Below are 57,671 nucleotides of genomic sequence, written 5' to 3'. Positions count from 1 at the left end.
AAGCCCAAAAGAAAAACATTTTGGAACATCATCTAAAAGCGAAAATCGACAGTTCTCTGTACGAAGAGCTTCTTGAGCTTGTTGAGAAGGAGTCGAAATAAGTGTCTGATTGGAAATCATTTTTAGGACTAGCAAACCGCGCTCGAAAAATTATTTCGGGTGAAGAACTCGTTTTAAAAGAAGTACGAAGTGGCAAAGCAAAGCTAGTATTGCTTTCTGAAGATGCGTCAGCGAACACTACAAAACGTATCATTGATAAAACCACGTACTACAACATACCAATGAGAAAAGTCGAAAATCGACAACAATTAGGGCATGCGATTGGGAGAGACGAGCGAGTCGTTGTAGCTGTTTTAGATGAAGGCTTTGCGAAAAAGCTACGTAGCATGCTCGATACAAATTACCGGGGGTGAAGGTATGAGTAAAATTCGAGTACATGAATATGCAAAAAAAAATAATATCTCAAGTAAAGATCTTATGACAAAACTAAAAGAGATGAATATCGAGGTTTCGAATCATATGACAATGTTAGAAGATGAAGTAGTAAACAAATTAGATAATCAATATAGCGCTGGAGCGGAAAAACCTTCTGTTGCAGATGAGTTTGAAGTAGAAGAGAAAGTTGTTCGCAGTAAAAAGAACAGCAATAAGAATAAGAAAAAAGGCAAAGCAAATGAAGATAAACGTCAAGATAACTTTGCTGGAAGACAACAAACACCAATAGTAGAAACACCAGATAAAATCACTTTCTCTGGAAGCCTTACAGTAGGTGACCTTGCTAAAAAGTTAAGCAAAGAGCCATCTGAAATTATTAAAAAGCTCTTCATGCTAGGAATTATGGCGACAATTAACCAAGACTTAGATAAAGATACAATTGAGTTAATTGCTACTGATTACGGTATTGAAGTAGAAGAAGAAGTAGTTGTAAGTGAAACTGAATTTGAAACATTCATCGATGAGCAAGATGATGAAGAAAACTTAAAAGAACGTCCAGCTGTTGTTACAATTATGGGACACGTTGACCATGGTAAAACAACATTGCTTGACTCTATCCGTAATTCAAAAGTAACTGCTGGCGAAGCTGGTGGAATTACTCAGCATATCGGTGCATACCAAGTTGATGTAAATGATAAGAAAATTACGTTCTTAGATACACCAGGTCACGCGGCATTTACAACAATGCGTGCTCGTGGTGCACAAGTAACAGATATTACAATTCTTGTTGTTGCAGCTGATGACGGTGTTATGCCACAAACAGTTGAAGCGATTAGCCATGCGAAAGCAGCTGGAGTACCAATTATTGTTGCTGTGAATAAAATGGATAAACCAGCGGCAAATCCTGATCGTGTAATGCAAGAATTAACAGAATATGAATTAGTTCCAGAAGCTTGGGGCGGAGACACGATTTTCGTACCAATTTCTGCGATTCAAGGCGAGGGAATTGACAACTTACTAGAAATGATCCTTCTTGTGAGTGAAGTAGAAGAATATAAAGCAAATCCAAATCGCTATGCAGCTGGTACTGTAATTGAAGCACAGCTTGATAAAGGTAAAGGAACTATCGCGACATTACTTGTTCAAAACGGTACACTTCGAGTTGGAGATCCAATTGTTGTTGGAACATCATTCGGTCGTGTTCGTGCAATGGTAAGTGATATTGGTCGTCGTGTAAAAGTTGCTGGTCCGTCAACTCCTGTTGAAATTACAGGTTTAAATGAAGTGCCACAAGCGGGAGATCGTTTCATGGCATTCGCTGATGAGAAGAAAGCTCGTCAGATCGGTGAATCACGTGCACAAGAAGCGCTAGTTGCACAACGTGGTGAGAAATCTAAATTCAGCCTGGAAGATTTATTCCAACAAATCCAAGAGGGCGATGTAAAAGAAATTAACTTAATTGTGAAAGCAGACGTACAAGGTTCTGTAGAAGCAATGGCAGCATCACTTCGTAAAATTGATGTTGAAGGCGTAAAAGTGAAAATTATCCATACAGGCGTAGGTGCGATTACAGAATCTGATATTATTTTAGCTTCTGCATCTAATGCAATTGTAATTGGATTTAACGTACGCCCCGATGTGAATGCGAAGCGTACAGCTGAATTAGAGAAAGTTGATGTTCGTTTACACCGTATTATCTATAAAGTAATCGAAGAAATTGAATCAGCAATGCAAGGTATGCTGGATCCAGAATTCGAAGAAAAAGTAATCGGTCAAGCGGAAGTTCGTCAAACATTCAAAGTAACAAAAGTTGGAACAATCGCAGGTTGTTACGTAATAGACGGTAAAATTACACGTGATAGTGGCGTTCGTATTATCCGTGATGGCGTAGTAGTCTTCGAAGGAAAACTTGATACGTTAAAACGTTTCAAAGACGACGTAAAAGAAGTTGCACAAAACTATGAGTGTGGTATTACAATTGAGAGATATAATGATCTTAAAGAAGGGGACATCATTGAAGCATACGTTATGGAAGAAGTGAAGCGATGATTATCGCTTCACTCTCATTCGAGTGTATGATTTACGATGTGCATTCTTTAAAAGAGAAACGAGCAATTTTGCAACGTGTGTTAACTCGTGTGAAACAGCGCTATAATGTAGCTGTTTCTGAAGTTGGGCATCAAGATGTATGGCAACGTACAGAAATTGCAATTGTTTCCGTATCCTCAAATCGTGTTGTCTGTGAAAAAGAAATGAATCGTGTACTTGAGTATATCGATTCATTTCCTGAAATTGAACGTACGATAACACATTTGGAATGGTATTGAATGAGGTGAAGAGTTATGAAATTACGTGCGAACCGTGTGGGCGAGCAAATGAAAAAAGAATTAGGCGACATTATCAGTCGTAAAATTAAAGACCCACGTATTGGATTTGTTACAGTAACAGATGTACAGGTAAGTGGAGATTTACAAATTGCTAAAGTATATATTTCTGTTTTAGGTGACGAAGAACAGAAAGAAAATACATTAAAAGGTTTAGCGAAGGCAAAAGGCTTTATTCGTTCAGAAATTGGCCAACGTATTCGTCTTCGTAAAACACCGGAAATTTCCTTCGAGTTTGATGAGTCTATTGGATATGGTCATCGAATTGATACACTTTTACATCAAATTAATAAAGACGGTAAACGTGAAGAATAATGGATAGACATTTGTCTATCCATTTTTTCAATGTAAAATAAGTTTTGCATAATTGCAATTACTATAAAAGAATAACGATGAGGTGAGTATATGGAAGGTGTAGTATTATTACATAAGCCAAAGGGAATGACATCACATGATTGTGTGTTCAAATTAAGAAAGATATTGCGTGAGAAACGAATTGGTCATACAGGGACACTGGATCCAGATGTAACAGGAGTATTACCTATTTGCGTTGGGCGTGCAACAAAAATTGCGCAATTTTTAACAAGTGAAACAAAAACATACGAAGGTGAAGTGACATTAGGATTTTCAACAACAACAGAAGATGCTTCGGGTGAAGTTGTGGAGAAACAAGATGTAGATCGTGTCATTACACGTAAAGAAGTAGAAGAGGTACTAGCGGAATTAACAGGGACAATTGAACAAATGCCGCCGATGTTCTCAGCTGTAAAAGTTAACGGGAAAAAACTATACGAATATGCAAGAGCAGGACAAGAAGTTGAACGTCCAGTTCGTACAATTACAATTCATGAATTTGTATTACTTGATGAACGTGAAGTTTTTGAAGGGGAAAATATTTCATTTCGTTTCCGTGTAACGTGTAGTAAAGGAACATATGTAAGAACACTAGCAGTAATGATAGGTGAAAAACTTGGATTTCCATCACATATGTCTCATCTTGTAAGAACAGCATCTGGTGAATTTTTACTAGAAGATTGCATATCATTTGAAGAAATTGAAGAAAACGTGCAAAATGGAACAGTAGAGTCTATTTTCATCTCAATTGATGAGGCGCTAAGTAAGTTTCCAAAAATGGTTGTAGATGAAAAGCAAGCTGAAAAAATAAAGAACGGTATGTTCTTAAAGAATGAATTAGAAACAACAGCGCCATTTATTACAGTATTTGATAAAAATGATCGTTGCTTAGCAATTTATGAGCATCACCCAAAACACCCTGGAATGCTAAAGCCAATGAAAGTACTTGTGAATAATCAAGAACTAAAGCTATAATGAATTATTGGAAGGATTATTACAGAAAAAGGTGAATTCAAGCGTGAAACTTATTCATTTAACTCATCCACATGAACAAAATAAAATAGAATTACCACCTACTGTAATGGCATTAGGATATTTTGATGGCATTCATTTAGGACATCAACGTGTGATTCGAACAGCGAAAAAAATAGCGGATGAAAGAGGATGTAAAAGTGCTGTCATGACATTCCATCCACACCCATCTGTTGTATTAGGAAAAAAAGAAGCGCATGTGGAGTATATTACACCGATGCGCTTTAAAGAAGAAATCATCGCAAGTTTAGGAATTGATATCTTATATGTGGTGAAATTCGATGAGCCATTTGCTGGATTATTACCACAGCAGTTTGTCGATGAGTATATTATTGGTTTAAATGTAAAGCATGTAGTAGCAGGCTTTGATTATTCATATGGACGTTTAGGAAAAGGGAAGATGGAGACTTTACCATTTCATGCAAGAGGGGAGTTTACACAGACCGTGATCGAAAAAGTTGAATATCAAGAAGAAAAAGTAAGTTCTACTTCATTACGAAAGTTAATTCGAAACGGTGAAATGGAACAAATTCCATCTATTTTAGGGAGAGCTTACACGGTAGAAGGAACAGTTGTACACGGTGATAAGCGTGGACGTCAAATTGGTTTTCCAACTGCAAATGTAGGTTTAAGTGATAAATATTTGTTGCCACCTGTAGGTGTATATGCGGTAAGGTTGAAGGTTCATGATGAATGGTATGATGGTGTGTGTAATATCGGATATAAACCAACTTTCAAAGAGAATGAGCGTCAATTATCTATTGAAGTGCATCTATTTGAATTTAATAAAGACATATACGATCAAAGTGTTACAGTGGAATGGCACATGCGTATAAGAGAAGAAAAAAAGTTTAATGGAATTGATGAGTTAGTTGCGCAAATCGCTCAAGATAAAAAGGTTGCCGAAGAATATTTTGCGAGCGTAAAGAATATACTTGCTTTTTCAAATGAAAAGTAGTATTCTATGTTATGTACTTTATGACAACCATTACTTGGCATTGCGACTCACCGATGCTTGCTAGGTAACTGGGGGTTTAATTATTAGGAGGTGAAATAGGATGGCTTTAACACAAGAGCGTAAAAACGAAATCATTGCACAATTTAGAACTCATGAGACTGATACTGGTTCTCCAGAGGTTCAAATTGCTGTCCTAACGGAGCAAATTAACACTCTAAACGAGCACTTACGTACTCACAAGAAGGATCATCATTCACGTCGTGGTCTATTAAAGATGGTTGGTAAACGTCGTAACTTACTTACTTACCTTCGTAATAGCGATATCACACGTTACCGTGAATTAATCACAAAGCTTGGCTTACGTCGATAGTCAAAGAAGCGGGAATATTCCCGCTTTTTTGTTAGGTAAAAATATATCTTCTACTCTTTATAGCTTACTTAATTTTCGGCAATACTAGAGGAAAGAATATTGTGATATACTACCCATTTACATAGAAGAATTGAATATTTTAAATTGAGAGGGGTACTTAAATGAGTCAGGAAAAGCAAGTCTTCTCGATAGATTTAGCTGGTCGTCAGCTAACAATTGAAACAAGTCAGCTTGCAAAACAAGCAAACGGAGCAGTATTAGTAAGATATGGCGACACAGCAGTTCTATCTACAGCAACTGCATCAAAAGAGCCAAAAAATGTAGATTTCTTCCCGCTTACAGTAAACTATGAAGAGCGTTTATATGCAGTTGGAAAAATCCCAGGCGGTTTTATTAAGCGCGAAGGCCGTCCAAGTGAAAAAGCAATTTTAGCAAGTCGTTTAATTGACCGTCCAATCCGTCCACTTTTCGCAGATGGTTTCCGTAATGAAGTACAAGTTGTCAGCATCGTAATGAGTGTTGATCAAGACTGTTCTTCTGAGATGGCAGCTATGCTTGGTTCTTCATTAGCATTATCTATTTCAGATATTCCATTTGAAGGTCCAATCGCAGGTGCGACAGTTGGTCGTATTAATGGCGAGTTCGTTATTAATCCAACAGTAGAACAGCAAGAACAAAGTGATATGCACCTTGTTGTAGCTGGTACGAAAGATGCAATTAACATGGTTGAAGCAGGAGCGGATCAAGTACCTGAAGAAACAATGTTAGAAGCAATTATGTTTGGACACGATGAAATTAAACGTCTAATTGCATTCCAAGAAGAGATTGTACAAGCTGTCGGTAAAGAGAAAACAGCAGTGAAACTTTATGAAGTGGATGCTGATTTGAATCAAGCTGTACGTGAAATGGCTGAGACAGATATGCATTCTGCAATTCAAGTGCACGAAAAACATGCACGTGAAGATGCAATTAGCGTAGTGAAAAAGCGTGTAATTGAGCATTACGAAGCTCAGGAAGCTGATGCTGATACATTAGGACAAGTAAGTGAGATTTTATATAAAATTGTAAAAGAAGAAGTACGTCGTCTTATTACAGTTGAAAAAATCCGCCCAGATGGTCGTAAAGGTGACGAAATTCGTCCTTTAGCATCAGAGGTTGGCATTTTATCTCGTACACATGGTTCTGGTCTATTCACACGTGGACAAACGCAAGCATTAAGTATTTGTACATTAGGTGCATTAGGCGATGTGCAAATTTTAGATGGTCTAGGTGTAGAAGAGTCAAAACGCTTTATGCACCATTATAATTTCCCTTCATTTAGTGTTGGTGAAACAAGACCAATGCGTGGACCAGGTCGTCGTGAAATTGGTCACGGTGCACTAGGAGAACGTGCTCTTGAACCTGTACTTCCATCTGAAAAGGATTTCCCATATACAGTTCGTCTTGTATCTGAAGTATTAGAATCAAATGGTTCAACTTCACAAGCGAGTATTTGCGGTAGTACATTAGCGATGATGGATGCGGGTGTACCACTTAAAGCACCAGTTGCTGGTATTGCAATGGGTCTAGTGAAATCTGGTGAGCATTACACAATTTTAACAGATATTCAAGGAATGGAAGACCATTTAGGTGATATGGACTTTAAAGTAGCAGGTACTGCAAAAGGTGTAACTGCACTACAAATGGACATTAAAATCGATGGTTTATCTCGTGAGATTTTAGAAGAAGCATTACAACAAGCGAAAGTTGGTCGTATGCACATTTTAAATCACATGTTATCTGTTATCGCGGAACCTCGCATTGAGTTATCTGCGTATGCTCCGAAGATTATTACAATGGCAATTAACCCAGATAAAATTCGTGATGTTATTGGACCAAGTGGTAAACAGATCAATAAAATCATTGAAGAAACTGGCGTTAAAATTGACATCGAGCAAGATGGCACAGTATTCATTTCATCAATTAATCAAGAGATGAATGAAAAAGCGAAGAAAATTATCGAAGATATCGTTCGCGAAGTACAAGTAGGCGAAATCTACTTAGGAAAAGTTAAACGCGTTGAAAAATTCGGTGCGTTCGTTGAATTATTTAGCGGTAAAGATGGACTTGTTCACATTTCTGAACTTGCACTTGAGCGTGTAGGTAAGGTAGAAGACGTTGTGAAAATCGGTGATGAGATTTCAGTTAAAGTTATCGAGATTGACAAACAAGGTCGTGTAAACTTATCTAGAAAAGTATTGCTAAAAGAAGAGCAAGAAAAAGAAGCAGCTAAAGAAGAAGCAGCTAAAGAAGAAAACGCACAAGAGCAACAATAAGTGAAAGCCAGTTTAGCTGGCTTTTTTTGTTATGTAAAAAATGTGATTCATTTAGATTTTTATGTGAGTATAGGTATAGTTTTCATCATAACGCTCAAATTAACAAAGATAAGAAGAAAATGGTTTCTTTTTTATAGTTAATGGGAGGGTTTATATGAAAGCTCGTATATTAGCGTACATATTTATATTTTCTTTATATATGGGTTGTGGCTCTTATTCCGTTTTTGCGCAGGATAACTTGCATGAAGAGATTCAAAAGCATGTAAAACAGTATGAGATTATGCCGCAAAATGCGATGATTGATAAGATTTGGAAGGCGACGCCTGGGTATAATGGAAAACAAGTGGATATAGAAGCGTCCTATAATAATATGAAGAAAATCAAGAAGTTTGATCAAAAACAACTTGAATTTAAGGAAGTATCACCGAGTGTTCACTTAGAAGATTTACCACCGGCTCCCATTTATCGAGGACATCCACATAAAAAGATGGTGGGATTAACAATTAATGTGGCCTGGGGTAATGAGTATTTGCCACGTATATTAGAGATATTGAAAAAACATGATGTGAAGGCGACTTTCTTTTTAGAAGGACGCTGGGTGAAAGAAAACTTACGATTTGCCAAAATGATTGTCGATGCAAATCAAGAAGTAGGAAATCATTCTTACACACACCCTAATATGAAAACGCTGTCTACAGATGAAATACGAGATCAATTACAAAAAACGAATCGAATGATAGAAGCAGCTACAAATCAGAAAGTGAGATGGTTTGCTCCGCCAAGTGGAAGCTTTCGGGATGAGGTAGTAAAAATAGCGGATGATTTCCAAATGGGGACGATTATGTGGACTGTAGATACAATTGATTGGAAGCGGCCAGAACCGGGTGTGCTATTGCAGAGAGTAATGCGAAAAATACATCCAGGTGCTATTGTGCTAATGCATCCTACTTCATCTACAACAGAAGCGCTAGATACTATGATTAAAAATTTGAAGGAACAAGGATATAAAGTGGGGAATATTACAGAATTACTAGATGAAAAACGTGTGGATTAAATACATTTGCATGACATTCATCTCTAAACTTGTTATCATTAAATAATAGCAATTATTTAGAGAAACTGGCATTAGGAGGAAAGTTTTTGATTAAAAAATATACGTGTAAAAATGGTGTAAGAATTGTTATGGAGAATATACCAACTGTACGCTCGGTTGCGATTGGTATATGGATCCACGCAGGTTCAAGAAATGAAAATGAAAAAAATAATGGGGTTTCGCACTTTTTGGAACATATGTTCTTTAAAGGGACAGAAACGCGAAGTGCAAGAGAGATTGCAGAATCATTTGATAGCATTGGTGGACAAGTAAATGCTTTTACTTCAAAAGAATATACATGTTACTATGCGAAAGTGCTAGATGAGCATGCTAAATATGCATTAGATGTTTTAGCAGATATGTTCTTTAATTCAACATTTGATGAGGAAGAACTGAAAAAAGAGAAGAATGTTGTATTTGAAGAAATAAAAATGTACGAAGATGCGCCAGATGATATTGTGCATGATATGTTAACGAAAGCGACATATGAAACGCATCCGCTTGGATATCCTATTTTAGGAACAGAAGAAACGCTTGAAACATTTACAGGTGATACGTTACGTCAATATATGAAAGATCATTACACACCTGAAAATGTTGTTGTATCAATTGCAGGGAATATTGATGAAGCATTTTTACAAACTGTAGAGCAATATTTCGGTAGTTACGAAGGGACAACAAATCGTGAACAAGTACATAGCCCAATTTTCCATTTCAATAAAGTAGCACGTAAGAAGGAAACAGAACAAGCTCATTTATGTTTAGGATATAAAGGCTTGCAAATGGGACACGAAGATATTTATAACTTAATTGTATTAAATAATGTTTTAGGCGGTAGTATGAGTAGCCGTTTATTCCAAGAAGTACGTGAGCAACGTGGGTTAGCGTACTCAGTATTTTCTTACCATTCTTCTTATGAAGATACAGGTATGTTAACACTTTACGGTGGAACAGGTAGTAAACAATTAGATACACTGTATGAAACAATGCAAGAAACGTTAAATACGTTGAAAAATACAGGTATTACAGAAAAAGAGCTTGTTAACAGTAAAGAACAATTAAAAGGAAACTTAATGTTAAGTTTAGAAAGTACGAATAGTCGTATGAGCCGTAATGGTAAAAACGAATTGCTTCTTCGTAAACATCGTTCTCTTGATGAGATTATTGAAAGTGTAAACACTGTAACAAAGCAAAATGTAGACGAGTTAATTCGCAATATGTTTACCGATGAATTCTCTGCGGCACTTATTAGTCCGGATGGAAAACTGCCAAAAGGAATGAAACTTTAATCGATCTTGTAATTCATTCGCTTTCGGAAATAACCGTATCTCTTTTATATGAGATACGGTTATTTTTTTTATATATGCAGAATAGGTACTTATTATAGGATAACCTTCATAAAAAGTAGGATAGGGGGAGATTTAATGCGTTTAAGTGAATTAAGTGGCAAAGAGATTGTGGATTTAGAAAGAGCAGAAAAAATGGGAGTTTTAGGTCATGCAGATTTAGAAATTGATGAGAGAGATGGAAAAATACAAGCGCTTATTATACCTGCTGGGAAATGGGGAGGTTTTAAAAGAGAACAGCAAGAAGTGAGAGTAGAATGGAGCAAAATAAAGAAGGTTGGAAATGATATGATACTTTGCGATCTTACGAACCATTCAAGATCATAGTGAAAGATGACCATTTTGGTTGTCTTTTTTTTATCTTTATATAAAGAAAATAAATCACGTGTGCTTTTTGTTTTTCAATCACCTCAAACGCGTACATTACATATGATGTGGAGGAAAAAGAAAAAGTAGGCATTTTTCTTATAAATGAAAGAAAAAGAAGGTGAATTAGGGAATGTTGACTGAGATGCATATTGCTGTCATAGGAGGAGATGCACGGCAGCTAGAAGTAATTCGCAAGCTAGTCGAACTGGACGCGAAACTTTCATTAATAGGGTTTGAACAGTTAGATCATGGCTTCACAGGGGCAGCAAAGGAAAGTATACAAGATTTAAATTTCACTTCTTTAGATGCGATTATTTTGCCGGTTGCAGGGACGAATGCCAGAGGAGAAGTAGATACTATTTTTTCAAATGAAAAAGTTTCCATAACGAAAGAACAAATTGAAAAGACGCCAGAAAACTTCACTATATATTCAGGTATTGGTACACCTTACTTGGAAAATCTCGTAGCTACTACAAATCGCAAACTTGTAAAATTATTTGATCGTGATGATGTTGCAATCTATAACTCTATTCCGACCGTAGAAGGTACACTAATGATGGTTATTCAACATACTGATTACACAATTCATGGATCGAATGTAATGGTTTTAGGATTTGGTAGAACTGGTATGAGTGTTGCAAGAGCCTTTCAATCATTAGGAGCACATGTCAAAGTTGGAGCGAGACGTTCGGAACATATTGCTCGTATTACAGAAATGATGTTTTCTCCTTTTCATATGCAAGACATAGAGAAAGAAGTAGGTAATATCGATATTGTTATTAATACAATTCCACATCTCGTTGTGACAGCGAATGTTATTTCAAAAATGCCAGCTCATACGCTAGTTATTGATTTAGCTTCTAAGCCAGGTGGCACGGACTTTCGCTATGCGGAGAAGCGTGGAGTGAAGGCACTATTAGCACCTGGTCTTCCTGGGATTGTTGCACCGAAAACAGCAGGACAAATATTAGCGAATGTTCTTTCTCAGTTATTAATAGCAGATGCAATCGCAAAGGAGGATGATGAGAAATGAGTTTGAAGGGAAAACGAATTGGTTTCGGATTTACAGGCTCACATTGTACGTATGAAGAAGTTATGCCACATTTAGAGAAGTTAATTGCAGAAGGTGCAGAAGTACGTCCCGTTGTTTCTTATACTGTCCAATCAACAAATACTAGATTTGGCGAAGGGGAAGAATGGATTAAAAAGATCGAAGAAATAACCGGTTTTAAGGCAATTAATTCAATTGTTGGCGCAGAGCCACTAGGACCGAAAATTCCACTAGATTGCATGGTGATTGCACCACTAACAGGGAATTCGATGAGTAAATTTGCAAATGCAATGACAGACTCTCCAGTATTAATGGCAGCAAAAGCGACGCTTAGAAATGGGAAGCCTGTCGTGTTAGCTGTTTCGACGAATGATGCTTTAGGGCTTAATGGAGTAAATCTAATGCGCCTAATGGCTACAAAAGACATCTACTTTGTACCATTTGGCCAAGATGCACCAGAGAAAAAACCGAACTCAATGGTAGCTCGTATGGAGTTACTTGAAGATACAGTATTGGAAGCGCTACAAGGAAAACAATTACAACCTGTTGTTGTAGAAAAATTCAGATATATGAATTAAAAAACGAAAAAAACGTACAATTTTTGTTGAAACCATCATTCTTACTGTAGAATATGATAAAATTAACGTTATTAAGATTAGAGGGGGCATTGTAAGCTCCTTCTAATTCTAAGTTATAGAAGGATTGGTATCTAGAAAGGGGCATAGTGATGGAAAAGCAAAAAACTTTTCATGTCGCTGTAGTTGGAGCAACCGGCGCAGTTGGTGAACAAATGTTAAATACTTTAGAGAAACGAGAATTTCCAATTGGGAAGTTAACGTTACTTTCATCTAAACGATCTGCAGGTAAGAAACTTGTATTTAAAGGCGAAGAATTTACAGTTCAAGAGGCAACTCCTGAAAGTTTTGAAGGAGTAGATATTGCACTATTTAGTGCAGGTGGATCTGTATCGAAACAATTAGCGCCAGAAGCAGCAAAGCGCGGTGCAATTGTTGTTGATAATACAAGTGCATTCCGTATGACAGAAAACGTGCCACTTGTTGTACCTGAAGTAAATGAAAATGATTTAAAAGAACATAATGGTATTATTGCAAATCCAAACTGTTCTACAATTCAAATGGTAGTAGCTCTTGAACCAGTTCGCCAGCAATATGGTTTAAAACGAGTAATCGTTTCCACATATCAAGCTGTATCAGGTGCTGGTGCGGCAGCTATTGAAGAACTTCATGAACAATCACAAGCAATCTTAAATGGCGAAGAAGTAAAGGCGAATGTTTTACCTGTATCAGGTGACGAAAAGCATTTCCAAATCGCTTTTAATGCTATTCCACAGATTGATAAATTCCAAGATAATGGATTTACATTCGAAGAAATGAAAATGATTAATGAAACGAAAAAAATTATGCATATGCCTGAATTAGAAGTAGCTGCGACATGTGTACGTTTACCAGTTGTATCGGGTCATTCCGAGTCTGTGTACATTGAAGTAGATAAAGAAGGCGTAACAGTAGAAGAAATGAAAAACTTACTTGCAAATGCAGAAGGTATTGTACTGCAAGATAATCCAGCAGAGCAGTTATATCCAATGCCAGCTACTGCAGTAGGTAAAAATGAAGTATTCGTTGGAAGAATCCGTAAAGATTTAAATAATGATAAAGGATTCCACCTTTGGGTCGTATCTGATAACTTATTAAAAGGCGCTGCATGGAATTCTGTTCAAATTGCAGAGCGCTTAGTAAAATTACAATTAGTGTAAACGGCTAAGAGAAGGTGCAAAATATGAAAATTATTGTTCAAAAATTTGGTGGTACATCAGTACGTGATGACAATGGGCGCAAGCATGCGCTTCACCATATAAAAAAATCGTTAGCTGCTGGTTATAAAGTAGTTACTGTCGTATCAGCAATGGGCCGTAAAGGTGAACCGTATGCAACTGATACGTTATTAAGTCTTGTAAATCAAGAGGAATCTAATATTTCTAAACGTGAGCAAGATTTATTATTATCATGCGGAGAATTAATCTCAGCAATTGTTTTCTCTAACATGTTGAATGAGAATGGTATAAAAGCAGCAGCATTAAATGGTGCGCAAGCTGGTTTTGTAACGAATAATGACTTTACGAATGCTAAGATTATTGAAATGAATTGCGATCGTATACATGAAGAGTTACAAAATGTAGATGTTATCGTCGTGACTGGATTCCAAGGTCAAACGAAAAATGGAGATACGACAACACTTGGACGCGGAGGTAGTGATACCTCAGCTTCAGCATTAGGTGTTGCGCTTCATGCTGAATATATCGATATCTTCACAGATGTTGAAGGTGTTATGACTGCGGATCCTCGTATCGTAAAAGATGCACGTCATCTTCAAACTGTAACATATAATGAGATTTGTAACATGGCTTATCAGGGTGCGAAGGTTGTTCATCCGCGTGCGGTTGAAATTGCGATGCATGCAAAAGTACCACTTCGTGTACGTTCTACGTATTCGGATAGTGAAGGTACGCTTATTGCGGCATATGATGGTGCTACAAAAGGGCAGGATGTAGAAGAACGTCCTGTTACAGGGATTGCCCATGTGTCAAACGTAACGCAAATTAAAGTGCTTGCAAAAGAAACTGCATATGATTTACAACAACACGTGTTTAAAGAAATGGCTAATGAAGGAATTAGTGTGGACTTAATTAACATTTCTCCTACCGGTGTAGCTTACACAGTAAAGGATAGTGTATCAGCGCGTGCAGTTGAGGTTTTAAAGCAACTTGGATATGATCCAGTTGTGACAGAGCATTGTGCGAAGGTTTCTATCGTTGGTGCTGGAATGGCAGGTATTCCAGGGGTTACAGCGAAAATTGTCACAGCTTTAGCGGAAAAAGGTATTCAAATTCTGCAATCAGCAGATAGTCATACGACAATTTGGGTTCTTGTAAAAGAAGCCGATTTAGTGGAGGCTGTGAATGCATTACATAGTGCATTTGAGCTTTCAAAAGAAAAGCAACTGGAACAATAAGGAGTGAGATCATGATAGATTTTGGGACAATTGCAACCGCGATGGTAACACCGTTTGATAAAAATGGTAATATCGATTTTGCAAAGACAACGAAATTGGTAAATTATTTAATTGATAACGGTACAACAGCAATCGTGGTAGGAGGGACGACTGGAGAATCTCCTACATTAACATCAGAAGAAAAAGTAGCGTTATATCGCCATGTCGTATCTGTTGTCGATAAAAGGGTGCCCGTCATCGCTGGAACAGGTAGCAATAATACGCATGCTTCTGTTGATTTAACAAAAAAGGCAACTGAAGTTGGTGTTGATGCAGTTATGCTAGTGGCACCGTATTATAATAAACCGAGTCAAGAAGGGATGTACCAGCACTTTAAAACAATCGCTGAAAGCACTCCGCTTCCGGTAATGCTATATAATGTTCCAGGACGATCTATTGTACAAATCTCCGTTGATACAGTTGTTCGTTTATCAGAAATCGAAAACATTGTTGCGATTAAAGATGCAGGCGGCGATGTATTAACAATGACAGAAATCATTGAAAAAACAGCGGACGACTTTGCAGTATACAGCGGTGATGATGGTTTAACATTACCAGCTATGGCAATTGGAGCAAAAGGTATTGTTTCTGTAGCATCTCATGTTATCGGGAATGAAATGCAAGAAATGATTGCTGCATTCCAAGCTGGAGAGTTCAAAAAAGCGCAGAAATTACATCAATTACTAGTAAAAGTAACGGATGCACTATTTATGGCGCCGAGCCCAACACCAGTAAAAACAGCATTACAAATGGTGGGATTAGATGTAGGTTCTGTACGTTTGCCACTTCTTCCATTAACGGAAGAAGAAAGAATAACGTTACAATCCGTAATGCAATCTATTCCTCGTTAATAAAAATGACCTAGTGTGAAACTAGGTCATTTTTATTTTGACTAACTATATGTAAGTGATGAAAATTAGCTATAGTTAATAGGCTGTAATAAGAAGGGGATGGCAGGGGGGAGAATTAGTAAGAAACTGATTACAGAGATAAGGTTTTTTTAGTGAATATCGTTTCATGTTTATGTAAAGAATTTACATGAATATTTTTCCATCAAACTCTTATTACGTAGGGAAAATAGTAAAACCGATATGAATTTTGCCCTCTTAAATTATAATCTCATTTTAGTGTCTTCTCTTGTCTTTCGCATAATTTAACTTGTGTTCTATTTCTTGTATCAGTTATAATATGGCTAAGTAGCTTAGTACGGGTATGCTTAGCAAAATTGGTAAAAATTACGATTTAATGAAATTTTCATATCATATCGAATAAGATATTTGATTTATATAATGAAAGAGAGGTGAAACCTGGTTTAAAAAATTAACAAGGACATGATATCGCATAACGGTAAGGACATTCGTCTTGGACGGTGAATATATGGTGGTTGTAGAGTTTCCCCTGGTGTCTCTGCAATTTTAGTGAAATCAGTGTTTGCAAGATTTTTAAACCAGGCAACAACATGAAGAGAAAAGAGAATGAGTCTGTTAAAGTATTTGCTCTTGGCGGAGTAGGTGAAATCGGTAAAAACATGTACTGTGTTGAAATTGATTCTGAAATCTTTATTGTAGATGCAGGATTGATGTTCCCGGGAGATGAAATGTTTGGGATTGATATTGTTATTCCTGACATTACATATTTAGTAGAAAATCAAGAGCGAGTAAAAGGACTATTTATTACCCATGGTCATGAAGATCATATTGGTGGAATTGTTTATGTGCTTCGTAAATTATCTATTCCAGTATATGCGACGAAATTAACGGTAGGACTTATACAAGAAAAGCTTGGCGAAGCAGGAATGTTAGGCCGTGTAGACTTAAAAACAATTGACTCGAATTCAACAGTAGAGTTTAATTCAACAAATGTGTCATTCTTCGGAACGACACATAGTATTCCGGATTCTGTGGGTGTTTGTTTCCATACATCAAAAGGTGCTGTAGTATATACAGGAGACTTTAAATTTGATCAAACTCCAATCGGAAATAGTGGAGCAGATCTTGGGAAAATGGCGCAAATTGGAAATGAAGGCGTACTTTGCTTGTTATCTGATAGTACAAACGCTGAACGTCCTGGTTATACAGGTTCGGAAAAAGAAGTTGGTATAGAGATTTCTAAAGTATTCTATAGTTCAGAAGGGCGTATTATTGTTGCTTCATTTGCCTCCAATGTACATCGTATTCAACAAGTGTTTGATGCAGCTGCTGAAACTGGAAGGAAAGTAGCGGTAGTAGGACGTAGCATGGTGAAAGTGGTAGATATTGCAAGACGTCTTGGTTATTTAGATGTTCCAGAAGGTATGGTTATTTCATTACAAGAAATAGACAATTTCCCGGAAAAAAAGGTAGCTATCTTAACGACTGGTAGTCAAGGGGAACCGATGGCAGCCCTTTCTAGAATGGCGAAGCAAGCTCATAAACAAATTTCAATTCGTAAAGGTGATACTGTTATTATTGCAGCTTCTCCAATTCCAGGGAATGAAGTATCTGTATCAAAAATTATTGACTTGTTATTTAGATCTGGTGCTGAGGTTATTTATTACGGCGAAAGAAAAGTTCACGTTTCAGGTCATGGTAGCCAAGAAGAATTAAAGCTGATGATAAATTTAATGAAGCCGAAGTATTTTGTACCCGTACATGGTGAGTTCCGTATGCAAAAAGCACATGCGTATTTAGCGGAAGATGTAGGTATTGCGAGAGAGAATATCTTTATCGTAGAAAAAGGCGATGTAATTGCTTTTGGTGACGATGAAGCAAAATTAGCTGGTAAAGTGCAAGCTGGTAATGTTTTAATTGATGGATTAGGTGTAGGTGACGTCGGTAACATCGTTCTTCGAGATAGAAAGATGTTATCTCAAGATGGAATTTTAGTTGTTGTTGTAACACTAGGTAAGGATGAAAAGAAAATAATCTCTGGTCCAGAAATTATTTCACGCGGCTTTGTATATGTTCGTGAATCAGAAGCATTAATCGAACGATCCACAGATATTGTACGTATGATTGTTGAACAATCAATTAAAGAATATACAATTGAATGGTCTATGTTGAAACAAAATATTCGTGAATTATTAGGGCAGTTCTTGTACGAAGAAACGAAGAGAAAGCCAATGATTTTACCGATTATTATGGAAGTATAAAGAAGGTCACCTTTACAGGTGATCTTTTTCTTTTTTAACCCTATCGAATGAAATTCATAACTTAAGAAATAATAGTTATATACGAGTGAAAGGGGATGCGATATGACAGAACGTGATCGTTATACAAATGAAGAAAAAGAAGCTGAGCCGAAAGAAGTTCCAAAAGAGGCTTCTATAGTGGAGAAAATTCAGCAACTTGGACAGACAAATGTACCACAAATGAATGAATCGCGTATTCATTGCTTAACAATTGTTGGGCAGGTGGAAGGTCATATTCAGTTGCCACCACAAAATAAAACAACAAAATATGAACACATCATTCCGCAAATTGTCGCGATTGAACAAAATCCAAAAATTGAAGGCTTACTGTTAATATTAAATACAGTTGGGGGTGACGTTGAAGCTGGATTAGCGATTTCTGAAATGGTGGCTTCGCTTTCAAAGCCAACTGTATCTCTTGTTTTAGGAGGAGGGCATTCAATCGGTGTACCGATTGCGGTCTCAACTGATTATTCATTTATTGCCGAAACAGCGACGATGACAATTCATCCGATTCGTTTAACAGGTCTTGTTATAGGTGTGCCACAAACATTTGAGTATTTGGATAAAATGCAAGAAAGAGTCATTCGATTTGTGACAAAGCATTCGAAAGTAACGGAAGATCGTTTTAAAGAGCTTATGTTTGCAAAAGGGAATTTGACGCGAGATATTGGGACGAATGTAATAGGTGGAGATGCAGTGAAGTATGGTCTTATAGATGGTGTCGGTGGTATTGGTAGCGCACTTCGAAAATTAAACGAATTAATTGATGAACGCAAGGATAATAGTACAGAAGGGACAATGCTACAATGATTTTATATACAATTATGCCAGAGCAACTTGTGTATCCGGCCGATTATTCACAATGCGAAAGCCAAAAAGTTGTGAATATAAATGGCGTGGAATTAGTGGTTTCTGAGGAGGATAATCAATGTTACTCTATTGTACGTGTATTAAGTACGAATCCGTCTCACTACCTAGAGTTTGAGCCTGGACAGAAAATTACCTTTTAGCAAAAAGAAGGATTTTGTTTAGGAGCTATGGTATAATATAAAAAACAAGACGGTTGAGCAGCCATGAGTAGGCTGCTTTCTTCTGTTTATTTAACATTTTACAAGAAGTGTAAAAATAGAAGATATAAAGACCTGAAAAATAGAGAGAAAGACATGTAAGTAGAGCTTTTTTATAAGAAAGTTGTACTTAATTTTTAGAACACGAGGTGAAGAAATGGCAAAACAAAAGCAAAGAGGGACGAAGGCTAAGGCAAGACGTACGATAAAGCCAACTTTGTATTATGAAATCGTCGGGTTGACTCTTTTTGCACTTTCGATTATTACGATTTTACAGCTAGGTGTTGTAGGGAAATCGTTTGTGTTATTTTTTCGCTTCTTCTTTGGTGAGTGGTACATAATTGGTGTGTTAGGTGTAATAGCTTTATCTGTTGCGTTTGTAATAAAGCGGGGATGGCCCAACCTTTTAAATAAACGGCTAATAGGTGTTTATTTAATTGTACTAGCAATATTAATGTTTAGTCATATTACATTATTTAACCTGCTTACGAAAGATGGAGCTGTACAAAATACTTCTGTAATTGTTAGTACAAAAGATTACTTCTTCCTTGAAATGAAAAAGGGCCCGGATAGTGTTCATTTAGGTGGTGGTATGTTCGGTGCATTGATGTTCGCAACGTGCTACTTCTTATTTGACGAAGTAGGGGCATATATCATTGGAATTATTTTAGTTATTCTTGGAATACTTTGTATAACAAATAAACATATTGGAGAAGTACTTGCTCCGGTAGGGAGAATTCTTAGAAGTCAGTTTCAAGTAATGCAAGGGGATTATAAAGATTGGAAATCTCAAAGGGTCGCCGAGCAAACTGAAAAGAAAAAAACAACAAGAAGCAAGAGGCGTGAACGTGTTGCTGAACAAGAAGAAGCTATTGAGCCAGTAGAAGAAATAGAAATTGGTCCACCAATTATTTCGAATTTTACTGAGAATTATCCAGTACGTGAAGAGACGGAAAAGCAGATAGAAGAAAATGATTTAATCACTCCTCCGTTTATTGAAGAGGCAGTTCCGCCTGCGCCAGAAGAACAACCTCACAAGAAACGAGGAGAAAAAATCGTTGAATCGCTAGAAGGTGAAACGAAAGCACCTCCTATGCAATTTTCTAATGTGGAAAATAAAGATTATAAGCTTCCTTCGCTTGATATATTAAAGTTTCCCCAAAATAAGCAAGTTACAAATGAAAATGCGGAAATTTATGAAAATGCTCGTAAATTGGAACGTACATTCCAAAGTTTTGGTGTGAAAGCGAAAGTAACAAAAGTACATAGAGGTCCTGCAGTTACGAAATATGAAGTGTATCCTGATATGGGAGTAAAGGTAAGTAAAATTGTTAGTTTAAGTGATGATTTAGCGCTTGCTTTAGCAGCGAAAGACATTCGTATTGAAGCACCTATTCCCGGGAAATCAGCTGTAGGGATTGAGGTTCCGAATTCAGAAGTTTCTATGGTAACGCTGAGAGAAGTTCTTGATTCAAAGGCGAATAACCACCCAGAAGAGAAGTTATTAATCGGTCTTGGACGTGATGTTACAGGAGAGGCTGTATTGGCACGTTTAAATAAAATGCCCCATTTATTAGTAGCTGGTGCGACTGGTAGTGGAAAGAGTGTATGTATTAATGGAATTATTGTAAGTATTTTAATGCGTGCAAAACCGCATGAAGTAAAATTAATGATGATTGATCCGAAAATGGTAGAGTTAAATGTATATAACGGTGTTCCGCACTTATTAACACCAGTCGTAACTGATCCGAAAAAAGCATCACAGGCTTTGAAGAAAGTTGTGAGTGAAATGGAGCGTCGTTATGAATTATTCGCGCATAGCGGTACGCGTAACATTGAAGGATATAATGATTATATTAAAGAACATAATAGCCAATCGGAAGCGAAACAACCTGAATTACCATATATTGTAGTAATTGTGGACGAGTTAGCTGATTTAATGATGGTTGCTTCTTCGGATGTAGAAGATGCGATTATGCGTTTAGCACAAATGGCACGTGCTGCTGGTATTCATTTAATTATTGCGACTCAGCGCCCGTCAGTTGATGTTATCACAGGTGTTATTAAAGCGAATATTCCATCGCGTATTGCATTTGCTGTATCTTCCCAAATAGATTCTCGAACGATTCTTGACGGTGGTGGTGCAGAAAAGTTGCTAGGTCGTGGAGATATGTTATTCATACCAATTGGTGCATCGAAACCTGTTCGTGTACAAGGGGCGTTTTTATCAGATGATGAAGTTGAGAGAGTCGTAGAATCTGTTATTGCGCAGCAAAAAGCGCAATATCAAGAGGATATGATTCCACAAGATGTTCCTGAAACAAAGCAGGAAGTAGAAGATGAATTATATGATGAAGCGGTTCAGCTTGTAGTAGAAATGCAAACAGCATCTGTTTCTATGTTACAACGTAGATTTAGAGTAGGATATACGCGAGCAGCTCGTCTAATTGATGCCATGGAAATGAATGGTGTAGTAGGTCCTTATGAAGGTAGTAAACCAAGGGGAGTACTCATTAAAGATGTACAAGAAAAAAGTTCTTAAAAAAAGCCTAATTGTTTTACAATTAGGCTTTTTTATATGCTGTTTTTGTTATATACTATATTCAACAGAAAAGAAAGCGCTTACATAATAGGGAGCTCTTTAGAATACGAATGCTTATCGTTTTGGTTTTCGAAACGTTCGATATTTAATGTAGAAAAATGTTGAATTCTGTTGACACATATGGGAGCAAGTGGTAAGATTACTTCGAAAAGAATCACTGCCTCATATAATCTTGGAGATAAGGTCCATAAGTTTCTACCTGGCAACCATGAATTGCTAGACTATGAGGGGAAAAGTGTGTAACAAAGGATGTAAGGAATCTTTGTGCCGAACTTTTTCTCTATATGAGAAATGTTTATGGTACAAAGTTTTTTTTATGGAATAAAGTGTGAAAATTTCATCTTGAAAAATTATTAATATTTATTCGATAATTACGCTTATTTTTAGTATTTAGTAATTTATACTATGTTGTAAGTTGAAAAAAGAGAGAAGAAGTCTTACATCAGAGGTCGAATAATTGAAATGCGGGGGAGTCTTATGTCAGTAAAATCCGATAGTCGTCACCTATATTTGCGGGTGATTGATCACATCAAAGGAAAAATTAAAGATGGGGCTTACAAAGAAAAACAAAAGTTACCTTCAGAGTTTGATCTAGCGAAAGAACTTGGTGTAAGTAGGGCAACTTTAAGGGAAGCACTACGTATTTTAGAAGAAGAAAATGTTGTTATTCGTAGACATGGTGTAGGGACATTTGTAAATGCGAAGCCGTTATTTTCTTCTGGAATAGAGCAACTTTCTAGTATTACAGATATGATTTCTAGTGTGGGGAAAACACCAGGAACAATCTTTTTATCATCATCTACAACAACTTTAACAGAAGAAGAAAAAGAGAAATTTAATTGTGAAGATGCTTTTAGCGCAGTAATGATTGAACGTGTTCGTACAGCGGATGGGGAACCAGTTGTATATTGCATTGATAAACTGGCAAAAGAGATATTACCAGATTTATCGGGATACAATGAGGAATCGCTGCTTACAGTAATACATAATAATACGCACAAGCGTATCACATACGCAGTTGCTCACATTGAACCGATTGGTTATCACCCGAAAATTTCACCGATTTTAGAATGTGAACCTGAAACGGCACTGCTAGTTTTAAAACAAATGCACTATGATCAAAATGATGAGCCAATCTTATATTCTATTAATTACTTTAGAGCTGATAAGTTTAGCTTCCACGTATTAAGAAAACGTATGTAGGGAAGTTCCTTTTTAGGGAGGTGACAGCAAGAAGTAAGGGACAGCAGCGTATGAATCATTAGACAAAACATTTCAGGAGGGGTTTCTAGTATGAAGAAAAAAACAGGTCTTTTATTATCGTTAACGTTAGCAGCAAGTACAGTGTTAGGTGCATGTGGTAACTCGGATAAAGCGGATAGTGACAAAAAAGGGGATAAAGAGTTTAAGGTTGGTATGGTTACAGATGTTGGGGGCGTTGATGACAAATCATTTAACCAATCAGCTTGGGAAGGTTTAACGAAATTTGGTAAAGACAACGATTTAAAGAAAAATGAAGGATATCGTTACCTTCAATCAAGTAAAGATGCTGATTACATTCCAAATTTAACGAAATTTGCGAAAGATAATTATAACACAACATTTGGTATTGGATACTTAATGGAGAAATCAATTGAAAAGGTGGCTGAACAGTATCCAAAAGAGCAATTTGCGATTGTAGATACAGTTGTAAAGAAGCCGAATGTAACAAGTATTACATTTAAAGACCATGAAGGTTCATTCCTAGTTGGAGCTGTAGCAGCGATGACAACAAAATCAAATAAAGTTGGTTTTGTTGGTGGTGTGAAGAGCCCGTTAATTACAAAATTCGAATCAGGTTTTAAAGCTGGTGCAAAAGCAGTAAATCCAAATATCGAAATTGTATCACAATATGCTGATGCATTTGATAAGCCAGAAAAAGGATCTGTATTAGCTTCAGCAATGTACGGTCAAGGCGTTGACGTAATTTACCATGCTTCAGGTGCAACTGGTAACGGTGTATTCACAGAAGCGAAAAACCGTAAGAAAAAAGGTGAAAATGTTTGGGTAATCGGTGTTGACCGTGACCAAAATCAAGAAGGCATGCCTGAAAACGTAACTTTAACTTCAATGGTAAAACGTGTTGATGTTGCAGTAGCAAAAGTAGCGCAAGAAGCGAAAGATGGTAAGTTAAAAGGCGGTAAAGTAGAAGAGTTCGGCTTAAAAGATGATGGCGTTGGTATTGCGAAAACAACTGATAATGTGAAAAAAGTAAACCCAGAAATTTTAACAAAAATAGAAGAGTTTGAGAAGAAAATCACTGCTGGTGAAATTAAAGTACCTGCGACTGATGATGAATATAAAGCATACGAAGCTGCTCTAAAGAAATAATGATAGAGCAATAGCAAAGGTTAGTTCTTAGAACTAACCTTTGCATATATAAAAATACTTTTAATAGAGTGTAATTAGGGAGTGTTCCCTGCTAGAAGGAGGAACAAAATGGAATACGTAATTGAGATGAACAATATTACAAAAGTATTCCCAGGCATTGTAGCGAATGATGATATTACGCTGCAAGTAAAACAGGGAGAGATACACGCTTTACTTGGAGAAAATGGTGCAGGGAAATCAACGTTGATGAATGTACTGTTCGGTTTGTATCAACCAGAACAGGGCGAAATTAAAATTAAAGGAAACCCTGTAAAAATTACAAATCCGAATATTGCAAATGACCTTGGAATTGGGATGGTCCATCAGCACTTTATGCTTGTTCATAATTTTACAGTTACAGAGAATATCATTCTTGGAAATGAGCCGAAAAGAAAAGGGAAAATAGCTGTTGAAGAGGCTGCAAAAGAAATTAAACAATTATCTGAACAGTACGGTTTAGCTGTTGATCCAAATGCAAAGATTGAAGATATTTCGGTTGGGATGCAGCAAAGGGTTGAAATATTAAAGACGCTTTATCGTGGTGCGGAGATTTTAATATTCGATGAACCGACTGCAGTGTTAACTCCTCAAGAAATTCATGAGTTGATTCAAATTATGAAAAAGCTTGTGCAAGAAGGGAAATCTATCATTCTTATTACACATAAATTAAAAGAAATTATGGAAGTTTGCGATCGTTGCACAATTATTCGTAAAGGTAAAGGAATTGGTACAGTTGACGTTGCGGAAATGGATGAACATAAACTTGCAGAATTAATGGTCGGACGTCAAGTGAATTTTAAAACAGAAAAAATAGGGGCCAAACCGAAAGAGGAGGTTCTGTCTGTTGCGAATCTTGTCGTTCATGATGCACGCCAATTACCTGCTGTAAAAGGCCTTGACTTAACTGTTCGTGCAGGAGAAATCGTTGGTATTGCAGGGATTGATGGAAATGGTCAAAGTGAATTAATAGAGGCGATTACTGGTTTACGAAAAGTTGAGTCAGGTTCTATTGCAATTAAAGGAAAAGAAATAACGAATTGGCCTGTTCGAAGAATTACAGAGGAAGGAATAGGTCATATTCCAGAAGACCGTCATAAACACGGGCTAGTTCTTGATTTTTCTGTTAAAGACAATATAGTTTTGCAAACATACTATAAAAATCCATTTTCAAAGAAGGGGATTTTAAACTTTAGCAAAATCACAGAGAAAGCAAAGGCGCTTATTGAACAGTTTGATGTACGTACACCTAGTGAACAAACATTAGCGCGTGCTCTATCAGGTGGAAATCAGCAGAAAGCTATCATTGCACGTGAAGTAGATCGTAATCCAGATTTATTAATTGCAGCACAACCAACACGTGGTTTAGATGTAGGTGCAATTGAATTTATTCATAAAAAATTAATCGAGCAGAGAGATAACGGGAAAGCGGTATTACTTCTATCGTTAGAACTGGATGAAATTTTAAATGTAAGTGATCGAGTTGCTGTTATATATGAAGGGAAAATTGTAGCAATTGTCGATGCGAAAGAAACAAATGAACAACAGCTTGGTTTGTTGATGGCTGGCGGAACGGAGAAAGAGAAGGTGAATACAAATGGCTAAAAAATTTTTAACGGAGCGAACAATTAACATTTTAGTTCCTGTATTATCCGTTATTTTTGGTTTACTTGTTGGTGCCATTGTAATGTTAGTTAGTGGATATGATCCAATTGTTGGGTATGCAGCGCTTTGGGAAGGAATGGTTGGAAATCCGCAGGCTATCGGTGAGACGCTACGTACGATGATTCCACTCGTGTTAGCTGGTCTGTCTGTTGCATTTGCGTTTCGTACAGGTCTCTTTAACATTGGGGTAGAAGGACAATTATTAGTTGGATGGCTTGCCGCTGTCTGGTTTGGATATGCAGTATCGTTACCAGCATTTTTGCATATTCCGTTATCTATTTTAGTAGCCGCGATTGCCGGTGGTTTATGGGGATTTATACCTGGATATTTAAAAGGAAAGCTTAAAGTAAATGAAGTAATTGTCACAATTATGATGAACTACATTGCACTTTATGTTACGTATGATCTTATTAAACGTTTTATACATGAAGGTAATGAGAAATCTTATGATGTACAAGCGAGTGCTTCATTAGCTTCTGATTGGCTATCTTCATTGACAGATGGATCTCGTTTGCACTGGGGAATTGTTGTAGCTATTTTAATTGCTATTGTAATGTGGTTCGTATTAGATAGAACTACGTTAGGATATGAGTTAAAATCGGTTGGTTTTAACCAAAATGCATCGCAATATGCAGGAATGAAAGTCTCTCGTAATGTTGTATTATCAATGACAATTGCTGGCGCTTTTGCTGGAATTGGTGGGGCAATGGAAGGTCTAGGAACATTCCAAAGTATGACGGCAATGACATCGTTTACTGGTATTGGATTCGATGGGATTGCGGTAGCTCTTCTTGGAGGAAATAATCCGTTTGGTATATTATTATCGGCTTTACTGTTCGGTGGTTTGAAAAGTGCAGCCCCGCAAATGAATTTTGAAGCAGATGTACCTTCTGAGTTAATTAATGTTATTATCGCATGTATTATTTTCTTTGTTGCTTGCAGTTATGTTTTACGCTGGGCACTTACACGCATGAGCAAGGAGGGGAAATAAATGAGCTTTATAGATATTTTAGCCATTCTTGTGACTGGTACGTTATATACGGCAGCGCCACTTATTTTTACGGCGTTAGGTGGAGTGTTCAGTGAACGTTCTGGGGTTGTAAATATAGCCTTAGAAGGTTTAATGTTATTTGGTGCATTTACTGGTATCGTTACAACGTTATTAATGGGTGATACGTGGGGAGCAATGACTCCTTGGATTGCACTATTATTTGCAGCTATTGGTAGTGGATTATTTGCACTTCTTCACGCAGTAGCGTCCATTACATTCCGCGCGGATCAAGTAGTAAGCGGGGTAGCGATTAACTTTTTGGCGCTCGGTTTAACAGTATTTGCGATTAAGAAAATCTTTGGTAAAGGACAGACTGATTTTATTCAATACCGAATTGAAAAAATCGATGTTCCAGGACTTTCGGATATTCCGGTAATCGGGAAAATCTTTTTCTCAAATGTACCGTTAACATCGTATATTGCCATTATTTTAGCATTTGTTGTTTGGTACGTTATTTATAAAACACCGTTCGGTCTTCGTCTTCGTGCTGTTGGTGAACATCCAATGGCAGCAGATACGATGGGAATTAATGTATATAAAATGCGTTATATTGCAGTTTGTATATCTGGAATGTTTGCAGGAGTGGGTGGTGCGGTCTTCGCAATGTCGATTTCTGGTAACTTCTCAGGTGCTACAATTACTGGACAAGGTTTCTTGGCACTAGCAGCTATGATCTTTGGTAAATGGAATCCACTTGGTGCTCTTGGAGCAGCGCTGTTCTTCGGATTTGCTCAATCACTTGGGATAACAGGTGGTACAATTCCTATATTAAAAGAAATTCCAAGTGTATTCTTAACGATATTACCGTATGTATTTACAATATTAGCACTCGTTGGTTTTGTAGGCCGATCTGAAGCTCCGAAAGCATTAGGAACGCCTTATGAAAAAGGAAAACGATGAGTATTTAGAAAGTATAAAAAAAGCTCGCACATTAGTGCGGGCTTTTTTACATAGAATATATTTAATACGGAATTTTACTATGTTCCTTACATATTAAAGTTTTTAGAAAGACTCAAATGTAAGCATAATAAGGAAGAAAAGTTGATTTTTTATTTCTAAAAACTGTATATTGAAGAGGAATATTCCTACATACGTAAAGGAGGGCTATTAATGAAACTAATGGAACAGCAACTGCATGAATTAGGTGGCTTGCGAGTACATATTATTCCGACTGATAAATTTAAAACAAATACCTTTGTATTTCGTTTTAAAGCACCTTTAAATGAGGAGACGGTGACAGAGCGTGCCCTATTGCCGTACGTATTGCAAAGTGCGACAGAAAAACTGCCTTCTGTAATTCGTCTTCGTCAATATTTAGAAGAATTATATGGATCTTCTTTAGCGGTAGATGTAAGTAAAAAAGGGGAAGACCATATCATCTCTATTTATGTAGACATTGCAAATGAAACATATTTACGCGATGCACCACCGTTATTTGAAAAAGCGCTTTCTATGTTATCTGATATTGTTTTACATCCAGCAACAGAAGGGGACGGTTTTCTATTTTCTATTGTAGAAAGTGAGAAACGAGCACTCTTGCAACGAATTGAAGCTACTTATGATGATAAAATGCGTTATGCAAACGAGCGTTTAATTGCAGAAATGTGCAAAGTAGAACCATATCGCTTAAGTGCAAATGGAAAAAAAGAAAGTGTTGCTTCTATTACAAATGAAAGTTTGTATCAATATTATCAAAAAGTGTTAGCTGAGGATGAAATGGATTTATATATCATTGGTGACATTTCAGAAGATGCTGTGGAGCTTGTAAATAAGTATTTTTCGATTTCACCTCGCGCTATGAAAGAGAGAAATGTACTTCTTCATAAACGAAATAATGAAGAAAAAGAAATTGTTGAAAAACAAGAACTAAAGCAAAGTAAATTAAATATCGGCTATCGCACATTCATTACGTATAAAGATGAAGATTATTTTGCATTACAATTGTTTAACGGATTATTTGGAGGGTTTTCTCATTCGAAGTTATTCGTAAATGTCCGTGAAAAAAATAGTTTAGCGTACTATGCAGCATCGAGATTTGAAAGTCATAAAGGTTTGCTCTTCGTTATGTCTGGAATTGAAGCGAAGAACTTTGAAAAAGCTGTTGAAATTATTAAAGAACAAATGAAAGCAATGCAAAACGGTGATTTTTCAGAGGAAGAGATTAAGCAAACGAAAAGTGTAATTCAAAATCAAATCTTAGAGGCAATTGATACACCACGTGGTTTTGTTGAAATGCTTTATCACGGGGTGATTTCAGAGCGTACGCGTCCAGTTGAAGAATGGCTAACGGGAATAGAAAGCGTGACGAAAGAAGAGATTGTGAAAGTTGCTAATAATATTGAACTAGATACAATTTACTTTTTACATGGAACGGAGGGAGAATAAATGGAGAAAATTGTGTATGAGCAATTAAAAGAGACGCTATATTATGAAAAACTTCCGAATGGATTAGACGTATATATCTTACCGAAACAAGGCTTCAACAAAACATTTGCAACATTTACGACGAAGTACGGTTCTGTTGATAATACATTTGTACCGCTTGGAAAAGAAGACATGACTCGTGTACCAGATGGAATTGCTCATTTCCTTGAGCATAAATTGTTTGAAAAAGAGGACCATGACGCGTTTCAATTGTTTAGTAAACAAGGTGCTTCAGCGAACGCTTTTACATCTTTTACAAGAACCGCTTATCTCTTTTCCTGTACATCAAATGTAGAGAGAAATTTAAATACGTTGTTAGACTTTGTACAAGAACCGTATTTCTCTGAAAAAACGGTTGAAAAAGAAAAAGGTATTATCGGTCAAGAAATTCAAATGTACCAAGATAACCCAGACTGGCGTTTATACTTTGGGTTAATCGATAGTTTGTTTGTGAAACATCCAATTAAAATTGATATTGCAGGGACGATTGAGTCTATTAGTAAAATTACAAAAGACCTACTGTATGAATGTTATGAGACTTTTTACCATCCGAGCAACATGTTATTATTTGTTGTTGGAGCGATTGATCCTGAAAAAACAATGGATTTAGTTCGTGAAAATCAAGCGAAAAAAGATTACGAAAATCAACCAGAAATCGTTCGCTCTTTTGAAGAGGAACCAGAAGAAGTAAATGAAAAGAAAAAGATTATTTCAATGCCTGTTCAAACTCCAAAATGTTTAGTTGGTATTAAGGCAACGAATTTAAAAGAAAAAGGGCAAGCTCTGTTAAAACAAGAAATTGCACTTACATTACTTTTAGATTATTTATTTGGAAAAGGGTCAGTTCATTACGAATCTTTATATAATGAAGGTCTTATTGATGATTCGTTCTCGTATGACTATACAGAAGAAAATAACTTTGGTTTTGCAATGGTTGGTGGAGATACGAAGCACCCTGATGAATTGGCAGAGCGATTAAAAGGTATTTTACTACAAACGAATTATGATCAGTTAGATGAGACTGCACTGGAACGGGTGAAGAAAAAGAAAATTGGCGGATTTTTACGATCGTTGAATTCACCTGAATATATTGCAAATCAGTTTACACGATATGCGTTTAATGAATCTAGTTTATTTGATGCTCTTACAGTGTTAGAAGGATTAACTGTTCAAGACTTACAACAAGCAGCAAAAACATTATTGATTGAAGAGAAAATGAGTGTCTGCCAAGTGTTACCAAAAAAATGAAGTAATATGTGAATAAAAAACGCAGTATCTATATCCCTCATCTAACGTTTGGTTATTGCCAAATGGTAAGATGAGGGTATTATTTATTTATACATAAAAAGATAAGAGAGGGAATTTATGAAAAAGTATGCATTAGTAACTGGAGGAAGCGGAGGGATTGGCTCTGCTATTTCGAAGCAGTTAATCGAGGATGGTTATACAGTCTATATTCATTACAATAAAAGCGAAGAGAAGATAAGGGGGTTACAAAAGGAGTTTGATGCAGTGATTCCTGTGCAAGCAAATTTAGCTTCTATCGATGGAGCAGAGAAATTGTGGGGACAAATCGAACATCCTATTGATGTTATTGTATACGCAGCTGGAAAGAGTATATTTGGATTAGTAACAGATGTTACTAATGAAGAATTAGATTATATGGTGGAGCTTCAAGTGAAGAGTGTATATAGACTTTTATCGATGGCGCTTCCACCGATGATCGGGCGGAGAAGGGGTAATGTTGTTGTTATTTCATCCATTTGGGGGCAAATAGGAGCGTCTTGTGAGGTGCTGTACTCAATGGTGAAAGGTGCACAAAATTCATATGTGAAGGCTTTAGCGAAAGAAGTTTCTCTAAGTGGATTGCGCGTTAATGCGGTAGCGCCAGGTGCAATCGAAACAGAAATGTTAAATGTATTTTCAGAAGATGATAAAAATGAAATTGCTGAAGATATTCCATTAGGTAGAATAGGACTACCCGAAGAGGTAGCAAAAACAGTCTCCTTCCTCGTTTCGCCAGGAGCTTCTTATATTACGGGGCAAATTATCGGAGTGAATGGCGGTTGGCATTGCTAAAAAATTCTTACATAAAAAACAAGAAATTGTACAAATTAAGCATGATTCTATTACTAAAATAGTGAGGTGCTTAAACATGTCAGTGTTAGATAATTTTGATCAGTGGAAGAGCTTTTTAGGAGAACGTTTAGAACAAGCGGGGGGAAAAGGGCTTGATGGTGGTGCCGTATCAGATATGGCATTTCGTGTTGGTGATTATTTAGCAAATGAAGTAGAAGCGCGCAACGATCAAGAAAAATTATTGTCTGAGCTTTGGAAAGTTGCTGATGAACAAGAGCAACATACAATTGCAAATTTAATGGTGAAGTTTGTACAACATAAGTAAAAGTAGAGAGGAGAAGCTCCTCTCTACTTTTTTTGTATAGTAATTAGGAGGAATAGATTATACATTTAGCTTCCCTATTAAGATGAAATCATATAATATAGTACGTAGGTGTAAAGTAAGCGTAGGGGAGTGATCTTGGATGATTGAATGGTATTTTGAATATGAAATACATAAAAACCGACCTGGCTTACTTGGTGACGTTTCTTCGTTAATCGGTATGCTTGGCATCAATATTGTCACAATTAATGGTGTAGATAATGCACGACGTGGACTTTTGCTTATGTGTGATAATCAAGAACAAATCTCTAGACTTGAATCAATTTTAAATACGATGGATAATATAACGGTAACGAAATATCGTCCGCCAAAGCTTAGAGATAAGCTAGCAGTTAGACATGGTAGGTACATACAACGAGATGCAGATGATAAGAAAACATTTCGATTTGTGCGTGATGAATTAGGATTGCTTGTAGACTTTATGGCGGAGATAATGAAAAAAGAAGGTCATAAATTAATTGGGATACGAGGAATGCCCCGTGTCGGAAAAACAGAATCTATTGTTGCCGCAAGTGTTTGTGCAAATAAGAGATGGTTATTCGTATCATCTACTCTCATTAAGCAAACTGTTCGTAGCCAATTGATTGAAGATGAGTATAGCGACGATAATATTTTCATACTAGATGGAATTGTGTCGACAAAGCGTGCAAATGAAAGACACTGGCAGCTCGTTCGTGAAATCATGAGATTGCCTGCAACGAAAGTTGTGGAACATCCGGATGTGTTTGTGAGTCAGTCAGAATACACATTGGATGATTTTGATTATATTATCGAATTGCGTAACGATTATGATGAAGAAATTCAATATAATTTAGTAGATGAAATTGAGCAAGGTACGCAAAACAATTTCTCTATGTTCGACTTTTAAAGAAATATTGAGGTGTTAGTAGTGACGGAATTAGGACAAAAGCTGACAGAAGCAAGAGAAGCTAAAGGCTTATCTATTGATCAGCTGCATGAGATTACAAAAATTCAAAAACGCCATTTAGTAGCGATTGAAGAAGGCAATTATGATGTGTTGCCAGGAGCTTTTTATGCGCGTGCATTCATTAAACAATATGCAGATGCTGTTGGATTAAATGGAGAGGAACTGCTTGTAGAATATCAGAGTACGATACCACAGTCTGAAAAACGTGAAGTTCCACAAGTATCAACTGGACAAAAAACACAAGAAACAATGCAAAAATCTTCATCATGGCCAATTGCGGATCATATGCCCAAAATTTTGATTGCGTTGTTAGTAATCGCATTTGGAGTGGTAGTCTGGTTTGTTATTCAAGCGTTAACTGGAAAAGATGATAGGCAAGTTCCAAATGCTCAAAGTGAGAAAATTGAGGTTCAAAAAGCAAAAAATTCTCCGCTAGATACAAAGAAAGATGAAGCGAAAGCGGAAGAACCAAAGAAAGAAGAACCAAAAAAAGAAGAGCCAAAGAAAGAGGAACAACCAGCACAACCAACTGGACAGCAAGAGATAAAAGTAGTTGGAACAACTGGTAAGGTATCTACTTTGGAAATTCATAATAATAAAACATTAGAACTGGAAATATCGGGTAAAGGTGCGAGTTATGTAGATGTTAAAGATGATGCTGGGAACGAAATTCTAAACACTACAGTACAAGGTGGCCAAATAGAAAAACGTGATTTATCAACAGTAAAAGAAGTGCGACTTAATATTGGAAATGCAACGAATGTTGAAGTTAAACTGAATGGTCAAGTGGTTGCTTTCCCATTGGATCCAGCAAAAGAACTTCACCAAAGATTGGTGATAAAAAACCAAGGGATAGGGCAAGCTGCGCAATAACAGTCATCGCTTCGATGACTTTTTTCAATGAACAAATGTTTTTGACATGATGGAGGAATAGCTGTGAATTTACCAAATAAAATTACAATATCTAGAATCTTCTTAATTCCAATTTTTATGGTAATTATGTTAGCGCCCTTTGAGTGGGGCTCATTTATAATTGGTGATGTAGAGTTACCAATTCAACATTTAGTAGGGGCACTTATCTTTATTATTGCTTCGGCTACAGATTGGATTGATGGACATTATGCAAGAAAGTATAATCTTGTAACGAATTTAGGGAAATTCCTTGACCCGTTAGCAGATAAATTACTTGTTTCGGCAGCGCTTATCACATTGGTAGAAATGCAATATGTACCTGCTTGGATCGTTATTGTAATTATAAGCCGTGAGTTTGCAGTAACAGGTTTACGCCTTGTACTTGCTGGGACAGGGGAAGTAGTTGCAGCAAATCAGCTAGGGAAAATTAAGACATGGACACAAATTATTGCGATTGCAGCATACTTATTACATGATGTACCGTTAAATCTACTTCATATTCCAGTTGCAGATATTTTCATATGGATTGCATTATTCTTTACCGTTATTTCAGGATGGGATTATTTCTGGAAAAATAAAGATGCTTTTGTAAACTCAAAATAGAAGTTTATGGGGGAATTGGGATGAATGCTGAAATTATTGCGGTTGGAACGGAATTATTACTTGGACAAATTGCAAATACAAATGCCCAGTTTTTATCTGAAAAGTTAGCTTCAATCGGAATTAACGTGTACTACCATACTGTTGTTGGGGATAATAACAAGCGATTACAGAAGGCAATTGAATTGGCTGAAGAACGAGCTGATATGCTCATTTTTACAGGTGGATTAGGACCGACAAAAGATGATTTAACGAAAGAAGCAATAGCGTCTAGTTTAGATGAAGAGCTTGTGTATGATGAAAAGGCATTAACATCGATAAGCGATTATTTTAAGCGTACAGGCCGTGAATTTACGGAGAATAATAAAAAGCAGGCGCTCGTTTTAAATGGATCGACTGTATTTGCGAATGATCACGGTATGGCGCCTGGTATGGGGTTAAATAAGAACGGAAAAGTTTATATTTTATTACCAGGACCACCAAAAGAAATGAAGCCGATGTATATAAGTTACGTAGAGCCTTTTTTATGTAAGTTTACAACGGGGGAAAATATTTATTCTCGTGTTCTTCGTTTTTTTGGTATTGGGGAATCTCAATTAGAGGTGAAAGTTCAAGATTTAATTGATGGACAAACGAACCCAACCATTGCACCACTTGCAAATGATGGAGAAGTGACATTACGTTTAACTGCCAAACATCATGATGCTGATGAGGCGGAGAAACTGATTCAGCATGTGGAAGATTTGATTTTAGAAAGAGTAGGAGAATTTTTCTACGGATATGACCAAGATTTCCTTCATTACAAGGCAATAAGGCTATTGAAGGAAAAAGGGTTAACTTTAGCGTGTGCAGAAAGTTTAACAGGTGGTCTTTTTGGAAATCAAGTAACAGAAAATGCTGGTGTTTCGTCTGTATTTAAAGGCGGTGTCATTTGTTATCAAAATGATGTGAAGCAACAAATTTTACATGTACCTGAAGAAGTGTTGCGTACTGATGGCGCGGTTAGTAAACAGTGTGCTCGCTATCTTGCTGAAAATGTAAAGGAACTGTTAAAAGCAGATATCGGAATTAGTTTCACTGGGGTGGCAGGACCGGATGCTTCAGAGCATAAAGAACCAGGAACAGTATTTATTGGATTGGTGATTAAAGATGAACCAGCTGTAGTCTTCTCGCTTAATTTAAGTGGAAGTCGTCAACAAATTAGAGAACGCTCTACAAAATATGGATTTTATCATTTATTTAAAAAGCTAGAAGAGATATAAATTTCTTCTAGTTTTTTTTGTTGGAAAACCTAGTTTTATTCGATATAAAATAAAAAATCGAATAAATGTTCGATTTTTGTTGGCAAATTGAATTGAAAATAGGTATAATAAGATTAGCAAGTTAGTTAAGGAGGAATTTTGAATGAGCGATCGTCAAGCGGCATTAGATATGGCGTTAAAACAAATAGAGAAGCAATTCGGTAAAGGCTCAATTATGAAATTAGGAGAACAAGCGGAGCGTAGAATTTCTACATTTTCAAGTGGTTCTTTAGCACTTGATGTGGCACTAGGGGTAGGCGGATACCCACGTGGCCGTGTTATTGAAATTTATGGACCTGAAAGTTCAGGTAAAACAACAGTTTCATTACACGCAATCGCGGAAGTACAGCGTCAAGGTGGACAAGCAGCGTTCATTGATGCCGAGCATGCAATGGATCCTGTATATGCACAAAAATTAGGTGTTAACATAGATGAATTACTATTATCACAGCCTGATACAGGGGAGCAAGGACTAGAAATCGCAGAAGCACTTGTACGAAGTGGAGCGGTTGATATTATCGTAATTGACTCTGTGGCAGCTCTTGTACCGAAAGCTGAGATCGAAGGGGACATGGGTGACTCTCACGTTGGTTTACAAGCACGTTTAATGTCACAAGCACTTCGTAAACTTTCAGGTGCAATCAACAAATCAAAAACAATCGCAATCTTTATCAACCAAATTCGTGAAAAAGTTGGGGTTATGTTCGGAAATCAACTACAAGTTGCTTAATCAGAGTGTAGTACTTGAATCTTTATTTGTTTTCTTCATTTAAGTCTTTATAAGGGATTTCTTATAAGGAGAGATTAAAATGGCAGTGACAATTGGAAATAGAACTTATCGAAACATAGAACAATGGCAAGTGGATTTTATTGCGACACATGCGGATAGAAAATTAAAAGATATAGGTAAAGAAATTAATCTTGATGAAAGGCGAGTAGGTGAAATATTAAAGTTACTCGGAATTAAAAGAACCAGACATTGGAAGATTTACTTACCTAAAACCGCAGAAGTTGAACAAGAGTTGAAAAATCCATATTTATCACATGTTGAAATTGCCGTTAAGTATGGCGTATCCGATACATGTGTTGCTAAAAGGAGAAAAGAGCTTAATGTAAAGGTCAGAAAGAAAAATTATGATACTTTACTGGAACAACAGGTTGAACAGATATTGTTAAGCTTAGATTTGGTGTTCATTAAGCAAAAAAGAATCGATAAGTGGTCTATTGATTTCTACTTAGGTAGAAAATATTGTTTAGATGTCCATGGGAAATGGGCACACTCACTCAAAAAAATAAAAGAACGAGATAAAAGAAAACTTTTATTTATGGAAGAGAGCTGCTATAAATATCTTGTTATACATGAAGAAGAACTAGCAAATAAAGAAAAAGTCGCGCAAAAGATTAAGGAGTTTACCATGGGTTTCCCTTGCTAGTGATAGCATGTTAAAAAACCTTGTGAACCTTATTGCCTAAGGGTGTAACTATTTATATAGTTGCTAACGGTGAAGCCCACCATTAATTAGGGTAATACCGTGCCAAGCTCCATAGTGATATGGGGAAGGTGTAGAGACTACCGAAAAGGACTTTTAGTTAACTGAGTAGGGTACGGCAGATGATAGGCTACTGCTGGAAGTGCAAGGCTCTCTGCAAAGAGATGAAGAGATAGTCCGGACTATAGAGATGGAAAATCTATAGATAGTGCCAGAAACAACTCCAGGTGGTCGTGCGTTGAAATTCTATTCAACTGTCCGTCTTGAAGTACGTCGTGCTGAGCAGTTAAAGCAAGGTAACGATATTGTTGGTAATAAAACGAAAATAAAAGTAGTTAAAAATAAAGTAGCACCGCCATTCCGTGTTGCTGAAGTTGATATTATGTACGGAGAAGGTATTTCAAGAGAAGGTGAAATCTTAGATATGGCTTCTGAACTTGATATCGTTCAAAAGAGCGGTGCTTGGTACTCTTATAATGAAGAACGCTTAGGACAAGGTCGTGAAAATTCGAAGCAATTCTTAAAAGAGAATACGGATTTAAGAGAAGAAATTGCCTTCTTTGTTCGTGAACATCACGGAATTGGTGAAAACTCTGGTGTTGAAGACACGGAAGATTCAACTCGTCAAGATTAAAAAATAAAAGACACGGTCCCGTGTCTTTTATTTTTTAATCCACTATGAAAGCGTTGTATATAGCTGGAGATAAAATATTTATTCTATCCAAAAGGCTATGTATAAAGGAGAATATTCATATATTTTAAGTGAATGAATTCGGATTTTCTAAGGTTTTCCAGGATAATATGCCGTCTGTTTTTTTAATCCATATAAGATTCAGGGCTGAAGGTAAAGAAAGTAAAAGTAGACAACGCTTGACAATGAAAATTGCGATAGATACAATGAGAATGTATATTTTTTCTTATATACGATATACTCTTCTCAAGAAGAGAAGTAATATTCGGAGTAAGACTTAAATCTTGCCGAAATAATAATATGACATTTTAATTGTGAAATGAAGAAAGTCCCTTAAAAAAGCGGGACGACGGTCTTTGCTGTACGTTGTAATTCAATGTACATGCCGACAGTCTTTTTTCATTCATAGTAAGGGGAGGTGAAATCATGAGTAGTAGTACAGTTTGGATACTCATCTCCATTTTGCTTGCAACAGTCGGTGCAGTTGTTGGCTTTTTTGTTCGAAAGTCTATTGCTGAAGCGAAGATTAATGGTGCAGCTAATGAAGCAAAACGTATTCTAGACGAAGCGAATCGTGATGCTGAAGCACTTAAGAAAGAAGCGCTTTTAGAAGCAAAGGATGAAATTCATACACTTCGTACAGAAGCTGAATTAGAAATTCGTGACCGTAGAAGCGAATTACAAAAACAAGAAAATCGTTTAATGCAAAAAGAAGAGAACCTTGATCGTAAAGACGAAACGCTCGATAACCGCGAGCGACAGTTAGAAAAGAAAGAGGAATCTCTTGTAGCGAAACAACAACAGATTGAAGAGTTGGAAAGCAAAGTGGGAGAGTTAGTTCAAAAGCAACAAACAGAATTAGAGCGCATTTCCAATCTGACCCGCGAACAAGCGAAAGCAATTATTCTTGGTAAAGTGGAAAGTGAAGTTTCTCATGAAATTGCCGTTATGGTAAAAGAAAGTGAAGTTCGCGCGAAAGAAGAAGCGGATAAGAAGGCAAAAGAGATTTTATCTCTTGCAATGCAAAGATGTGCAGCTGATCATGTTGCTGAAACAACCGTTTCGGTTGTAAATCTTCCAAATGACGAAATGAAGGGACGTATTATCGGACGTGAAGGTCGTAACATTCGTACGTTAGAAACGTTAACAGGTATTGACCTTATTATCGATGATACACCAGAAGCGGTAATTCTATCTGGATTTGACCCGATTCGTCGTGAAACAGCTCGTATCGCTCTTGATAAACTAGTACAGGACGGACGTATTCACCCAGCGCGTATTGAAGAGATGGTCGAAAAATCAAGACGTGAAGTGGACGAGTATATTCGTGAAGTCGGAGAGCAAACAACGTTTGAAGTGGGTGTTCATGGCTTACATCCAGATTTAATTAAAATTTTAGGTCGTTTAAAATACCGTACAAGTTACGGACAAAACGTCTTAAAACACTCTATGGAAGTTGCATATTTAACTGGACTTATGGCAGCGGAGCTTGGTGAGGATGAAAAACTAGCAAGACGTGCTGGTCTATTACATGATATCGGAAAAGCAATCGATCATGAAGTAGAAGGTAGCCACGTTGAAATTGGTGTTGAACTCGCAACGAAATATAAAGAGCATCCTGTTGTAATAAACAGTATCGCATCTCACCATGGTGACACAGAGCCAACTTCTATCATTGCAGTTCTAGTTGCTGCAGCAGATGCATTATCAGCTGCAAGACCGGGAGCTCGTAGTGAAACGCTTGAGAATTACATTCGTCGTCTTGAAAAGTTAGAAGAAATTTCAGAGTCTTATGAAGGCGTAGAAAAATCTTTCGCAATTCAAGCAGGACGTGAAGTTCGTATTCTGGTAAAACCAGATACAATTGATGATTTAGAAGCTCATCGTTTAGCTCGTGATATTCGAAAACGTATTGAAAATGAACTGGATTATCCAGGACATATTAAAGTAACTGTTATTCGTGAAACACGTGCAGTGGAATACGCAAAATAAAGTGGTGAAACACCACTTTATTTTTTTGTGTTGGAATTGGGTAAAATAAAGAAAATTATTTATGAGCAGTATGCAAGTGAAAGAAACTTATAATAGATAAATTGTAACTGTTGTAAGGAAATAGCTTTAAGTTATAGTATGGTAATAAAAAATGTAGTACATAGAAAGGGTAAGACATATGAGAATATTATTTGTTGGGGATGTAGTAGGATCTCCTGGTAGAGACATGATTCAACAGTACGTACCGGCATTAAAGAAGAAATATACACCGACAGTAACAATTATTAATGGAGAAAATGCTGCGGGTGGACGTGGAATTACGGAAAAAATATATCGAAACTTTTTAGAGTGCGGGGCACAAGCGGTTACGCTTGGAAACCACGCTTGGGATAACCGTGAAGTATTTGAATTTATCGATGATGCAAAATATCTTGCAAGACCAGCTAACTTCCCAGAAGGAACGCCGGGTAAAGGGCTTATCTTTGTAAATTGTAATGGAACAGAAGTTGCAGTTATTAACTTACAAGGACGTACTTTCCTTCCTCCAATTGATTGTCCATTCCGTAAAGTGGATGAGTTAATCAGTATTGCAAAAAAACGTACAAACATTATCTTTGTTGATTTTCATGCTGAAACAACAAGTGAGAAGCAGGCGTTAGGTTGGTATGTAGACGGTCGTGCTACAGCGGTAGTAGGTACACATACACACGTTCCTACAGCTGATAATCGTATTTTACCAAGCGGAACAGCTTATATTACAGATGTTGGTATGACAGGCCCATATGATGGGATTTTAGGTATGGATCGCGAAGCGGTATTGAAGAAGTTTTTAACGAACTTACCAGTGCGTTTTGAAGTGACGAATGGTAGAACACAATTAAGTGCAGTGTTAATTGATGTGGATCCTAATACAGGGAAAGCGAAGAAAATTGAGCGCATTTTAATTAATGATGACCAGCCATTTTTTGACTGATTTTCAACGAAAAGTTAGAGAATTCGTTATATTTTAATTTTTTAGAAAAATTACAGAAGTTTAGCAGGAATACGTGCCATTCCTCGTGAATATAAGTTAAAGTGAAATAATTGCTATTACTTTTTATAGAAACGAGGAGGAAACGCGGAATGGAAATATTAAAAGTTAAAGCAACGTCGGTCCCTAATTCTGTAGCTGGTGCACTTGCAGGTGTTATTCGCGAACGCGGAACAGCAGAAATTCAAGCTATTGGTGCAGGTGCATTGAACCAAGCGGTAAAGGCAGTAGCAATTGCAAGAGGATTTGTAGCGCCTAGCGGTTTGGACTTGATTTGTATCCCAGCGTTTACAGATATTATGATTGATGGTGAAGAGCGTACAGCGATAAAATTAATTGTAGAACCTCGTTAAGTTGAAACAACCTGTTTGCATGTATGCAAACAGGTTGTTTTTGTAATGGAGGAATGAAAATGAAAATTTTTGATGCGCATTGCGATGTACTCTTTCAGTTATGGAGTGCAAAGGGAAAAAAAGACTTTCAAAACGATTCACAATTACATATTACATTTGAACAATTAATGAAAAGAAAAGGAAGTATACAATGCTTTGCTATATATATACCAGAAACAGTAGCGTATGAAAAGCGTTTTGAAGTTGCGCTGCAAATGATAGATATTTTTCATAATGAAATTCTATCGCTACCAGGAATGAAGTTTATTCAGACAAAAAACGATATTAACATGCTAAAACAGGACGAGATTGGAGCATTATTAACATTAGAAGGATGCGAAGCAATTGGAAAAGAAGCGATGAAATTACGTTTGTTTTATCGCTTAGGTGTACGTTCCTTTGGATTGACATGGAACTATGCCAATCTGTTAGCTGATGGAGCGCTAGAGGCACGTGGAGCAGGTTTAACTACATTTGGTAGACAAGTTGTACAAGAACTTAATACGTTACATTTATGGACCGATGTGTCTCACTTAAATGAAAGAAGCTTTTGGGATGTTATTGAAATTGCTAAAAACCCAATTGCATCTCATTCAAACTGTTATCAACTTTGTGGGCATCCACGCAATTTAACCGATGAACAAATAAGAGCCCTTATAAAGAAAAATAGCATTATTGGTATTACTTTCGTACCGCAGTTTTTAACGAATGAAAGACAAGCGAATATAGCAGATATATTAAGGCATGTGGAATATATTTGTTCATTAGGTGGAGAAAAAAATATAGGGTTTGGTTCTGATTTTGATGGGATTTTAGAAACTGTTGTAGGTGTAGAAGCATATAGGGATTATGAAAATATAATGAATCAATTGTGTAAAAAGTATAATGAATCAACTGTAGAGCGATTTTTGTATAAAAATTTTGTTGACTGTATAACGTTCTAAAAAATATGTTTTAAAAATTCAGAAAAATTAAAATAAATTTACTTGAATTTATTGATTTTTTTAAGACCTAATACTAGAATGGTAAACGAAATAGCATTATACTAAAGATTAAGGGAAATCAGAAGAGGCATAATTTGCGTCCATTGTAGTTTATTTGCATAAAAAATGCTAAACTATTACTGTAAAAAAATACACTACAATGAATGCAGCCAAAAGGGGTGTAGGAGATGATTAGTCAACTTTCATGGAAAGTTGGAGGCCAACAAGGTGAAGGAATTGAAAGTACAGGAGAAATCTTCTGTATTGCATTAAACCGATTAGGATATTACCTATACGGTTACCGCCACTTCTCATCACGTATTAAAGGCGGCCATACAAATAATAAAATTCGCGTAAGTACAACAGAAGTACGTGCGATCTCAGATGATTTAGATATTTTAATTGCTTTTGATCAAGAAACAATTGATTTTAACTTCCACGAACTACGTCCGGGCGGAATTGTAGTTGCAGATGCGAAATTTAATCCGACAATACCTGATAATACAGATGTAAATCTATATGTGATACCATTTACGGATATCGCTTCAGAATTAGGCACATCTTTAATGAAAAACATGGTTGCTGTTGGGGCATCTAGTGCGGTATTAGGATTAGACGAAACAGCTTATTTAGAGGTTGTTGAAGAAATCTTTGGTCGTAAAGGAGAGCAAGTCGTTCAAAAGAATATGGAAGCAATTAAACGCGGCTCTCAATACATGAAAGAATTGCTTGGTGAGAAAGTAAACATGATGCAGCTTGAAAAAGCTGATGGTCAGAAACGCATGTTTATGATTGGAAACGACGCAATCGCATTTGGTGCGGTAGCTGGTGGTGCTCGCTTTATGTCTGCATATCCAATCACACCTGCATCTGAAATTATGGAATATTTAATTAAAAAGTTACCGAAAGTCGGCGGAACAGTAATCCAAACTGAGGATGAAATCGCAGCTTGTACAATGGCGATCGGTGCAAACTACGCTGGTGTTCGTACATTAACAGCATCTGCTGGTCCTGGTCTTTCTTTAATGATGGAAGCAATTGGTTTGGCAGGTATTACTGAAACACCGCTAGTTATCATTGATACACAACGCGGTGGCCCAAGTACGGGCTTACCAACAAAACAAGAGCAGTCTGACTTAATGGCTATGATTTACGGAACGCATGGTGAAATTCCAAAAATCGTAATGGCGCCAAGTACAGTTGAAGAAGCTTTCTATGATATTGTAGAAGCGTTTAACTTAGCAGAAGAATATCAAGTGCCTGTTATTTTCTTAACAGATTTACAGCTTTCTTTAGGAAAGCAAACAGTAGAACCACTTAAGTTAGATAAAGTGGAAATTCGTCGTGGTAAGCTTGATTTAGAAGTAGAATTACCAGAACGTGAAAATAAAGCATACTTCAAGCGTTATGAAATAACAGAAGATGGGATTTCACCACGTGTTTTACCTGGTATGAAAAATGGTATTCACCATGTTACAGGTGTAGAACATGATGAAACGGGTAAACCATCTGAATCAGCGTTAAATCGTAAAGATCAAATGGACAAACGTTTCCGTAAAATGGCGAATTTACAGTTTAATACCCCTATTTACAAAAATGCTAAGCATGATGACGCAGACGTATTGTTAGTAGGCTTTAACTCAACTCGTGGTGCGATTGAAGAGGCAATGCAGCGTTTAGAACAAGAAGGAATGAAAGTAAACCATGCCCATGTACGTTTAATTCATCCGTTCCCAACAGCTGAAATCGATCCACTTGTGAAAAAAGCGAAGCGTGTTGTAGTAGTAGAAAACAATGCAACTGGTCAGCTTGCTAACATTATGAAAATGAATCTTGGCAATGGTGAGAAAATTTCTAGTCTTTTAAAATACGATGGAAATCCATTCTTGCCGAAAGAGATTTACAACGAATGTAAAAAAGGGGTTGTATTAAATGGCAACATTTAAGGACTTTCGTAACAGTGTAAAACCAAACTGGTGCCCAGGTTGCGGAGACTTCTCGGTGCAGGCTGCGATTCAGCGTGCGGCAGCTAACGTTGGTTTAAATCCAGATGAGCTAGCTGTTATTTCTGGTATCGGCTGTTCCGGTCGTATTTCAGGGTATATTAATTCATATGGTTTGCATAGTATTCACGGACGTGCTCTTCCGATTGCACAAGGTGTGAAAATGGCAAATCGTGATTTAACAGTTATTGCATCCGGTGGTGACGGTGATGGTTTTGCGATTGGTATGGGACATACAATCCATTCTATTCGTCGTAACATTGATATTACGTACATCGTAATGGATAACCAAATTTACGGATTAACAAAAGGTCAAACTTCACCACGTAGTGAAGCTGGATTTAAAACGAAAAGTACACCACAAGGTTCAATTGAACCATCACTAAATGTTATGGAAATGGCTTTAACAGCTGGTGCGACATTTGTGGCGCAAAGCTTTTCAAGTGATTTAAAAGAATTAACGCAAATTATTGAAGCTGGTATTAATCATAAAGGCTTTTCATTAATTAATGTATTTAGTCCATGTGTTACTTACAATAAAGTAAATACGTATGATTGGTTTAAAGAGAATTTAACGAAACTAAGTACAGTAGAAGGATATGATCCATCTAACCGCATGATGGCTATGCAAACATTAATGGAAAAGAACGGGTTAGTAACAGGTTTAATTTATCAAAATACAAAGCAGCCCTCTTACCAAGAGCTTGTAAAAGACTATAGTGAAAAACCTTTAGTGCAAGCTGATTTGAATATGGATCAGAAAATGTTTGATGAGCTTGTTGCTGAATTTATGTAATGATCGGAGAGAAGGTTGCCACTTGGTAACCTTCTTTTTGAGTGAATAAAAATAATTAATAGATTTGTTTACTTAGAAAATTCAGAATGATAAAATAATATATAAATCGTTGTATAAAAATAGCATGTTCATTAACTGTGAAATGAAATATAGGATAAGAAGCCTTCTTCGTTAAAGTTGGCTAAAGGCTCTATACTATGATAATGTGTATAGGGATAAAGCAATATGCTTTTGGGTAGGACAAGATGAAATAATAAAAAGGGAATGTCTATTTGTGTGGGGAAGACTTCATTCTTACGGATGATTAGATCGATTACTCAAGTTTCAAAGGGCAAGTTATCTCTCATGCTATCTAACATCATTGAGATGGGTCTAAGCGCATTAAAATGGACTACAGAGTGTGTGTATAGTTAAGGGTGAAAGGAGATTACCGATGAACGAGCAACAACGATTAGCAAGTCGACAAGCAAATTCCTCTACGAAAAAAGAAGAGAAAGATTATAGTAAATACTTTGAAAGTGTATACCAACCACCTTCCTTGAAATTGGCGAAAAAGCGTGGGAAAGAAGAAGTTAAAATTGAAAGAGATTTTGGCCTACCTGAAGAGTTTCGCAATTTTGGCGCAGGAAGAAAGTTTTACATTCGTACATATGGCTGTCAAATGAATGAGCATGATACAGAAGTAATGGCTGGGATTTTTACAACGCTTGGATATGAGCCAACCTTTTCAACTGAAGAGGCAGATGTAATCTTATTAAATACTTGTGCAATTCGTGAAAATGCTGAAAATAAAGTGTTCGGTGAACTTGGTCATTTAAAATCATTAAAGCGAAGAAATCCGGATCTTATAATTGGTGTATGTGGTTGTATGTCTCAAGAGGAATCTGTTGTAAATAAAATTATGCAAAAAAATCAGCATGTAGATATGGTGTTTGGTACACACAATATTCATAGATTACCGTATATCCTAAAGGACGCAATGTTCTCAAAAGAGACGGTAGTTGAAGTTTGGTCAAAAGAAGGGGATGTAATTGAAAACCTTCCGAAAGTACGTCGTGGTGATATTAAAGCTTGGGTAAATATTATGTATGGCTGTGATAAGTTTTGTACATATTGTATTGTACCGTATACACGCGGAAAAGAGCGCAGCAGACGTCCAGAAGATATTATTAAAGAAATTCGCCATTTAGCTGCGAACGGTTATAAAGAAATTACGTTACTTGGACAAAACGTAAACGCATACGGTAAAGACTTTGAAGATATACAATATGGTCTTGGCGATTTAATGGATGAACTTCGTAAAATCGATATCGTGCGTATTCGTTTTACAACAAGCCATCCACGTGATTTTGACAATCATTTAATTGATGTTCTTGGAAAAGGTGGTAACCTAGTAGAACATATCCACTTACCGGTTCAATCTGGTAGTACAGATATGCTTAAAATTATGGCGCGTAAATATTCGCGAGAACACTATTTAGAGCTTGTACGAAAAATTAAAGAAACAATTCCGAATGCAGTGCTAACGACTGATATTATCGTTGGTTTCCCAAATGAAACGGATGAGCAGTTTGAAGAGACGATGTCGTTATATCGTGAAGTAGGATTTGATACGGCATTTACATTTATTTATTCTCCGCGTGAAGGTACACCAGCTGCAAAAATGCAGGATAATGTTCCGATGGAAGTGAAGAAAGAGCGATTACAACGCTTAAATACACTAGTGAATGAATATGCAGTTAATAAGAATAAGCGTTATATAGGTCAAATTGTAGAAGTATTAGTTGAGGGAGAAAGTAAGAATAATCCTGAAGTACTTGCGGGATATACACGTACGAATAAACTTGTAAACTTTGTTGCTTCAAAATCTTTAATTGGTCAGCTTGTGAAAGTAAAAATAACGGAAGCAAAAACTTGGTCTCTTAACGGGGAATTGGTTAAGGAGCCGATTGAGGTGAAATAATAGATGAAAGTATATACGAAAGATGAAATTGTTGAGCAAGCGAAAGAATTAGCGAAAATGATCTCTGAAACAGAAGAAGTCGATTTCTTTAAGCGAGCAGAAGCACAAATTCATAAAAATGAAAATGTAAAGCGAGCAATTGATGAAATAAAAGCTTTGCAAAAACAAGCAGTAAACTTGCAACATTATGGGAAATGGGAAGCTTTGAAAAAAGTAGAAGCTGAAATTGATGCACTTCAAGATAGGTTAGATAATATCCCAGTTGTACAGGAGTTTAAATCTTCACAAACGTATGTAAATGACTTACTACAGCTAGTTGCTAGTACCATTTCTAACAATGTAACAGATGAAATATTAGTTTCAACTGGCGGCGATGTGTTGAAGGGTGAAACTGGTGCAGCAGTAGAAAGTAAAAAAGGAAATTGTGGTTGTTAAAGAGATGTCTTATTGACATCTCTTTTTTTTAGTGGGTTATATCGGAAATTCTTCTCAAAAAAAAGAATGACACATTCCGCTATTGTCACGCATATGATTAAGTGAATAGTGATTGAGGAGGGTTACGAATGTCCGAATTTAGAGAGATTATTACAAAAGCAGTGGTTGGAAAAGGACGTAAGTATACAAAGTCAACGCATACATGTGAATCGAATAATGAGCCAACAAGTATTTTAGGGTGCTGGGTAATTAACCATTCGTACGAAGCGAGAAAGAATGGAAAACATGTGGAAATTGAAGGTTTCTATGATGTAAACACTTGGTATTCATTTGATGGAAACACAAAGACTGAAGTTGTAACAGAACGTGTTAACTACAATGATGAAGTAAGTATTGGGTATCGTGATAAAAACTTCTCTGGTGACGATTTAGAAATTATCGCTCGTGTAATTCAGCCGCCAAACTGTTTAGAAGCTCTTGTATCGCCAAATGGTAATAAAATTGTTGTGACGGTAGAACGTGAATTTGTAACAGAAGTAGTTGGGGAAACGAAAATTTGTGTAAGTGTAAATCCTGAAGGTTGCGTAGAATCAGACGAGGATTTCCAAGTCGATGATGATGAGTTTGAAGAATTAGATCCGAACTTTATCGTCGATGCAGAAGAAGAGTAAGAGAAAGCTAGGGAGAAGTTCTTCCTAGCTTTTTACAGTACATAAGTGGTTCTGCATGAACATGATTCCTTATGAAATGTGCTATAATGAGGAAAGACTCCTGGAATAGGAGATATGGATGTCCGTGAAGTGTGACATATATGAATATAGATTATTATGTAAGAATTATGGAGGAAAGACATGACGCAATATACGCCTATGATACAGCAATACTTAAAGGTTAAGGCAGACTATCAAGATGCCTTTTTATTTTTCCGATTAGGTGATTTTTATGAAATGTTCTTTGAAGATGCGGTTAAAGCAGCTCATGAACTTGAAATTACATTAACGAGCCGAGATGGTGGTAGTAGTGAACGTATACCGATGTGTGGTGTACCGCATCATGCAGCTAAAAATTATATTGAACAACTTGTTGAAAAAGGATATAAAGTAGCTGTTTGTGAGCAAGTGGAAGACCCAAAAACAGCTAAAGGTGTAGTACGTCGTGAAGTAGTACAACTAATTACGCCAGGAACGATGATGGAAGGGCGTACAATAGACGAGAAGGAGAATAACTTCTTAGCAGCATTAACACATTTCGAAGATGGATCTTATGCGCTAGCTTGTAATGACTTAACGACTGGACAAAATACAGTCACGTTATTAACTGGTTCAGTAGAAGATATTTTATTAGAAGTGTATGCGACTGGTTCAAAAGAAATTGTTGTAGATTCTACATTTTCAAAAGATGAATTAAATAAATTAACTGAAACATTAAAAATGACGATTTCGTATGAAGATGCAACAACTATTCCAGAAGGATTAGAACATCTTGTGAAAAGTGTTTCCCAAGCAAAATTAATTAAAGCAATTGGACGCTTATTTAACTATGTGATAAGAACACAAAAACGTTCGTTAGATCACTTGCAACCAGTAGAAATTTATTACACGAATCAATTTATGAAAATTGATGTGCATTCAAAACGCAATTTAGAGTTAACAGAGACTCTTCGCACGAAGGAAAAGACAGGCTCATTATTATGGCTATTAGACAAAACAAAAACGGCTATGGGTGGGCGTATGTTAAAACAGTGGATGGAACGTCCACTTATCCAGAAAGAAAAAGTTGAAGAGCGTTTAGAAATGGTTGAAATGTTTGTAAATGATTACTTCTTACGTGAAGATTTAAAAGAAAAGTTAAAAGAAGTATATGATTTAGAGCGTTTAGCAGGGAAAGTTGCATTTGGTAATGTAAATGCACGGGACTTATTACAATTAAGACGTTCTTTACTTCAAGTACCAGCTATTTTAGAAGCGATTAGTCTTTTAGATAATGCTTATGCAGCAAGGTTAATTCAAGGTGCGGATCCATGTGAGAGCTTAACTGAATTACTAGGAAGAAGTATTCAAGAAAACCCACCGCTTTCTATTAAAGATGGAGATATTATTAAAGACGGTTATAATGACAAGCTTGATCAATATCGTTACGTTAGTAAAAACGGAAAAACGTGGATTGCTGAGCTTGAAAAACGAGAGCGTGATATTACAGGGGTTAAATCATTAAAAATTGGGTACAACCGTATTTTCGGCTACTATATTGAAGTGACGAAGGCTAATCTTGCAGCACTTCCAGAAGGGCGCTATGAGCGTAAACAAACGCTTGCTAATGCAGAGCGTTTCATAACAGATGAATTAAAAGAAAAAGAAACATTAATCTTAGAAGCAGAAGAGAAAATTGTACAATTAGAATACGATTTATTTACAGCGCTTCGCGAAGAAGTCAAAGTATTCATTCCGAAATTACAGCATTTAGCGAAAGTAATTAGTGAACTAGACGTACTGCAAAGCTTTGCGACAGTTAGTGAAGAAGAGCAGTTTGTAAAACCTGTTTTAACAAATAAGCGCGAAATCTTTATTAAAGATGGTCGTCATCCTGTCGTTGAAAAAGTATTGAACGGGAAATTGTATGTACCGAATGATTGTATTATGCCGGAGAAGATGGATGTCTTTTTAATTACAGGACCGAACATGTCTGGTAAAAGTACGTATATGAGACAATTAGCACTTGTTACTGTTATGTCACAAATTGGTTGTTTTGTACCAGCGACAGAAGCAGTATTACCTGTCTTCGATCAAATCTTTACGAGAATTGGTGCAGCGGATGATTTAATCTCAGGTCAAAGTACATTTATGGTTGAAATGTTAGAAGCGAAAAATGCAATTGCAAATGCATCAGAGAGAAGTTTAATTTTATTCGATGAAATTGGACGCGGTACATCTACGTATGATGGTATGGCACTTGCGCAAGCAATCATTGAACATATTCATGACCAAATTGGTGCGAAAACATTATTCTCTACACATTATCATGAATTAACAGTGTTAGAAGAAAGTTTAGACCAACTAAAGAATGTACATGTTTCAGCAATTGAAGAGAATGGAAAAGTAGTTTTCCTTCATAAAATTCAAGATGGAGCGGCTGATAAAAGTTACGGAATTCACGTTGCTCAACTTGCCGAGCTTCCAGAGAGCTTAATCGCTCGCGCGAAAGAAGTGTTAGCACAACTAGAAGGACAGGAAGAAATTGTTATTCCGAAACGAGTAGAAGTGAAAGTGCCAGAAGTCGCTCCAGAACCAGTTGTTGTAAAAGAAGAACCAGCAGAAATACAAGAGACGAAAGTAGAGACTGAGGAAGAATCGCAATTATCATTCTTTGGTGGAGAACAGTCTTCGAAAAAACAAGACAAGTCAGTTCTAGATGCAAAAGAAACGGCAGTACTTGCACAAATTAAAAAGATTGATTTACTCGATATGACGCCTTTAGAAGCGATGAATGAACTGTATCGTTTACAGAAAAAGTTAAAGAAAGGATGAGTAAGTAGATGGGGAAAATTCGCAAACTCGATGATCAACTCTCTAACTTAATTGCGGCAGGGGAAGTAGTAGAGCGCCCTGCCTCAGTTGTAAAAGAACTCGTGGAAAATTCCATCGATGCGAATAGTACATCTATTGAAATCCACTTAGAAGAAGCTGGATTATCGAAGATTCGCATCATCGATAATGGAGATGGTATTGCTGAAGAAGATTGTATCGTTGCATTTGAACGACACGCAACGAGTAAAATTAAAGATGAAAATGATTTATTTCGTATAAGAACGCTCGGTTTCCGCGGAGAGGCCCTGCCGAGTATTGCCTCAGTGAGTGAATTAGAATTAATTACGAGCACAGGTGATGCGCCTGGCACACACCTTATTATTAAAGGTGGAGACATTATAAAACAAGAGAAAACGGCAAGCCGAAAAGGAACAGATATTACTGTACAAAACTTATTTTTTAATACACCAGCGCGCCTTAAATATATGAAAACGATTCATACAGAGCTTGGGAACATTACAGATATCGTGTATCGTATTGCAATGTCACATCCTGAAGTATCGTTAAAACTGTTTCATAATGAAAAGAAATTGCTTCATACATCAGGAAACGGTGATGTAAGACAAGTACTTGCATCGATTTACAGCATTCAAGTTGCGAAGAAGCTGATTCCGATTGAAGCTGAGTCTCTAGACTTTACCATTAAAGGCTATGTAACATTACCAGAAGTAACGAGAGCGTCTCGTAACTATATGTCAACGATTGTAAATGGCCGTTACGTTCGAAATTTTGTATTAATGAAAGCAATTCAGCAAGGATATCATACGTTATTGCCAATCGGAAGATACCCAATCGGCTTCTTATCAATTGAAATGGATCCAATGCTTGTTGATGTCAACGTACATCCAGCAAAATTAGAAGTTCGCTTTAGTAAAGAACAAGAATTGCTAAAGCTTATCGAAGAAACATTGCAAGCTGCATTCAAAAAAATACAACTCATTCCAGATGCTGGTGTAACAACGAAGAAAAAAGAAAAAGATGAAAGTGTGCAGGAACAGTTCAAGTTTGAGCATACAAAACCGAGAGAATCATCTATGCCTAACATCGTTTTACCGACTGGTATGGATGAAAAACAAGAAGAAACAACGACTGTGAAACAACCAGCACAACTTTGGCAACCGCCGAAGCAAGAATGGCAACCACCACAGTCACTAGTAAGAGAAGAGCAAAGCTGGCAGCCATCCTCTAAGCCGGTAATAGAAAAAACGGTTCGAGAGGAAAAGGAATGGACTAGCAACGATGACGATTTTGAATTAGAGGAATTGGAAGAAGAAGTTCACGAAATAAAAGAGATTGAAATGAACGGTAATGATTTACCACCGCTTTATCCAATTGGACAAATGCACGGAACATATATTTTCGCTCAAAATGATAATGGGTTATATATGATTGATCAGCATGCTGCGCAGGAGCGCATCAATTATGAATATTTCCGTGATAAAGTGGGACGAGTTACGCAAGAAGTACAAGAATTACTTGTACCGTACCGCATCGATTTATCTCTTACCGAATTTTTACGTGTCGAAGAGCAGTTAGAAGAACTAAAAAAAGTCGGATTATTTTTAGAGCAGTTTGGCCATCAATCCTTTATCGTTCGTTCGCATCCAACGTGGTTCCCGAAAGGACAAGAAACAGAAATCATTGATGAGATGATGGAGCAAGTCGTCAAACTAAAAAAAGTTGATATTAAAAAATTACGTGAAGAAGCAGCTATTATGATGAGCTGTAAAGCTTCAATTAAAGCAAATCAATATTTAACGAACGATCAAATATTCGCCTTACTTGAAGAACTTCGTACAACAACAAACCCATATACATGTCCGCATGGAAGACCGATTCTGGTGCATCATTCTACTTATGAGTTGGAGAAGATGTTTAAGAGGGTTATGTAGGGATTAATATAATTTTTGAAATGAATTAGTAAAAAAGAAGCGATGATACATCGCTTCTTTTTTTATTGGATTTAATTTAAAAGTTTTTCTTTCTGTTTAATAAATTCTTTATCTGTAATGATTTTTTTATCTCTTAAAATGGCCAACTTTTCAATTTCATCTGCGACAAACATGTTGTTAGGAAGAGGGGAAATATTTGTTTGTTCTTCACTGTCAGTCATATATTCTTGGATAATTGAATCTATTATCTGCGGTTGCATAACTTTGGATTCAATTTTTTGATAATATGTTGGGGTATGTACTGCAATTCTTATATTCTCTAGGGCCTGAGTAAGGTGTCGGGTGTCCTTTAATTGGGAAGAAAACATTTCTTCTAAAAACCCTTGACGAATAGGTGCCCAAATGAAAAATATAATTATGAGTATAAGGGCACAAATTCCTAAAAAATAGCCTATTGCCTGAGAACTAGTAACCAATATTTCATTATTTGGATTATTCATCCATTGATTGAAGGCTGTCCAAGTAGGAATGATGAATAGTAAAGCTAATCCACTATAGGTTGAAAGGATAGGTGCCCACCCTTTTTTCTCGAGTTGGTCAATGCGTTTATGCAAAATGTTTATTAGAAACTCTAATGTTTTTTCGTCTGTTTCTGGTTTACCAATTAGTATGTTGTTTTGAATTAGAAAAGATTTAATTATTAAACTAATGGATTCATTCCAATAAGGGCTTTTAATATCTATCTTATATTTTTTATAAGCTTGTTTTTGGGCAGGTATAATCACTACTTTTTTGAAAAGTTGAAAAAATGCAACGGTAATTAAACAGTATATAATAAGATGCATAAAAGGGTTGTATAAAATAGTTTTATTATTTGTTGAAAATACAGCGTAAAGATATAATCCTATAAAAATTAAAGTAATAATGGCGAAAATAGCTTTAAAAATTTTATATTTTAAAGAAATAGGTTTATATATTAAATTCCAGCTAGTTAGTTTGTTTTTGTAAAAGTCTGATAATTGTTTCTCGATCAAAGTTACTCACTCCCCTGTTCCAATTTAATATTTTAAATATTATTAAAAATATTATATCATATTAATAGGATTAATTAATTATATTTTGGGAGTATTAGTAACATAGTGTTAGAATGTTATTTGATCATTAATATATAATATAGCATGAACTAATAAATTATATGAGTATTGGGTATTAGAAGAGTGATCAACACGGATTTTACGTTTTTGTTAGAAGTAGAATTGTTAATTAAAAGTTAAGGAGTATAAATTATGAATCTAGGAGCAGGATTAGGGGATCCCTATTTTTATGAATGGACTATTGGTTTAGACAAAATTACATCAATGCTTATACCAGAAAAAGAAATAAAATCAGTTGTTCTTCAGGCTACCGTTGATACTTTGGATGAGCAACTATAAACTAGAAATAACCTATTTGTAATGTATATGTGCTTTCTCATTTTTTTGTAAGGAAAGGGGTTTTTAATTTACAGATTTATCGGAATTATGTAAAGTGTAGATAAAACCATAAAATGGGGTGTTCTTTATGTGTACTAGTTTGACATTACAGACAAAAAACGGTCAGCATCTTTTTGCAAGAACGATGGATTTTACATTAGATATGAATCAAGAAGTAATAATCATTCCTCGGCATTACCAGTGGAATAATATAACTGGTGAAATCATTAATACGAAACATGCTACGGTCGGAATGGGAATTAATCATCAAGGAAGGATCATTATGGCGGACGGAGTAAATGAAGCAGGTATGACATGTGCAACACTCTATTTTCCAGGATTCGCAACTTATAGTCAAAGCATAGATGACAACAAAACGAATTTGGCTCCATTTGATTTTGTGACTTGGAGTCTCACACAATTCAATTCTGTCAAAGAGTTAAAGAAATCTGTAGATAGCCTTACCTTTTTGGATATACCATTACCGGATTTAGGACTTACGCCACCACTACATTGGATTTTAGCGGATAAATGGGGAGATTGCATTGTACTGGAGCCGACAAATGAAGGATTAAAAATGTATGACAACCCACTAGGAGTGATGACGAATAGTCCAGAGTTTAATTGGCATTTGCAAAATTTAAGACAATATATAGGCCTTAAATCGCAGCCATTCGCGCCAACTGAGTGGAGTAATGTACCATTAAGTGCTTTTGGTCAGGGCTCAGGTTCAATGGGACTTCCAGGGGATTTCACCCCGCCATCAAGGTTTGTGCGGGCAGCATATGGCAAACAAAACATTCAAGGTATAGATAGTGAAGAAGAGGGAGTATCGGCCCTTTTTCATATCTTATCAAATTGCGAGGTTCCTAAAGGCGGAGTAATAACAGAAGACGGTGCATTAGATAATACCATTTATACAAGCGTAATGTGTATGGAGTCCGGAACATATTATTATCATACCTACGATTGTAGACAAATTATGGCCATTCATTTATTTCATGAAAATTTAGATACAGATGAGATTAAAGCCTATCCGTTCCAACGGAAACAAAAAATATTTTATGAAAACTAAGTAGCTTTGAAACAACGTTTGGTAAATTTTTAAATATATATAATAGAGCAATAATGCTTATAAAAAGTAGGGGTCGGAAGGGATATAATTGATAATCTAATAAGTAACCTGAATAAATATCCCTTAAGAAAAAATAGACGTAAAATATTCAAGGTATTATATAAATTCAATCCAACGACTTCTAGAAGGGCCATTAAAGTGCTATTATGCAAAGTAAACATGAGCGTACTCCATTTATAAATAGCAAAGAACAAAAAAGGTATGGAAAAAAATCCATACCTTATATTTATAATTCAAGTTCTTCCATTATCTATGTATAAAAAAGCGCTGTATATCAGCACTTTTTAAAAGGTACGTGGATTTTAAAATAAAGGTTGTACATTATTAAAAGCGTAACTATGCACGGCTAAACATAGATTCTTACTTTGTTAATTGTTATAAGGATCTATATGATTATTTATTTTTATTATTATTATTAATTTTTTCAGTGTATAGAACTTGTTCTTTGTAGTGTTTTTTTATTGGGAAAGTATGTGTACCAGAGCCGTTTTTGTATGTTTTATTGATGGGGTTTTTTAGAGGGATTGTTGTAGTTTCAGTAAATTCATATGGGTAGTTTATTTTAGATTTATCTTCAAACATGAAAATGCCTCCTTTTAGGATTTCCTGAATTCTTTACTATAACATGATATGCATATAGATTTTTTTTGGACTAGTTATTTATATAGGTTAATGGAATTTAATTACGTAACTACTGAAATATTTCAAAGGAAAACAATGTGAGAAATATATTATAACGATTTCTTTTATTTATTAGCGAAGGGAGTCTTGCATATATATTCGTTATAGATTGTTTTTATAATGTAATATATATAGAGTTTTCCTGATAATATAATGTGAAATATTATATTATTATTAGGTTATTAGGAACATTTAATGTTGTTTCACAACTGAAAGGGAATTGAAAAAAAACTGAAACTTTTCTCATAAAAATTCAATCTTACTTGAAAAATGAAAGGAAAATGAAATTTTCTAAAAGGAATTCTTTGTTAAGATAAAAAGCATACATACAAAAAAGTATTGACATATCTCAAAAAATGTATTTTCGAGATATAGTGGGGGAAAAGATGAGATTAGAAAAACAATTAATAAAAAAGATGTATTATGAAACATTCCTAATGGAGAATGAAACACACCCACCTCTTCAAGTACTTGGAGAAGCTTATGTAAACGAAGAAAAAAATGAGATTTCTGATGGATCTTATATTCGTTTTGCACAAGGTGAATTTTATTATCACCATCAAGATTTTGAAGCAGCTATTTTTAAATGGGAGAAAGTTAGTAATGAATTAGCGCCATGGGCACAAAAAAATATTGCGGATGCTTACTTCGAACTTAACCAATTATCAGTTGCGGAAAACGTGTATACTTCTATTAATACTGATAACAAAATACTGATGACCGAAATTGTACTGCAATTACTGTCTCTTTATATCGAGCAAAATAATTTTGATTCAGCTTTCGCTGCTATTAAAGAAGCAGTTTCTTTAAATCCCGATTATCCAAACGTTACAATAATTGCCCGTTCCTTTTATGAAGAACAGCAAGATTTTGATAGTGCAGTAGAGCTTGCTGTGAACGAGTTAATTCGAACAGAATCTTATCCGTGGTTTGAGGTTCTAAAAGAATATATCGATAAAGGATTTACTAAAAATATTTCACCAGACTATTTTTATAAAGTATTAGTTACATTAAATAATGTAGATCAAGTACAATTTACGCAAATTGTTTCATCACTTTGGCACAGCTATAAAGATGAACAAAATTACTTATTATGGCTCAACACAATAAATGAATTTTTCATACATATCGAAATACATTCGTCCGATATATGGGACGAAATTTCTTCTCTTTACGAAGAAACATACTTTGAATTAATTCAAGGTCAATATATGCTTAGACAATTACACGATATCATTCCAAATCTGTTAACAAATTGGTTAAAGGTAGTCAATCCCTCTCATGCTGTATTTCCATCTGCAGCAGTATTGGCATGGGATGAGATTTTTCCTTCTAAAATAGATTCAGCGGATATAAAAGATGCGGAAAAACTACTTTCATATTCTATTAATCATGTGAATGGCTTAGAGTATAGTTTACATCTTTTTGAATCCATTACACACTGGGCACAAGAACATGATTTAGAAATGGGTCACCGATTTAGCTGGTTAGTTGGTGAGCTTGCAGATTTAAGAACAAATCGCCTATTAGTAACTGGAACTTCAGGGAACGGAAAAGCTTCATTTATTAACTCTATTTTAGGAGAAAATATATTAGAAAACTCAATCTCAAATGTAGTTGTTTTTAAAAATGACGCTTATACAAAAATTAACGCTATAACAGATTCGGAAATTACAACAACTGAGAATTTCTCTGATTTCCATAACATGATGGCAGTGCACCGTCAAACATATAGAGATAGAGCATGTGTTGAATTTAAGTTACCAT

General features: G+C 36.2%; 52 protein-coding genes, 1 pseudogene and 1 riboswitch (2 of these 54 running past the window's edge). Of the genes and pseudogenes, 51 read left to right on the top strand and 2 right to left on the bottom strand.

Features of this window, described 5'->3' with window-relative positions; genetic code table 11:
• The 48 genes and pseudogenes from rnpM to mutL all read left to right on the top strand — a co-directional run.
• A protein-coding gene (rnpM, locus tag I6L50_RS24895) for an RNase P modulator RnpM (protein WP_002088161.1) crosses the window boundary here: on the top strand, nt 1-101 show its end. 172 nt of this gene lie to the left of the window's left edge; 101 of the gene's 273 nt are visible here — the last part of the coding sequence; the start codon falls outside the window, past its left edge; it ends in the stop codon at nt 99-101.
• Nucleotides 102-413 carry a YlxQ family RNA-binding protein gene (locus I6L50_RS24890; RefSeq protein ID WP_001286519.1) on the top strand — a complete coding sequence of 104 codons (312 nt, stop codon included), beginning with the start codon at nt 102-104 and terminating at the stop codon, nt 411-413.
• A 4-nt stretch (nt 414-417) separates the two neighbouring features.
• Entirely contained in the window at nt 418-2,484 is a 2,067-nt protein-coding gene (infB, locus tag I6L50_RS24885; protein ID WP_002014558.1) for a translation initiation factor IF-2, read from the top strand.
• A complete protein-coding gene (locus I6L50_RS24880; protein WP_002088157.1) occupies nt 2,481-2,762 on the top strand; it encodes a DUF503 domain-containing protein in 282 nt (93 codons plus the stop codon). The genes infB and I6L50_RS24880 overlap by 4 nt, the downstream gene beginning before the upstream one ends.
• Before the next feature lie 15 nt (nt 2,763-2,777).
• Nucleotides 2,778-3,134, top strand: coding sequence for a 30S ribosome-binding factor RbfA (gene rbfA / locus I6L50_RS24875; protein WP_002146104.1), 357 nt, complete (start codon nt 2,778-2,780; stop codon nt 3,132-3,134).
• A 90-nt stretch (nt 3,135-3,224) separates the two neighbouring features.
• Complete coding sequence (gene truB, locus I6L50_RS24870; protein WP_219303409.1) at nt 3,225-4,148, top strand: tRNA pseudouridine(55) synthase TruB; 924 nt, start codon at nt 3,225-3,227, stop codon at nt 4,146-4,148.
• 43 nt (nt 4,149-4,191) lie between these two features.
• Nucleotides 4,192-5,163, top strand: a complete 972-nt coding sequence (gene ribF / locus I6L50_RS24865; RefSeq protein WP_219303408.1) for a bifunctional riboflavin kinase/FAD synthetase — start codon at nt 4,192-4,194, stop codon at nt 5,161-5,163.
• A 100-nt stretch (nt 5,164-5,263) separates the two neighbouring features.
• Entirely contained in the window at nt 5,264-5,533 is a 270-nt protein-coding gene (gene rpsO, locus I6L50_RS24860; RefSeq protein ID WP_001229392.1) for a 30S ribosomal protein S15, read from the top strand.
• A 161-nt stretch (nt 5,534-5,694) separates the two neighbouring features.
• Nucleotides 5,695-7,848, top strand: a complete 2,154-nt coding sequence (gene pnp, locus I6L50_RS24855) for a polyribonucleotide nucleotidyltransferase (RefSeq protein WP_113936805.1) — start codon at nt 5,695-5,697, stop codon at nt 7,846-7,848.
• Nucleotides 7,849-8,002: 154 nt separating this feature from the next.
• Entirely contained in the window at nt 8,003-8,902 is a 900-nt protein-coding gene (locus I6L50_RS24850; RefSeq protein ID WP_113936806.1) for a polysaccharide deacetylase family protein, read from the top strand.
• Nucleotides 8,903-8,988: 86 nt separating this feature from the next.
• Nucleotides 8,989-10,230: a M16 family metallopeptidase gene (locus tag I6L50_RS24845; protein WP_113936807.1), complete on the top strand. Its 1,242-nt coding sequence runs from the start codon at nt 8,989-8,991 to the stop codon at nt 10,228-10,230.
• A gap of 135 nt (nt 10,231-10,365) precedes the next feature.
• A complete protein-coding gene (locus tag I6L50_RS24840; protein ID WP_002014571.1) occupies nt 10,366-10,614 on the top strand; it encodes a YlmC/YmxH family sporulation protein in 249 nt (82 codons plus the stop codon).
• Nucleotides 10,615-10,786: 172 nt separating this feature from the next.
• Nucleotides 10,787-11,689, top strand: coding sequence for a dipicolinic acid synthetase subunit A (gene dpaA / locus I6L50_RS24835; protein ID WP_002128797.1), 903 nt, complete (start codon nt 10,787-10,789; stop codon nt 11,687-11,689).
• A complete protein-coding gene (gene dpaB, locus I6L50_RS24830) occupies nt 11,686-12,285 on the top strand; it encodes a dipicolinate synthase subunit B (protein WP_002111357.1) in 600 nt (199 codons plus the stop codon). The genes dpaA and dpaB overlap by 4 nt, the downstream gene beginning before the upstream one ends.
• A gap of 149 nt (nt 12,286-12,434) precedes the next feature.
• Nucleotides 12,435-13,481 carry an aspartate-semialdehyde dehydrogenase gene (asd, locus tag I6L50_RS24825; RefSeq protein WP_002014577.1) on the top strand — a complete coding sequence of 349 codons (1,047 nt, stop codon included), beginning with the start codon at nt 12,435-12,437 and terminating at the stop codon, nt 13,479-13,481.
• Nucleotides 13,482-13,504: 23 nt separating this feature from the next.
• Nucleotides 13,505-14,737, top strand: a complete 1,233-nt coding sequence (gene dapG / locus I6L50_RS24820; protein ID WP_002137918.1) for an aspartate kinase — start codon at nt 13,505-13,507, stop codon at nt 14,735-14,737.
• Nucleotides 14,738-14,748: 11 nt separating this feature from the next.
• Entirely contained in the window at nt 14,749-15,627 is an 879-nt protein-coding gene (gene dapA, locus I6L50_RS24815) for a 4-hydroxy-tetrahydrodipicolinate synthase (RefSeq protein WP_002014579.1), read from the top strand.
• Between the two features lie 608 nt (nt 15,628-16,235).
• On the top strand, nt 16,236-17,906 hold the full coding sequence (locus tag I6L50_RS24810; RefSeq protein WP_002014581.1) for a ribonuclease J: 1,671 nt from the start codon (nt 16,236-16,238) through the stop codon (nt 17,904-17,906).
• A 102-nt stretch (nt 17,907-18,008) separates the two neighbouring features.
• Nucleotides 18,009-18,758: a translocation-enhancing protein TepA gene (gene tepA, locus I6L50_RS24805; protein WP_002014582.1), complete on the top strand. Its 750-nt coding sequence runs from the start codon at nt 18,009-18,011 to the stop codon at nt 18,756-18,758.
• Nucleotides 18,755-18,958 (top strand): YlzJ-like family protein, encoded by a 204-nt coding sequence (locus I6L50_RS24800; protein WP_002088064.1) that lies wholly within the window; start codon nt 18,755-18,757, stop codon nt 18,956-18,958. The genes tepA and I6L50_RS24800 overlap by 4 nt, the downstream gene beginning before the upstream one ends.
• Before the next feature lie 214 nt (nt 18,959-19,172).
• Nucleotides 19,173-21,557, top strand: a complete 2,385-nt coding sequence (locus I6L50_RS24795; RefSeq protein WP_002014584.1) for a DNA translocase FtsK — start codon at nt 19,173-19,175, stop codon at nt 21,555-21,557.
• A 202-nt stretch (nt 21,558-21,759) separates the two neighbouring features.
• Nucleotides 21,760-21,861, top strand: a riboswitch (purine riboswitch).
• A gap of 233 nt (nt 21,862-22,094) precedes the next feature.
• Nucleotides 22,095-22,820 carry a GntR family transcriptional regulator gene (locus I6L50_RS24785; RefSeq protein WP_002088063.1) on the top strand — a complete coding sequence of 242 codons (726 nt, stop codon included), beginning with the start codon at nt 22,095-22,097 and terminating at the stop codon, nt 22,818-22,820.
• Between the two features lie 90 nt (nt 22,821-22,910).
• Entirely contained in the window at nt 22,911-23,987 is a 1,077-nt protein-coding gene (locus tag I6L50_RS24780) for a BMP family lipoprotein (RefSeq protein ID WP_002066754.1), read from the top strand.
• Nucleotides 23,988-24,095: 108 nt separating this feature from the next.
• The gene (locus I6L50_RS24775) at nt 24,096-25,628 is read left to right on the top strand and encodes an ABC transporter ATP-binding protein (RefSeq protein ID WP_002066755.1); all 1,533 of its coding nucleotides are present in this window, start codon (nt 24,096-24,098) and stop codon (nt 25,626-25,628) included.
• On the top strand, nt 25,621-26,679 hold the full coding sequence (locus tag I6L50_RS24770) for an ABC transporter permease (RefSeq protein ID WP_002088061.1): 1,059 nt from the start codon (nt 25,621-25,623) through the stop codon (nt 26,677-26,679). Before I6L50_RS24775 ends, I6L50_RS24770 begins: the two co-directional genes overlap by 8 nt.
• Nucleotides 26,680-27,639, top strand: coding sequence for an ABC transporter permease (locus tag I6L50_RS24765; protein ID WP_219303407.1), 960 nt, complete (start codon nt 26,680-26,682; stop codon nt 27,637-27,639). It begins immediately after the preceding gene.
• A gap of 210 nt (nt 27,640-27,849) precedes the next feature.
• On the top strand, nt 27,850-29,124 hold the full coding sequence (gene yfmF, locus I6L50_RS24760) for an EF-P 5-aminopentanol modification-associated protein YfmF (RefSeq protein ID WP_219303406.1): 1,275 nt from the start codon (nt 27,850-27,852) through the stop codon (nt 29,122-29,124).
• Nucleotides 29,125-30,411: an EF-P 5-aminopentanol modification-associated protein YfmH gene (yfmH, locus tag I6L50_RS24755; protein WP_002014592.1), complete on the top strand. Its 1,287-nt coding sequence runs from the start codon at nt 29,125-29,127 to the stop codon at nt 30,409-30,411.
• A 117-nt stretch (nt 30,412-30,528) separates the two neighbouring features.
• On the top strand, nt 30,529-31,242 hold the full coding sequence (gene ymfI / locus I6L50_RS24750) for an elongation factor P 5-aminopentanone reductase (RefSeq protein WP_113936842.1): 714 nt from the start codon (nt 30,529-30,531) through the stop codon (nt 31,240-31,242).
• Nucleotides 31,243-31,318: 76 nt separating this feature from the next.
• Nucleotides 31,319-31,567, top strand: a complete 249-nt coding sequence (locus tag I6L50_RS24745; protein WP_000114449.1) for a DUF3243 domain-containing protein — start codon at nt 31,319-31,321, stop codon at nt 31,565-31,567.
• 139 nt (nt 31,568-31,706) lie between these two features.
• On the top strand, nt 31,707-32,492 hold the full coding sequence (locus tag I6L50_RS24740) for a DUF3388 domain-containing protein (protein ID WP_000574107.1): 786 nt from the start codon (nt 31,707-31,709) through the stop codon (nt 32,490-32,492).
• Between the two features lie 21 nt (nt 32,493-32,513).
• Nucleotides 32,514-33,425 carry a helix-turn-helix domain-containing protein gene (locus I6L50_RS24735; RefSeq protein ID WP_002088056.1) on the top strand — a complete coding sequence of 304 codons (912 nt, stop codon included), beginning with the start codon at nt 32,514-32,516 and terminating at the stop codon, nt 33,423-33,425.
• A gap of 63 nt (nt 33,426-33,488) precedes the next feature.
• On the top strand, nt 33,489-34,067 hold the full coding sequence (pgsA, locus tag I6L50_RS24730; protein ID WP_002014596.1) for a CDP-diacylglycerol--glycerol-3-phosphate 3-phosphatidyltransferase: 579 nt from the start codon (nt 33,489-33,491) through the stop codon (nt 34,065-34,067).
• A gap of 20 nt (nt 34,068-34,087) precedes the next feature.
• Nucleotides 34,088-35,326 carry a competence/damage-inducible protein A gene (locus I6L50_RS24725; protein ID WP_002137911.1) on the top strand — a complete coding sequence of 413 codons (1,239 nt, stop codon included), beginning with the start codon at nt 34,088-34,090 and terminating at the stop codon, nt 35,324-35,326.
• Nucleotides 35,327-35,468: 142 nt separating this feature from the next.
• Nucleotides 35,469-36,077 (top strand): annotated as a pseudogene (recA, locus tag I6L50_RS24720) (recombinase RecA); the annotation flags it as partial.
• 97 nt (nt 36,078-36,174) lie between these two features.
• Nucleotides 36,175-36,798 carry a PDDEXK family nuclease gene (locus I6L50_RS24715; RefSeq protein ID WP_002137908.1) on the top strand — a complete coding sequence of 208 codons (624 nt, stop codon included), beginning with the start codon at nt 36,175-36,177 and terminating at the stop codon, nt 36,796-36,798.
• A gap of 265 nt (nt 36,799-37,063) precedes the next feature.
• Nucleotides 37,064-37,489 (top strand): recombinase RecA family protein, encoded by a 426-nt coding sequence (locus I6L50_RS24710; protein WP_002088046.1) that lies wholly within the window; start codon nt 37,064-37,066, stop codon nt 37,487-37,489.
• Nucleotides 37,490-37,972: 483 nt separating this feature from the next.
• On the top strand, nt 37,973-39,538 hold the full coding sequence (gene rny, locus I6L50_RS24705; RefSeq protein WP_002014600.1) for a ribonuclease Y: 1,566 nt from the start codon (nt 37,973-37,975) through the stop codon (nt 39,536-39,538).
• A 178-nt stretch (nt 39,539-39,716) separates the two neighbouring features.
• Nucleotides 39,717-40,511 (top strand): TIGR00282 family metallophosphoesterase, encoded by a 795-nt coding sequence (locus tag I6L50_RS24700; RefSeq protein WP_002014601.1) that lies wholly within the window; start codon nt 39,717-39,719, stop codon nt 40,509-40,511.
• A gap of 149 nt (nt 40,512-40,660) precedes the next feature.
• Nucleotides 40,661-40,921: a stage V sporulation protein SpoVS gene (spoVS, locus tag I6L50_RS24695; RefSeq protein ID WP_000404341.1), complete on the top strand. Its 261-nt coding sequence runs from the start codon at nt 40,661-40,663 to the stop codon at nt 40,919-40,921.
• 59 nt (nt 40,922-40,980) lie between these two features.
• Complete coding sequence (locus I6L50_RS24690) at nt 40,981-41,904, top strand: dipeptidase (protein WP_016092175.1); 924 nt, start codon at nt 40,981-40,983, stop codon at nt 41,902-41,904.
• A gap of 227 nt (nt 41,905-42,131) precedes the next feature.
• Entirely contained in the window at nt 42,132-43,889 is a 1,758-nt protein-coding gene (locus I6L50_RS24685) for a 2-oxoacid:acceptor oxidoreductase subunit alpha (protein WP_219303405.1), read from the top strand.
• Nucleotides 43,876-44,742 carry a 2-oxoacid:ferredoxin oxidoreductase subunit beta gene (locus I6L50_RS24680; protein WP_002088040.1) on the top strand — a complete coding sequence of 289 codons (867 nt, stop codon included), beginning with the start codon at nt 43,876-43,878 and terminating at the stop codon, nt 44,740-44,742. The genes I6L50_RS24685 and I6L50_RS24680 overlap by 14 nt, the downstream gene beginning before the upstream one ends.
• A 433-nt stretch (nt 44,743-45,175) precedes the next feature.
• Nucleotides 45,176-46,705: a tRNA (N6-isopentenyl adenosine(37)-C2)-methylthiotransferase MiaB gene (gene miaB, locus I6L50_RS24675; RefSeq protein WP_219303404.1), complete on the top strand. Its 1,530-nt coding sequence runs from the start codon at nt 45,176-45,178 to the stop codon at nt 46,703-46,705.
• A gap of 3 nt (nt 46,706-46,708) precedes the next feature.
• Entirely contained in the window at nt 46,709-47,140 is a 432-nt protein-coding gene (locus tag I6L50_RS24670) for a YlbF/YmcA family competence regulator (protein WP_219303403.1), read from the top strand.
• A 128-nt stretch (nt 47,141-47,268) separates the two neighbouring features.
• A complete protein-coding gene (gene cotE, locus I6L50_RS24665; RefSeq protein WP_002014610.1) occupies nt 47,269-47,811 on the top strand; it encodes an outer spore coat protein CotE in 543 nt (180 codons plus the stop codon).
• A gap of 180 nt (nt 47,812-47,991) precedes the next feature.
• Nucleotides 47,992-50,664 carry a DNA mismatch repair protein MutS gene (gene mutS / locus I6L50_RS24660; RefSeq protein ID WP_219303402.1) on the top strand — a complete coding sequence of 891 codons (2,673 nt, stop codon included), beginning with the start codon at nt 47,992-47,994 and terminating at the stop codon, nt 50,662-50,664.
• A gap of 8 nt (nt 50,665-50,672) precedes the next feature.
• Nucleotides 50,673-52,616 carry a DNA mismatch repair endonuclease MutL gene (gene mutL, locus I6L50_RS24655; protein WP_219303401.1) on the top strand — a complete coding sequence of 648 codons (1,944 nt, stop codon included), beginning with the start codon at nt 50,673-50,675 and terminating at the stop codon, nt 52,614-52,616.
• A 71-nt stretch (nt 52,617-52,687) separates the two neighbouring features.
• Here mutL and I6L50_RS24650 read toward each other — a convergent pair whose 3' ends face one another.
• On the bottom strand, nt 52,688-53,650 hold the full coding sequence (locus I6L50_RS24650) for an SHOCT domain-containing protein (protein WP_219303400.1): 963 nt from the start codon (nt 53,648-53,650) through the stop codon (nt 52,688-52,690).
• 252 nt (nt 53,651-53,902) lie between these two features.
• On the opposite strand from I6L50_RS24650, the gene I6L50_RS24645 reads away from it, so the two are divergent.
• Nucleotides 53,903-54,049, top strand: coding sequence for a hypothetical protein (locus I6L50_RS24645; RefSeq protein ID WP_219303399.1), 147 nt, complete (start codon nt 53,903-53,905; stop codon nt 54,047-54,049).
• 127 nt (nt 54,050-54,176) lie between these two features.
• The gene (locus I6L50_RS24640; protein ID WP_219303398.1) at nt 54,177-55,163 is read left to right on the top strand and encodes a choloylglycine hydrolase family protein; all 987 of its coding nucleotides are present in this window, start codon (nt 54,177-54,179) and stop codon (nt 55,161-55,163) included.
• Nucleotides 55,164-55,616: 453 nt separating this feature from the next.
• Here I6L50_RS24640 and I6L50_RS24635 read toward each other — a convergent pair whose 3' ends face one another.
• Nucleotides 55,617-55,805 (bottom strand): hypothetical protein, encoded by a 189-nt coding sequence (locus I6L50_RS24635; protein WP_097914717.1) that lies wholly within the window; start codon nt 55,803-55,805, stop codon nt 55,617-55,619.
• 485 nt (nt 55,806-56,290) lie between these two features.
• Between I6L50_RS24635 and I6L50_RS24630 the strand changes: the two genes are divergently transcribed.
• Nucleotides 56,291-57,671, top strand: the beginning of a protein-coding gene (locus I6L50_RS24630; RefSeq protein WP_219303397.1) for a dynamin family protein. 1,403 nt of this gene lie beyond the right edge of the window; 1,381 of the gene's 2,784 nt are visible here — the first part of the coding sequence; the start codon lies at nt 56,291-56,293; the stop codon falls past the right edge of the window.

The sequence above is a fragment of the Bacillus sp. FDAARGOS_1420 genome (assembly GCF_019344915.1).
Classification (GTDB): domain Bacteria; phylum Bacillota; class Bacilli; order Bacillales; family Bacillaceae_G; genus Bacillus_A; species Bacillus_A mycoides.
Note: the sequence above shows the minus strand (reverse complement) of the source record. Positions and strands in the feature narration are given on the sequence as shown.

Bases quoted from the DNA above. Each gene is read 5' to 3' on its own strand.
- infB (WP_002014558.1), top strand. From the start codon at position 418: ATGAGTAAAATTCGAGTACATGAATATGCAAAAAAAAATAATATCTCA.
- I6L50_RS24880 (WP_002088157.1), top strand. From the start codon at position 2,481: ATGATTATCGCTTCACTCTCATTCGAGTGTATGATTTACGATGTGCAT.
- rbfA (WP_002146104.1), top strand. From the start codon at position 2,778: ATGAAATTACGTGCGAACCGTGTGGGCGAGCAAATGAAAAAAGAATTA.
- truB (WP_219303409.1), top strand. From the start codon at position 3,225: ATGGAAGGTGTAGTATTATTACATAAGCCAAAGGGAATGACATCACAT.
- rpsO (WP_001229392.1), top strand. From the start codon at position 5,264: ATGGCTTTAACACAAGAGCGTAAAAACGAAATCATTGCACAATTTAGA.
- pnp (WP_113936805.1), top strand. From the start codon at position 5,695: ATGAGTCAGGAAAAGCAAGTCTTCTCGATAGATTTAGCTGGTCGTCAG.
- I6L50_RS24850 (WP_113936806.1), top strand. From the start codon at position 8,003: ATGAAAGCTCGTATATTAGCGTACATATTTATATTTTCTTTATATATG.
- I6L50_RS24840 (WP_002014571.1), top strand. From the start codon at position 10,366: ATGCGTTTAAGTGAATTAAGTGGCAAAGAGATTGTGGATTTAGAAAGA.
- dpaA (WP_002128797.1), top strand. From the start codon at position 10,787: ATGTTGACTGAGATGCATATTGCTGTCATAGGAGGAGATGCACGGCAG.
- dpaB (WP_002111357.1), top strand. From the start codon at position 11,686: ATGAGTTTGAAGGGAAAACGAATTGGTTTCGGATTTACAGGCTCACAT.
- asd (WP_002014577.1), top strand. From the start codon at position 12,435: ATGGAAAAGCAAAAAACTTTTCATGTCGCTGTAGTTGGAGCAACCGGC.
- dapG (WP_002137918.1), top strand. From the start codon at position 13,505: ATGAAAATTATTGTTCAAAAATTTGGTGGTACATCAGTACGTGATGAC.
- dapA (WP_002014579.1), top strand. From the start codon at position 14,749: ATGATAGATTTTGGGACAATTGCAACCGCGATGGTAACACCGTTTGAT.
- I6L50_RS24810 (WP_002014581.1), top strand. From the start codon at position 16,236: ATGAAGAGAAAAGAGAATGAGTCTGTTAAAGTATTTGCTCTTGGCGGA.
- tepA (WP_002014582.1), top strand. From the start codon at position 18,009: ATGACAGAACGTGATCGTTATACAAATGAAGAAAAAGAAGCTGAGCCG.
- I6L50_RS24800 (WP_002088064.1), top strand. From the start codon at position 18,755: ATGATTTTATATACAATTATGCCAGAGCAACTTGTGTATCCGGCCGAT.
- I6L50_RS24795 (WP_002014584.1), top strand. From the start codon at position 19,173: ATGGCAAAACAAAAGCAAAGAGGGACGAAGGCTAAGGCAAGACGTACG.
- I6L50_RS24785 (WP_002088063.1), top strand. From the start codon at position 22,095: ATGTCAGTAAAATCCGATAGTCGTCACCTATATTTGCGGGTGATTGAT.
- I6L50_RS24780 (WP_002066754.1), top strand. From the start codon at position 22,911: ATGAAGAAAAAAACAGGTCTTTTATTATCGTTAACGTTAGCAGCAAGT.
- I6L50_RS24775 (WP_002066755.1), top strand. From the start codon at position 24,096: ATGGAATACGTAATTGAGATGAACAATATTACAAAAGTATTCCCAGGC.
- I6L50_RS24770 (WP_002088061.1), top strand. From the start codon at position 25,621: ATGGCTAAAAAATTTTTAACGGAGCGAACAATTAACATTTTAGTTCCT.
- I6L50_RS24765 (WP_219303407.1), top strand. From the start codon at position 26,680: ATGAGCTTTATAGATATTTTAGCCATTCTTGTGACTGGTACGTTATAT.
- yfmF (WP_219303406.1), top strand. From the start codon at position 27,850: ATGAAACTAATGGAACAGCAACTGCATGAATTAGGTGGCTTGCGAGTA.
- yfmH (WP_002014592.1), top strand. From the start codon at position 29,125: ATGGAGAAAATTGTGTATGAGCAATTAAAAGAGACGCTATATTATGAA.
- ymfI (WP_113936842.1), top strand. From the start codon at position 30,529: ATGAAAAAGTATGCATTAGTAACTGGAGGAAGCGGAGGGATTGGCTCT.
- I6L50_RS24745 (WP_000114449.1), top strand. From the start codon at position 31,319: ATGTCAGTGTTAGATAATTTTGATCAGTGGAAGAGCTTTTTAGGAGAA.
- I6L50_RS24740 (WP_000574107.1), top strand. From the start codon at position 31,707: ATGATTGAATGGTATTTTGAATATGAAATACATAAAAACCGACCTGGC.
- I6L50_RS24725 (WP_002137911.1), top strand. From the start codon at position 34,088: ATGAATGCTGAAATTATTGCGGTTGGAACGGAATTATTACTTGGACAA.
- I6L50_RS24715 (WP_002137908.1), top strand. From the start codon at position 36,175: ATGGCAGTGACAATTGGAAATAGAACTTATCGAAACATAGAACAATGG.
- rny (WP_002014600.1), top strand. From the start codon at position 37,973: ATGAGTAGTAGTACAGTTTGGATACTCATCTCCATTTTGCTTGCAACA.
- I6L50_RS24700 (WP_002014601.1), top strand. From the start codon at position 39,717: ATGAGAATATTATTTGTTGGGGATGTAGTAGGATCTCCTGGTAGAGAC.
- spoVS (WP_000404341.1), top strand. From the start codon at position 40,661: ATGGAAATATTAAAAGTTAAAGCAACGTCGGTCCCTAATTCTGTAGCT.
- I6L50_RS24690 (WP_016092175.1), top strand. From the start codon at position 40,981: ATGAAAATTTTTGATGCGCATTGCGATGTACTCTTTCAGTTATGGAGT.
- I6L50_RS24685 (WP_219303405.1), top strand. From the start codon at position 42,132: ATGATTAGTCAACTTTCATGGAAAGTTGGAGGCCAACAAGGTGAAGGA.
- I6L50_RS24680 (WP_002088040.1), top strand. From the start codon at position 43,876: ATGGCAACATTTAAGGACTTTCGTAACAGTGTAAAACCAAACTGGTGC.
- miaB (WP_219303404.1), top strand. From the start codon at position 45,176: ATGAACGAGCAACAACGATTAGCAAGTCGACAAGCAAATTCCTCTACG.
- I6L50_RS24670 (WP_219303403.1), top strand. From the start codon at position 46,709: ATGAAAGTATATACGAAAGATGAAATTGTTGAGCAAGCGAAAGAATTA.
- cotE (WP_002014610.1), top strand. From the start codon at position 47,269: ATGTCCGAATTTAGAGAGATTATTACAAAAGCAGTGGTTGGAAAAGGA.
- mutS (WP_219303402.1), top strand. From the start codon at position 47,992: ATGACGCAATATACGCCTATGATACAGCAATACTTAAAGGTTAAGGCA.
- mutL (WP_219303401.1), top strand. From the start codon at position 50,673: ATGGGGAAAATTCGCAAACTCGATGATCAACTCTCTAACTTAATTGCG.
- I6L50_RS24645 (WP_219303399.1), top strand. From the start codon at position 53,903: ATGAATCTAGGAGCAGGATTAGGGGATCCCTATTTTTATGAATGGACT.
- I6L50_RS24640 (WP_219303398.1), top strand. From the start codon at position 54,177: ATGTGTACTAGTTTGACATTACAGACAAAAAACGGTCAGCATCTTTTT.
- I6L50_RS24635 (WP_097914717.1), bottom strand. From the start codon at position 55,805: ATGTTTGAAGATAAATCTAAAATAAACTACCCATATGAATTTACTGAA.